The organism is Bacillus sp. LQ01, assembly GCF_057624735.1.
The window spans coordinates 229,598-286,198 of record NZ_JBYEZL010000001.1; the positions used below are offsets into that span (position 1 = coordinate 229,598).

Here is a 56,601-nt window from a genome sequence, read left to right on the forward strand (position 1 = left end):
TCTGAGTAATATTCCTCAGCACGAAACTCTTTAATAAGTGATATTTCATTTGTATCTGGATTAAACTTAAATATTTTAATTTGATTTGATTCGTCTTTGTATGCAAATGTATTCTCACCAACTTGGGTCATATTGCTGGTGTTTAAGATAGGATCGCTACCGTGATCAGTAATTTCTACAGTTTTCTCCCGGTCCCAAAACGCAATGACAATAATCAAAATGATAAGACATACCCGTATAAAACGTAATTCTCTTGCAACAGGATGTTCCATCTGTTAGTCTCCTTTACTGTTTGATAGAGTCTGTTTATAAAAGAGATAATTCCTAGGAATATAAATAAAAAAGACACCGTAAAGTGTCTTTTTTATTTTAGTTATGCGCATTACTTAATAAGACGCTAGTTCCTCAGTCTGGCTATGAGTAACTATGTAGGGTAATTCCATTATAACATTTTAACCAGTAATGGGTCTATATGGAATTTTGTTGATTTTCTTTTTGATTATTCAGAATGACTTGCCAAGTATTTGGATGAGGAAAGCAGTGAGACAGAAGCGACTAAACATGTTTTAGAAGAGTGTCTTCTTTTTTGTATCATTGTGAGTAAAGTGTAGAGTTATATTTCCCTTTACACAAACATAACGGTATAATATAGTTAAGTTAAGTAAACTTAACTATTAAGCAAAACGAAATAAAAGCATGGAGGATGCTATGACTAGAACGTATAAAGAAGTAATTAATGAAATGAATCGAGCCTATACGGAACTCTATATTTTACTATTTCAAGATTTAAAGGATGAGTTCGGTCTTACTGGGCAGCAAGAGAGCATGTTATTTCATATTCATTTAAATGAAAACACGACAGCAAATAACATTGCGAGTACGTTTAATATAACGAAAAGTGCTGTGAGCCAAGTTTTATCGAAATTGGAAAAGCAACAGATGATTTCGAAACAAGTGAATCCTAACAATAAAAGGGAGTATTTCCTTACGATCGGTCCAAACGGTAGTAAATATATCGAAAGATTGTCTGAGTTAGATGATGTATTGATCGAGAAATATTTCTCGAAAATTGATATTGGAGCGTTGCAGCAAATGACTGATACGTTAACGAAAATAAATAAAGTGATATTGGAAGAAAAGCAGAAGGATCTTGAGTCTAATGAGTAAGAATGAAGATGAAGCAATTAGTAGAAAGGAGGAGAAGCGTGTGATGAGTTACATACCAAATATGATTACGATAGCAAATTTTGTGTGTGGGCTTTTGGCTATTCACGCTGTTTTCGTTCACGATATGCATGGTGCAGTTATGTTCATTATTACAGGTATGGTATTTGATCTGTTTGATGGTATGGTCGCTCGGAAACTAGATGCTGCTTCGGAAATAGGCGGAGAGTTAGACTCATTTGCGGATTTAGTGACCTTCGGTGTGGCACCATCTATTCTTGCCTATAGTGTCGCTTTAAAAGATTTGCAGTTTATCGGGATGATATGTGCGCTCGCTTATAGTATTTGCGGAATGCTGCGGCTTGCTAGATTTAACACGCAACAAAGCAAACTCCCAACATTCATCGGAATGCCCATTCCATTTGCGGCAATGTGTCTCCTCATTTTATGCCTCCTAAATAACCCAGTTTCCGTGGCATTTGGCACATGCGTACTCGCTTATTTAATGGTGAGCAAAATCAAATTCCCTCATTTTAAAAAAGATATATCGGAAAGCTTGAAGTCCGAAAGATGGGATTAATAGGAAAGATAAGGAGCATAATATGATTCGTATGGCATTAAGATCATTCAACATACAAATATATTGTTTATTAGGCGTGATGTTATTGGGATGGTTGCTGACACCTTTTCCAGCTCAGTTTGTAGGGATAAGCATCGGCCTTTTAGTGAGTATGTACTGCGCCTGGATTTTAGGAAGGCGTATCGAAAAGTTCGGAAATAGCATCGTAAAAAAAGAAAAAGCACCAATGCTCGGCATGATGAATCGGTTTGCAGCCGCCATACTCGGTGCGATTATTATGTATGAAATTGAACACAGTGAGTACATGTGGACATTTGCAGCTGGAATTATGGGTGGGTATTTCCTGATTATTATTAATTTGGGCTATTACAGTATGAGGGATGAGAAGAAATAAAGTGCTGTGTAAATAACTAATTTGGATGATTTGAATGTAAAAGCCTCAAAACTTTCTTTTCTAGAGAGCTTTTTATTACAAAGAAAAGACACCCATATAAGAGTGTCTTTTCCAATAGTTTTTTAGCAGAAGCAAGAAGCTCCAACAATGATTAATAAAATAAACAATACAACTAGTAAAGCAAAGCCGCCGCCACAACCACTACTACAACTACCACCAAATCCCATAATAGTTCCTCCTTTAATAAGAGGGGAAAACAAGGGGTCACTCATGTATTTTAATGGATTCAACTTACTTTATGTTTTTTACACAATAATTGAGCAGGTCCATTTGCAAATAAAGAAAAGACACCCTAAGGTGCCTTCCTCCGACTTGAACCATCTTAATTTTAATAATATTGGACTCCTGTCCGAATATTATTTTACCATGTTAAGTTGTTTTGTAAAATGTTCCATATCGATAATTGCAATAAACGTTTTAGTTTTGGAGTTATGTATCTGTCTAAACGTTGAAATTAATAAAAGTCCGATTGGTGAGGGCTGATTAAAGTTTCACTTTATCGAATTTGGAACTGAAAATGTACTAGCTTGATAATGAAGCCTGGCTATTAGAATTGAAAAATTTTAGTTTTATTATAATTAATAGAAATGAGAGTAGTGTGAATATAAAGCCGCTCCAAATAAGCTGGTGAATACCTAAGTTTGAAATGAACCAGCCTCCAATAGTGGTTCCTAAAGTAATTCCGAGATTTGAGAACGAAACGAATAGACTGTTACCAAATTCAGGTGCTTCTTTAGCTTCACTTATTAACCATGTTTGACCAACAATTAATCCACCAGCATGTACGATTCCCCAAATGAATACTATAAAAATCATTGGAACAAGGTAGGAACCTAAATAATAAACCAATATGTAAACAATAGAATATAGAATAGGGAATGATATTACAGTGTTTATTATGCTTTTTTGCAGGAGACCACCAAATAAATGATTACCTAAAATCATAACTATACCAAATATGAATAGCATGATACTGATGAGAGATCCATTCATGGAAGTTACTTTTGCAAGGTACTCGGCGAAGTAGCTGTATACGGAAAACATGGCTGCAAAAAGGAATGTGACGGTTAAAATATTTAACCATAATCCTGGTTTGCCGAGTATACGAATTTGTTTGCCGAAAGACATTTTTTCTTTAACAGGCATAGAAGGAAGTAGGAGTAGTATTCCAATGAATGCAAGATTGTTAACGAATGCTCCGAATAAGAAAGCCATTTCGAGTGAAAATTGGTCTGCAAGGTAAGAGGTTAGTGGTATACCTAAAGCGAAACCAACAGTAATTCCCATGAAAACTTTTGTAACTGCTTGACCGCTCTTTTCTGGAGGGACAAGTTTAGCAGCTGTTACAAGAGCGATTGAAAAGAAGAGTGGATGAAGCGCTGCCGGTAAAATACGAAAAACAAGCATGACTTCAAATTGTGTTGTATAAGCGTAGATTAAATTTGAAATAACAAATGTGAAAATTGCTGTTAATAAAATTATTTTGCGATTAATACTAGAGACGAGCAGAATTAAAAACGGACCAGAAATAGCAACAACTAGTGCAAATATACTTACTAAAAATCCAGCTTGTGTAGTTGAAATTCCGAACTTTTCAGTGATTTGTGGTAATACGCCGACAATACCCATCTCGGTAGTAATAATTCCGAACACACCTATTGCGAGTGTCAGAATAAGTAAAGGATTTACTTTTTTCATTTATAAAACTCTCCATTCGTATCAGTATTTTGAAAGTAAATTCATTAACAAAGAAGCATTATTATAAGCATGATTGGATGCCAATATTATCAGGAGTATGTAATCTGAAATACAATAACAGATATCTAAATAACTAGATATGATATATTAAAAAAATTTCTCCTTTCGATGTTTCTTGCTTTTACAGGCAGTGCAATTTATAAGAAGTCATTGGATACCTGTAAAAAAGCAGAATGTGTGAAAGCTAATAATCAATTAGTATGCTGATTGATTATTAGCTTTCATTTTATAATTCGTTTTGGACGTATTCAGAAAACTCTCGTATTGTTTTTTCATTTCGACGATAGTAGGTCCATTTTCCAATTCGGTCAGACTCTAGTAAGCCTGCTTTTTTCATAGTTAATAAATAACTAGAAATAACCGATTGAGCTAAGCCAGTTTTAAGCTGGATATCTCCTACACATACTCCAACTTGAAAGTTAAGGTCTTGTTCTAGGTAAGGTTTTTCGTCGAAATGGTTTTCTGGATTTTTTAACCATGATAAAATTTGACATCTTGTTTCATTTGACAATGCTTTATAAATTAATAAAGGTTCCATAAGGATATTATATCTACTTTTATAGATTTGTAAATGGGTTTTAGTGATTTTAAGGGAGGAAGGTATAGTTGATCCCCTTGAATAGGAATAAGATGCTCTTGATTTGTACCCTTTGTAAAGGACATTATAAAAAAAATCGGTAACCTAAAAAAGATGATTTCTGTATGCAAACAGGAGTCATCTTCTGTACATTCTATTGATAGCAAGAGTGATTATAGTACGTCATATATTTCTTAATTTCATGTTTTAACTGAACAAACGATTCACATGATTTTATATATGCTTCATCGGTTAAAGTATTACGAGGATTACGTGCAAAAATGATAATATTGTTAAGTGTAAGCATACTGTTGCCTAGCTATCAATGGTGGATTCCTAAGAAGAGTAATAATAAAACCCAACTGAAGATTTAAGAAAAATTTTATGTTTACCCCACTTTTTATTTTAAAAGTTTCTCCTATCCTATAAACAACAAAGTCATAGATGAAATTGTAAAGTTAGGGGATTCTACATGGATACAGGAGTTTTGATGAGTTATTTGTATACTTATTTTTTTACTATTATGTTTTGTATTGTGTTTCAAATTGGATTTTATTTTAAAGCGAAAAGAACTATATCTATTCTGCATTTTTTGTGGGTATATGTTTTTCTATTCTACCTTTCGCTAGTGTATAGGGTGACGCAGATCGCGACTGTATGGGATATAAGTAGATATGAAACGTGGATTCGTGTAAGTCAAATCAACTTGACTCTATTTGATACGGCAGGTAGTACGACGTATCTTTTGAACATTGTACTGTTTATGCCATTAGGTTTTTTATTACCGACTATTTGGTCGCAGTTTAGAAAAATGAAAAACACCGTATGTGCGGGATTCTTTTTTTCATTGGCAATTGAGTTAAACCAATTATTAAATAATAGAATTACAGATATTGATGATGTATTTACGAATACCCTTGGGGCAATTGTGGGGTATGTAATATATAGAGTTTTATTTAAAATGTTTAAAATGATATGTAAAAGAGAGGAAAAAAGGCTTGATACGAACTCTTCTTTAGTTATAAAATACGAGGCTGTTTTTTGTTTAGTTTTTTCATTTGTAGGTGCGATGTTCATTTATTATCCTGGAGACATGTAAGCCGGCGATCTATTCTAGTTCTTCTCGCTTATACACGGTAAAATATGAATTGTTCATCCTTTTTTCTAACTTAATAGATACAGTTTATGTATGACATGATAGGCAGGTGTAAATGTGTTAAATGTTCAATTATCTCAATACTTACTAAAAGAGTCTAAACCAGCTCTTCATACAGATGAAAAACGAGTGTATATGTTAAAAGATGGAGGGCAATCACCGTATCCTATTTATTTAAATCACCCTATTATGATAGGAGTGGGAACGAATTTGAATCAGCATACAGGATTTGAAGAAATCATTAAAGGATTTATAGGCGCACATAACAAATTTCCTATGTATATGTTATTTGAAACTTATTTATGTAGAGACTTTATTGAAGGGTTTTTAGAAGAGAATAAACTTCATTTTGAGCTAGTTTTTACTAATAAGAAAAAGGATACGAACTTTTTTAAAGTGTGCATTACCAATAGTGATGATATAACCACACTTATGAAGTATTTCTTCCAATCAGCACAAGATTCTCTCTATACGCTATTAAGCTATTCAGCAGACTGTAAGATTATCAGTAATCGTACTGGTGGGATTGAAATAAAAGCGGACAGTTTCTATCCAAGCTTTTCATTTATGTATGATGCGCAAGAATTATTTATTATTGGTGGAGAAGAAAAATGGTCTGATATCCATTATATAAAAAGATTTTTCCATCTTGAGCAGATTACAGATGAGCTAATTATTGATTTAAGAAAATGAGAGACGAGAGAGAATAAATGAAAAAACCCTCAAGTATAGAACGACATACTTGAGGGTTTTTATGTATGAAGAAGGGCCTTGTATCATATATTTTATTCGTCGTTGCATGTAAGTCATTCGGTTTATAAAAACAATGTGCTAAAGAGATCAGTAAAGAAGGCTTTTCTATTTTTCCCGAGAATGAAAAGAAATATATAATCTAATTTTCGTGAATGTAATGAGGAGGCAGTAAAATTTGAACAGAAAAATTTGGTTTGTATTTACTTTTTTTGCTCTTTTAGTAGCTAGTTATATTGTTGTCCAGTATTTTATTATGGATGGATTTCAAACAGGACTTGTAAAAGCGAAGCTTATGTTTGGATCTAAATTAAGTGCGTTCTGGTATATGATGCTATTTATGCATATTACAACTAGTATAGTAGCATTAGTAATTGGCCCGTTTACATTATCCACTAAATTTAGAGAAAGGAATATCAACCGTCATCGAATAATTGGGAGAATCTATATGGTTGGTATATTATTAGGAGGCTTTTCTGGACTATATTTATCCTTTTATGCTACGGGAGGATTGGTAGCGAAGCTAGGTTTCGGTTTGTTATCTGTATTTTGGCTAACATCAGCATATCAAGCATTAAATAGAGTTAAGAATAAAAAAATTAAAGACCATCGGAATTGGATGATTAGAAATTATTCTTTAACCTTTGGAGCAGTTACATTAAGAATTTGGCTACCGTTGTTTATCGTTCTATTTGGAATAGAGCGTTTTGAACTTAGTTACGCTATTATTGCTTGGTTAGCGTGGGTACCCAATTTAATTGTTGCAGAATTATTCATAAGAAAAAGACTTAATAAAGGAAAATACAAAGGAAATGAGGATTTACATTTTTAATGTAAATTTGCTGTAATATTGAGGGCAGAATTCTTCAGTAATTGAATTTTTAAATAGCTGGATTTCGTTTGTAGATTCAAAAATCCGCTAATTTTATTGAATAAATAGAAAATACTTTCTTTTTTCGTTTATTTAATTTAATATCAATAAGGGCACCAAAAAAATAGATAGAGGTGCTAAAATGTACGGTATTATTAATTATGAAGTGTTTTTACTAACAGGAATTTTATTGAATTTAATTCCTGGTGCAGACACCATGTACATTGTGGGGAGAAGTATTTCACAAGGTAGAAAAGCAGGTGTGTATTCTGTGTTTGGTATTATTACTGGTTCTTTAGTTCATACGTTGTTGGTTGCTTTTGGTTTATCTATTATACTTACAAAATCCATTGTGCTATTTAACACTATTAAGGTTATAGGTGTTATCTATCTTGTATATTTAGGGATTAAAATGATACTTGATAAGACGAATGTAGCTTTCCAGGCCTCGTCCAATAAATTGAACATTAGAAAAATATATATACAAGGGCTTTTAACAAGTCTTACGAATCCAAAAGTCTCTTTATTCTTTATTGCGTTTCTTCCGCAATTTATAGATACAAAGGCTTCAGGTCCTATGCCTTTTATCATTTTAGGACTTACTTTTACAGTAACTGGACTATTATGGTGTTTATTTGTTGCTTATTTTTCTTCATATGTTACAAAAAAATTAAGAGGAAACCAAAAGGTAGGAATGATTCTAAATAAGATAACAGGACTGATTTTTATTGGTATGGGGTTAAAGTTGCTTCAAACAAAAGCTCCTCAATAAACCTGAATAACATAAAAATGCCCCCTTTCAAGAGATGTAATCTTAGGTTTAGGCTAATTTCTACATACTAAAAAGTCCCTTTAACTTTGAAGGGACTTTTTGCTTGTTATTTTGAGTTATCTAAAAGTTTATTTCAAGGTGAGGATCGGTCTGCCCGTAAAAGCCCGATTGGTGAGGGCTGATTAAAGTTTCACTTTATTTGTATTACCAACTAGCAGTTTCCGTACTTTCCTTCAACCACTTCACCCAATCCAAATCTTCTACCTTAAGCAAACTGAGCGAAACACCTTTCATATCTAAAGAAGTTAACAGTGTACCAACTTTTACGAATGTGACTTGCAATCCTTCAAGTTCACACAAACGGCGAATGTCGTTTGCGAAAATGTATTGCTCCATTAATGGCGTTGCGCCGAGTCCGTTAATAAGGATGGCAAAGTTGTCGCCTTTTCTCCAGCGATAAATGCTTTTTAATTTGTTCATTAGTTCGATCGCTAATATTTCAGAAGAGGATAGTGCTTCTTTACGGTAACCTTTTTCTCCGTGAATGCCGACGCCATAAAAAACTTCATCTTCGTTTAATGTGAATGAAGCTTTTCCTTTCACTGGATCGTTTGCAGGTGAAAGTGCGACCCCTAATGTGTGTAAGTTTTTGATGACAGCTTGCCCAAGTGTTGTTAGTTCTTCTAAAGAGTGACCTGCAAGAGCGGCCGCACCAAGTATTTTTTGAACGAAAACAGTACCAGCGACGCCGCGTCTTCTTTTATTAAACGAAGCATCATCTTCAATTGAAACGTCATCATTTACGATGATGTGGTCAATTTGTCTTCCTTCTTCTTTGGCGATTAGTTCTGCAGCTAGAAAGTTTGCTACGTCATCTTTAAAGTTTTTAATGATGAATAAAATACTCTTATCTTTTGGCATGAGGCGAGTTGCCGCGACAATTTGTTCCACTGTAGGCGGAGTGAAAATACTTCCGTTTACTGCCGCCGTAAGCATACCTTTTCCTACATACCCAATGTCAGCAGGCTCATGTCCGCTACCACCGCCACTTATGATAACAACGTTTTGCTTCAGTTTCTCGATATCTTTTACATAAATGATGTTATTTGTTTCGTCGTAATTCACTTTGTCGTTATGTTCAAAATAAAAGCCATGCATCATATCTTGAACGATATGTTGTACATCATTCATAATCTTTTTCATTGCCTTTGCCACCCTTTAATTACTTTGCTGATTGCTCCAGTAATAGTAGTAATTGATTGTTTATCATATTTTTCATGAGAGAAGACATAATGGATGGATCTACTTCGCACTTGCTTTCAATCCAATCTTTTATCGTGCCAACGAAGCCGTGACTATAAAAGGAGGCAATCGTATTTTTTGTCTCATCAGAAAGGCTGAATCCACAGCTCACAGATAATTCATCAATAATCTTCATATATAAGTTTTTCGTATGCTCAAATAAATAGTGATTAAACGAGTTTTGCTCAATAACTTTAAAAGCATTTCGGTAAAATTTTTGATTTTCATAAAAGTAATCAAATAATAAATCAAAAATATTTTCCCATTTTTCATAATCGAGAAAGTCTATAATATTTTCTTTCGTTTCTTCTCTATAAATCCAGCTTAATAGTTCAAATTTATCTTTAAAATGATAATAAAAAGTTTGCCTACGCATTTGACAGTGTAACATAATATCGCTCACTGATATTTTATGAAACGACTCTGTTTCCATTAAATATTTCAATGAGTTCGCGATTATCTTTTTAGAAATTATAGAAGAGGTCATCTGAATCATCCCTAGAATGTTAGTAATATAAAAATCCTATCTATAAATGAGAGCGGTGTCTTTAGACAGATTGTCCATTTTGTCCGTTTACTATAAAACGCTTTCATTTTAACATGAGTAGTAAGAAGAAGATTTCAAATATATCACAATATATTAAAGGAATTGAGGGATAATCACAATGAAAAAGATTATAAACAAACCAGAAACATTAGTAATGGAAATGTGTAACGGAATGGTTATGGCTCACCCAGAGCTTGAACTTTTGAAAAAATATAAAGTTATTAAGAAGAAAGAAATGAACGAAAACAAAGTAACGTTAATTAGTGGCGGCGGTAGTGGCCATGAGCCGGCACATGCAGGATTAGTCGGAAAAGGAATGTTAGATGCGGCGGTGTGCGGAGATGTTTTTGCTTCTCCTTCACAAATTCAGGTATATCAAGCAATTAAAGAAACAGCTAGTAAAAAAGGTACGTTATTAATTATTAAAAATTATAGCGGCGATATTATGAATTTCAAAAACGGTGCGCATTTAGCGACGGAAGATGGAATTGAAGTCGACTACGTAAAAGTGGACGATGATATTGCGGTAGAAGATAGTCTGTATACAGTAGGACGCCGCGGCGTTGCAGGAGTTATTTTAGTTCATAAAATTGCCGGCGCAGCAGCGGAAGCAGGTATGGATTTAGGAGCGGTGAAAACTGTCGCAGAAAAAGCAGCGGTTAACGTGCGCACAATCGGTTTAGCGTTAACGTCTTGTACAGTTCCAGCGAGCGGATCACCTACTTTCACACTTGCGGAAGATGAAATGGAATACGGCGTAGGTATTCACGGCGAGCCAGGAATTAAGCGTGAAAAAATGTTGTCAGCAGATGAACTAGCGAACCGTATGACAAATGACCTTGTAAAAGATTTAGGAGTAAAAGATGGCGAGGAAATCGCACTTCTAGTTAACGGTTTTGGCGGAACACCACTGCAGGAACTTTACTTATTTAACAATGCAGTGACGCGAGAATTAGCTGCTAGAAACATTAAAATTAATAGAGTATTCGTCGGCAACTATATGACGAGTATCGATATGGCTGGTATGTCTTTAACTGTAATGAAATTAGATGATGAGTTAAAAACATTACTATCAAAAGAATGTAATACACCAGCGTTTAAAGTAGATGGACCAGTTGAAAGTTTAGAGTATGTAAATGTACTTGAAGAAACAGAAGAGAAGGAAGTTTCATTTGAACTAGAAACAGCAGAAGAACACGCTGTTATTAAAGATAATGTCATTACATTAAACAACATGATTTATCTCGTTGATAAAATGAGCGATATTATCATTAAAAATGAAGTGCCATTCTGTGAGTTAGACACGCACGCTGGTGACGGCGATTTCGGAATGAGTGTAGCAAAAGGATTTAAGCAATTAAAACGTGAGTGGCATTCTATTGTAGATCAAGAGAACGTAACAATCGGATCATTCCTTGACGGTTGCTCCATGATTATTATGGAACATTGCGGCGGCGCTTCTGGTCCAATTTGGGGCGGTGCATTCCGCGCAGCTAGTAAAGCAGCAGGCGAGAAGCGTGAGTTAACAGTGAAAGAATTCGCTGAAATACTGCAAGCAGCACTGCAAGGCATCCAATCGATCGGTGAAAGATCATTCGGCAGAGGAGCAGTAGTTGGTGACAAAACGCTTGTTGACGCACTTGCTCCATGTGTAGACTCTTGGTTAGATAGCGCCTCAAACGAAGTAGACGTAAAAACTGCCTTTGAAAAAGGTGCAGAAGCAGCGGTTAAAGGAGCAGAGTACACGAAAGAAATCGTAGCTCGCATGGGCCGCGCTGGTACAGTTGGCGAAAGAAGTTTAGGATACCCTGATGCAGGTGCACATGCACTTGGGGTTATCTTTACGGAGATTGCAGGTAGTTTGAAATAGGAATGAGAAAGTCCCTCTGTCTTAAGGCGGAGGGATTATTCTGTAGTTTTCCAGAATAATAGTATGTGTCTTTTTATATCACCAAAAACGACCGATTTTGGTGATACAGAAGGACATAAATCTTGTTTTTTGTTATGTCTTCATTTACAACGGTTTTCAAAGGAGATATTCTTAGTAAGAAATTATATTGAAAAGAGGTTTTGATTGTATATGATGAAGCTTATTAATCGCTAATTAAAATTCAAACGAATTTTATACTGTAAAAGGTCAAATTAAGGATAATTCCTTGATTTTATTTGTTATACCCTTTTACTAGTAGCGGTTAGAAGGCATTATATCTTATCAAAAAATTTCATGTTATTTCACGATATCTATTCTTTCGGGATAGGTGTATTTATAATAGACAGAAATTTGACCATGAGAAGATGTTTCTTCTTGTGGTCTTTTTTTTGTCGTTTTTTGATTCCGGAAGCATGTTTCTATGCCGTTACACCTATTATAAGGCGGTGATTAACGAAAACTTAGTAGTAGATTGTTGTAAGAAATATACACTCTTTTTAGGAAAATATAATAAAAAATGGAGGATTTATCATGAATGAATATCAATTAATTAGTGACTACAAGCAAAATGAAAAATATAAGGAAAGCTTTAATGACCTTGCAAAACATGTATTTGAATTGGATTTTAAAGGATGGTATGACAGGGGCTGTTGGAATGATAACTATATTTGCTATTCTTATGTGGATGGAGATAAAGTCATCGCAAATACATCTATTAATAAAATGAATGTAATCTCTAACGGTAAGGAATATAAAGCAATTCAATTGGGTACAGTGATGACACATCCGGATTATAGACATCAAGGTTTAGCGACTAAATTAATGAATCATATCATTAAAAAATACGAGAAGAATTATGATTTTATATACTTATTCGCGAATGATACGGTGTTAGAATTTTATCCTAAATTTGGTTTTGAAAAGGTGCAAGAAAGTAGCTTCAGCTTGAAGGTTTCAAATATGATACGTCAAATAGATAAAAAGTAAGATTTACGAAAGTTAGATGTTAATAATCAGGCTGATTTTGAGCTGATGAAGGAATATGAAGCCGAAAGAATTCCGGTGTCTTCTAGATTAGGTTTGAAAAATAGTAACATTATTCACTTTAATATATTAATTATTTTTTGTTGTCTTGTTAGTTAAAGGGGTACTTAGTACAAAAAATAACCGTAGATAGTAGCACGAACACTGTTCTTGTTATAATTAATTTTTTTCAGAGCGTCTATAATCCTCTTTTAAAAAATATATGTAAATATAATAAAAAACGAATGATTAATAGAAATATTCTATACCACTCGTTTTTTATCGGACTTCTTTTTATTGTACTTTTATTTTCTTTATGAGTTATTAGAAAAATAATTGTCTATATAAGTCTTTATTTTTTCAAAATTCTTTTCCATAAATAAGATTGCTGGTACTTCAATTATTGGAAGATTATTTTCATTATCAAAAGCTGGACACGGTTTGGGAACTACCAAATAGTCAACTGAGTTTTTATCCCTAATATAATTAATTGAAACATTATAATACTTAGAGAAATATTCCTTCAAATCATCCTGATTCCTTAAAAATGGTAGAGAAAATATTGAACCATAATTTATACCAGCGTCGACAATTAATACAAAGCATATTTTTTTCATGATACACCCTCCTCGTATAATAAGTTTTAAGTTAATAACTGTTCCTTGAAAATTAAATAGTTTTTATCTTCAAGAGCTACATCAAAAAATGATGTATGGGTAAAATTTAGTCTTGGATACTGGGGGATTTCCCTAGATAATGGAGGTATAGAAATGGATCCATCGGGAATATGCTTACTCCCCCTGTAGTTCGACCACGTTAAAAGACTGTGACCCAGACCAAAATGCACTGCATACGCACAAGCTGTATCGGTTTCCTTCATTTACCTCTCATAGTGGTGGGAGGGCAGCTAAAAAGAAGTCCTAGTGGAAGTTTTGGAAATTAGTACCATTTTTTTAATTAATACAAGTAAAAGAGACCTTATAGGGTATTTTACTGTTTTCGCTCACATGGATTGTCTTATACATCTAAGTTGTTTCTACATAAATATCTGTAATCTCACCTATTACTATATCTTTAAAAAATTTCCAACAGAACCAATAAACCGTTAAAAAAAATATTTAAAATAATAACAAATAGGTATAATAATTCCCACTATAGAAAATACAATACTTCCTAAATTAAATGCAGAAAGTTTCGCACGATGAACTTGAATTTCACCTAAATCTACCCCTCCACTAAAATGCTTATCCATAACTTTAGCGACGTTTTGTTGTTGATTAACAAAATAAGGTATTAGCCATATACAGCAGAACAAAATAATACTACCAAAAAAGAGTGTGTCAATAATTGAAGCTTTCCAATTTAATGAAGTAATGACTATGAGAACAAATTCTCCTACCATAACAATTATCATAGTTCCTACATATCTGGTTTTTTCAGAAACGTTTTTAAATACAGTCTCGTCCATAATTTTTTCTATTTTAGTCCATATTACACTGATTAACACGATTAGGCTAATTAAGAAAATAGTAAATAAAGCTTTAACTAAAAGATACTCAAACACTACTGACACCACCTAATAATTTCTAAATTAGAATATAAAGTTGATTTTTTTAACTCTATCAAAAGATTAAATTCAATAATCTATTAACTAGCTTATCGAAAAATTTATTGATTTAAAGATACAACGCTATATGTATTAGTTATATAGGATAAGATCTCCCAAAATTCCTTTTCTAATATATATATCTTCTAATCGTTGTTGGACTTCAATTGTCTAAATATTTTATTTAGCACTTTATATTAGTTAATGATTAGAATTTTCTGAATTAAAATTCCGTGATATTGTTAAGAAAATAATTATTATTATGATATCTCGATGTAATTGCTGCTAATGCTTTATCTTCAAGGGAAAATATAAGGTTTTCGTTACCATAATACTAATAACAACCTAACAAACTGAATATTTACCAGAAAATACTAAAATGTATCCCTCAGCAATTTACAGTATAATACACTTTTAGAAAAAAATCGAATATTTAAGTATTTCCTTATTAATAATATGAATTAATAGAATGTTTATATTATTATACGGATTAAAGATAGCTCAGCTGTGGTGATCTTTATTCATTTTTTCTAGAGTTTATATTAACTTAGCAAACTTTGTAACAGAACCATATATAAGAGCAAATATGATAAAAGCAATATCACAAGTTTTTTATTTTTTATACAGTAACCATTTGTTAGCCAATCCCTTCTCTTTATTCAGAATGTTCTGTTGTTTTTTATCGATTTACAATTAGAGGTTGAACTATTATATAATTTACAGAATTATGGTAATTTTTAGGTAAATAGAAGTAGTTGAGGAGGACGTAGTGATATGAGCACAAATATTTTAATGCATGAAGCAGTTATGCAACAACTTAATGATTTTTATCAAATGATGTTGTCGCAGCAAATTGAATAAGCATGAAAAAGTTAGTGATTATTTCGATGTATGTTACGAAGCGAAACAAAAACTACTAAGCAAAGGGGCGTTAAAATAATGAAGAAGCTTATATTAGCGACGTTAGGATTAGTGATAGTATTATCATTTAGTAACAATACAGGTGATACACAACATGCTCTAAAAAAGGAAGAAATTATACAATATTCACATGCTGATCATTTTTAATATCTCATTAACAAAGGGACTCCAATTATGGAGTCCCTTTGTTAATGAGATATTGCTTTAGTTTATCTAATTGTAATAATGTTTGTAAAAAGTGTAGATATTTTCTAAATTTGCAGAGGTAATTATTTGTTAATCTTTTAAAACATTGGCTTAGTAATACCGAGGGTTATTATAGATATATTAATCATATAATTTGTCCATATCAAAATGAACGTTTTTTGCATCTAATATATTGTAAATATATTTTATTTTGGAAGGATCTGATTATATGGCTCATAAATCTACTGGAGTGTTTCGAGTTCCAGTTTCTGAAAATGGGATTATTCCAACTGCTCTCAACATTATGTTAAACAATGATTCACGCTGCCATACTAGTAATGTAACGGTAACTGTTAAGAGAAGTCGAAACACCTTTTTCCCAACTCAAAATGAATTAGTTGAAATCTCTCGTACTTTTGTTTCTTTAGAACCAAACAGAACAACTAAGATTGTGTTGTTTACTCCAGAATTTCAAGTAGAAGATTTCCTTGATGTCATCATTAGTGGAAATAAAGAGGATGTTAAGGATGTTCTTGTATATTCTTTCTTAGCAGATTCAGTAGGTCACAATCTGCCATCTACTGTTTTCAGAAATGCAGAATACACTTTTGCTTGCTGACACTGTGATAATGTATTCTTTACTGTCGTATATCTGAATTGAAATGTTACAAGTAGCACTTCACGGCATACAATCTATCGGTGAAAGATCGTTCGGCAGAGGAGTGGTAGTTGGTGAAAGAAGTTTAGGATATCCAGATACACATGCGCTTAGGGTACCTTTACGGAAATTTTGGGTAGTTTGAAATAGAAATTAGAAGATCCCTTCTACCTTAAGGTGGAGGGGTTTTCTTAATATTATTTTTTGATATATATTGCTAAGTATGTTCCAATAATTCATTCTATTGTATTGAGAATAATGTCATCTACATCAAAAAAACGGCTTATAAAAGGAACTAGTATTTGAGGTGGGTTTATTAACGAATTTTATATATAGCATGAATGAAAATGAGATAAATAAAACAATATTCCCTATTATGTTTTTAAAAATTAATTGAGCAGGTCCTTGTAAAAATAAAGAAAAGACACCTAAAGGTGCCTTCCGCCGGCTTAAATTATTTTAATATTATCGATCTAAGTTTAAAAGCTATAAGGATTTTTTCTGTAGGATTTGTAAGTAGTTTTTATGAAATTATGAGTGTTTTTTATTTTGTATTTCAATAAGTTCATCTTGTACCATTTTTATATAATATTCTTTTTCTGTTAGTTCAAATATAAATAATGCTTTTTTCCAGTTATAAACAACATCTTCTACATTATGTTGTTTCATTTTTAATAAACACTGACCTTTTAAATAGAATAGTTCACCTAATAGGTATAAAGTATTTAGATTAATTGCTAATTTGATGCCCCTATCAATGTATTTTATTGCCTCTTCATGTTGATATGTGAAGTCTAAACATTTTGCTAAATTGAAAATGATTTTTAATTTAATTTCTTTATCTCTAGGAAGATCTAACTTATTAAAATTAGTTAAACATCTTTTTAATATCGTAATACTTTTTTCATATTCTTTGTTTTCTCCATGAAATATAGCCATTGTCTGCATAATATGTATTTCTCTTTCTGATAAAAAATCAGAATTGGTTAAAGTTAGTTTTAATGCATGATTTAAAAGAGTTAAAGCAGTTTTTGTTGATCTATTTACCTCAAATATAGCGATTGCTTCATGCCATATTAGAAATTGTTTCTCTTCTTTTGTTTGAAAATTATTTAAGTTTTTCTCTTTTTTTACTATTTCATAAAGTTCTTTATATTGTTTTTGCTTTAAGCAATCTTTTATTACGTATTTTACATTTTCTGTATATTTTAATCTTTTGTTTTGAGTTAGTGCAAATATATGATTCGGATCAATGCCAAGTCTTTCTGATAATTGATATAACAATATGCTAGATGGATAAATCACACCTTTTTCGATCTTGCTAATTTGACTTTGTGAACAAATTCCATGACATAATTCGGATTGAGATATATTTTTTTTAATTCTAAGTTCTTTAATGGTAATACCCAAATCGTTAAATTCCATTTTTCCACCTACTATTTAGCACTTTATTAATATAAGGACATTCTCTAACCTTAATGTAATGTAAAGTTAATATAGTTGCAATTATTGTTTTAAAGAGTTTATCGTTTCTATAAGATGGTGAGATTTTTTTATGTATAAAAAAGACACCCTAAGGTGCCTTCTTGCGATTTGCTCCATTGTAATATGGTATTGGATGCCAGTCCAATTATTATTTTACCATGTTAAATAGTTTCGGTTATTGAGAAAAAAGACAACTCATTATTTGAATGCAAAAAGTCCTAGGGGGACTAGGACTTTTTACTAGAATGAATATGATTTAAAAAAGGACTTATATAACGTAACATATGAATGTTTCGTAAATGTATCAAAAAAGTGAACAAAAGCGTTAATTTAAATAAAAAAAGCTCCGCGATAAAAGCTGCGGAGCTTCATAAGGTCGAGTTATGTCGTACTCACAAGGGATTTTAACATGAATGTTGTGGTGAAAATACTGGTAAATTTATCCCGTAAAACCCCCACTGATTAGAGTTTCACTTCATTCGAAGGAATTCATGTTTTATAAATTAGATTATGAGAGTTGATATTCTCCATATTGACCAGAAAAGAACTAAAAATTCTAGTGAAATTCCAAGTGTTCGTTTCCTAGTTTTTTGAAATTCTTTTATTAAATAGCCAACAGCACTAATTGCTATAAGAATGAAAAGAATAAGTTCGAGTGTAACTGGCATTTTATCTACTCCTAATACTGTAGTTTATTATATAAAGATTATAAGATGTTTTTGTGGCTAGTGGTGAAAAATTCAATAGAATTATTTCTAAATGGAGTAAATCTTTCAACGGACCAATCAAAGGTCAATACAAAAAGTGTTATACGATATACGCATGGAGAGTCGTGGGGCTAAAGAAATATTGGAGTATAAAGAGTTGTTAGATCAAAGGATTATTACCGAAGAAGAGTTCGAAGTGTAGAAAAAAGTAATTATTAGGTATATAGATGAAACGCTCAGATGAGCGTTTTTTTATTTATATATTCGCAAGTAAAATAACATAATATCACTATGAATCCTTATAACAATATGAATTTTTGCATATTTTAAAATTTAATATATCCCTTAAAAAGTTTTAATTGTATAATATATTTTGTCATATTTTTAGATTTTTCGACATAAACCAACAAAAATAGAGAGCGTATTGGGAGAAGACATTATGTATACAAAACTATTAAAATCAATTACATCATTATCACTTATTGGTGGTGCGTTGTTATATACAAATGGCAGCGATGTAAAAGCTGCTGAAGTGGGTGTTTTTTCTGATGTGCCGACATCACATTGGTCATATCCTGCGATTAAAGATTTAGCGAGTAAAAATATTATTTCCGGTTATGGAAATGGGATATTTGGTTTTGGAGATGTTGCGACAAGGGAGCAAGTTGCGGCTTTAATTTATCGAGTGTTAGTACCAAATAAACAAGGCGGCTCGTTTAGTAATGATGGAACTCGTTACGTATTAAAGGATGGGTCTACGTTTAAAAATCCTTACGGTGATATTAATCAAAGTTCTACAATGTTCCCAGAAGAGGTATTAACTTTAACAAATTTAGGAGTTTTTAAAGGTGATGAAAATGGCCAATTTAGACCGAAAGCTTCTGTGAATCGTGCAGAAATGGCACAAATTCTTACGAATGCTTTCCATCTTGCGGCAAAACAAAAACATACCTTTAAGGATGTTCCAAATCCATTTTGGGCAGAAAATGCAATTAGTGCGGTGCAGTCAAATGGAATCGCAGATGGCACAGGGAACGGGAATTTTGAACCGTATGGCACAGTAACACGTGAACAGTATGCGCAGTTTTTATATAAAACTTTGAAGTATAAAAATGCTGATGTGAAAGATACAGGAGATGCGGCATTATTAACAGCGTTTAAAGAGGAAGTACAAAAGCGTATTAATACATACGAGACAAATATTACACTGCCATATAAAACGAAAAATAATAATACAGACGAAGTGATGAATACACTTTTTAACGCATATAAAGAAGTGGCAAGTAAAAATGAGTATACAAATAATAATAGATCGAATGTTTCATATGGACTTTCTGGATCACCTGGAAATTATACGTTTACGCTTAAGATTACATATCGTGAAACGAAAGAACAGACGGAATATGTCATGAAACAAGCGAAAGCAATCGTTTCTTCTATCACTCAAGTTGGAATGGATGATCACGAAAAAGTGAAGGCGATTCATGATTACGTAGTAAAGCATGTTTCTTATGATACGTCTTATAAAGCTTACACAGCATATGAAGCACTTGTAAATCGTTCTGCGGTTTGCCAAGGTTACGCACTATTAACTTATCAATTATTAAAAGAAGCAGGAATTGAAAATCATTTCGTGACAGGAACTGGGGACGGACAACCTCATGCTTGGAATTTAGTGAAAATCGAAAACAAATGGTATCACCTTGATACAACATTCGATGATCCGGTTCCAGATGAGCAGGGCCGCGTAACGTATTCGTATTTCAATTTATCAGATGAACAAATCGCAAGAAATCATGAGTGGAACCGTGGAGACTATCCGCAAGCTACAACAAATTATTATAGTACACTGACAAATAAAATTGCGGCAGGTAGTACGAAAACGTCTGCATATCAGCAAATATTAAAAGATACAAAGTTAAACTATTTAGGAAATGAATATATTGCAAATAACTATACTGAATTAAAAAATAAAATGCAGCAGCGTTATAGTGCAAAGCCAGAAAAGATAGAAGTACTTTATAAGCAATCAATGAACGGTGCGCTGCAAGATGTGAAAAATGCAATTGGGGAAATCGGTTATCCGCAAGGGTCCAACCGTGTTTCTTATAAAGCGGAGTCGTATAATGCGAAAGAAGGGTATTCTTTAGTGACGATTACGTTTACGTATTAAAAACAACCTAGATCCTATAGGATCTAGGTTGTTTTTTATTATTCTTCGACAAGACATGACAATATAAAGATAAATTCTTTGCTACTATGAGATGAGAAATCTTACATTAAAAAAACTGTTTAAAATAACTAATACAGATAGGCGGAAAAAAATGAACCGAAAGTTACTAACGGTATTAACATGCGGTACATTGCTTATGGGAATGGCTGCTTGTAGCTCAAATGAGAAGGCTACAACTGAATCAAAACCTAAACAAGAAGAAAAGGTTCAGGAAAAACCGAAAGTTCAAACCATTCAAAAGCAGCAAAAAGATAGTTATGTAGTAAGTGAAGATGAACTCTCTAAAGCGGCACAGTCGATTGGTGAAATCCAAAACGAGCAAACTATAAATGATATGATGATACATATGTCTTTACAAAAACTCACATTCAGTAGGAATAATCTTCATGTTTCCGGTACCCGTGATGTAGGGCGATTGCAAATGACGAAAGAAAACATTCAATACTTAAAAAACAACTTAAATGTTATTAATAATGATGAAAGACCAAAATATGAATCTATTCTGAACAAATGGTATGATGGAGAGTTCGAATCTGTAGTTAAAGACTTTGAAGAAATTCATTATTTACGTTCAGGAAAAAAGCAAAGTATGGAGGGATCTAAACTAGCTAAAAAAACTGATAGTGATGAAAAAGAATTTATTCTCCATTTCTTTGGTCAAGAAGGATTGGATATCCATAATAAAGAGTGGAAACAGGGCGAGTTATAGAAGTAAAACTGAATTTCTCTTCACTAGGAAGTACAATGTTTTACGGAACAAAAAAATGATGAAATCCCCTTAAATATACTCTCATTGGGAGGTTGTCTATACTGAGATTCAATAGATACACAGTAATGCTTATCTTTCTAGCCATTGGCACAAATGCTGCATTATCTATGTGGATTAAGCAGGGACTTTTAGGTGTCATCAATGCTATTATCTTCTTGTTAACCGCTGCATGGACTACAAAAGGACCTCATACAGACGGCCAGCATAAATAAATTATTGTATTTCTCAATAAACAAAACAACTAAACATAGCTCAAGTCGGAGGAAGTCACCTTAGGGTATCTTTGCTTTTTTATAAAAAAAGAAAATTGTACGTTTAGACGCATTTTAAATACAAAATAACCGATTCCTTATACGTTAAGAAACCGGTTATTTATTCCCCCACTTTTTTAGAGGGCTTTTTCTTATAATGGTCTTAAATGATTGATTTAAGGTTATAAACTTAAATCATAAATAAAATATAGAGTAAAAACTATATACGAAATAAATGTAACGAAAACAAGGAAACATATAAACTGAGAATTAGATACATATTGTTCTATTCTTTTTTTCATGTTAATTCGTATTATTTTTCAAATGTGAAGTATCAATTGGAATTTGAGCTTTCCAAGAACCAATTACTTTTCCAATTCTAGTTATATTTACGTCTAAAGTAAGAGGCTGTTTAAAAACGTCTTTTTCTTCAGTAGTTATAACAAATGTAGCAACACCTTCAGGTCTATCATTATCACGAATGCCTATTTTATCTAACTTTTTACCTGCTGCCATAAGTTCAAAAGGAAGATAATCATCTGAATCATGGATAAATGATAGTCTCCCGTCATTTTTAATCTCAGGGTTTTCCTCTTGTTGCCCATCAATTTTACCATCACTCTCAAGATTTAATCCTGATGTATCAAATTCAAATGGTACTAAACTTCCGTCCGCTTTTTCCATTCTATAATGAACTGATATACGTGAATCTGCGATAAATACTTCTTTGAGATGTACAGTAATACCTTGATCTGTAATTTTTTCATCAATAGGAATATACTTACCATTCTTCATCATATCTTGTGTGATACCATTTTCATCTTTTATTCCTTCATTTACAACCTTATCGTTTGTAACTGCATTAGAAAAATACGAGGCAACATTTGTAGCCGCCACTTGTACTTGTGGAATCATTGCTGTTGTGAAAAGTGCTGCTGCAGCTACTGCTGTATAAATGAAACGCTTTGATTTTTTACTCATGTTTGTAAAGATTCCCTTCTTTTGTTGTTTTTTGTGATTTATATTAGAAACATTGTCTAACTTGGAACGACTTTCAAATGTTTTCCATGCTTGTTCTATATCAATTTTGATTTCTTGTGGTGAATTTGCAGACTCTTCATCTAGCATTACGTTTTCCCATTGATTTAATCTATTGATTTCTACTAATAAATCTTGGCATGCTTTACATGTATCTAGGTGCTTTGTAAATTCCTTTCTTATATCATGAGAAAGTTCTCCATCAATATATGTTTGAATAAATCCGATATCATAACATTTCATTTGTTATGCCTCCTCCATTTGTTTATAAATCTTGCGAAATTTCATTTTGGCTCGGACCAATAATGTTCCAATAGAAGATATTTCAATTTGAAGTACTTCTGCAATTTCTTTATATTGAAAACCAGAGAATTTCATTAGTAAAAGGGTTCGTTCTCGATCATTCATTTTATTTAGTATCGTTTGGACCTTTGTAATTTCTTCTTTTCTTATCCAATCATCGTCTAATGATGAAACATTTTGTACTTCATGGTATTGTATTTCTTTATCAATCTTCGCTTGCTGCCTTTTTTCAGATCGAAAATGGTTATAGGCTACATAAGTAGAAGATTTAATCAACCATCCAGGTATGTTTTCAATCCCTTTCCAATCACTACGATATAATTGTAAAAATACTTCTTGTGATAACTCTTCAGCGATAGATTGATCTTTAACGATCCAGATGATTTGTTTCACAGCGTAAGCATAGTACTGCTTAAATAAATCTTCAAAGGTCATATCAGAAGCATGACTTTCTTCATTTTCTATGGTTAACATGTTCGTTTAAACCTCACTTTCAATTTGATACCTGTATTATAGAGAAACCAGAAAAACGGATTTTGTGACAGTTTTTCTGGATATTTTTTATTATGTACTAAAAAAAGCATTCGTCTAATTAAAAGAGAAATGCAAAAAGGAAATGAAAACATAAAAACTATAACTCTTGCAGTAGTTGTCTATTAATGCACAAGAAAACAGTTAGTTTGTTGCCAAACTGTATCTAAACGTACAATTTCACTTCTTCTATTTTCATGAATATGTATAATTACATAAAATTTCAAAGAAAAAGAGAGTATACTTTCATATTGTGTAATAAAGATAAAGCCCGCCTACGGAAATAGGCGGGCTTTTTTTACTTATAAAGAAAAGACAACCTTTAAGGTGTCTTCCTTTTGAAATCTAGGTTGTCCAGTTTGTTTTACTTTGGTGCAATAGCAATATTGTTTGGAATAAAGTTTCACCATATTGCTATTAAACTAAAATATTAAGATTGCACTTAAACGAAATTTATAGCATCGAAGTTCATTTTGGAGGGGGAATGTAATACTACATTTTTAAAGTATTCGTTACACTTGAACCTCTGCACATTGCGTAGAGCTTTTTTCATGAAGAAAGGACACTCACGTGAGTGTCCTTTCGATAGTTTTTAGCAGAAGCAAGCAGCTCCAACGATGATTAATAAAATAAACAATACAACTAATAAAGCAAATCCTCCAGCGAAGCCACAGCCGCCACAACTACCACCAAAGCCCATAACAGTTCCTCCTTTAAATAGGAGGAGAAAAACAAAGGTTCACTCATGTGTTTTAACGGATTCCATTTACTTTATGCTTTTTACGAATAAATGGAGCAGGTCCTTTTTAAAATAGATTTATGCCGCTATTTTTCGGATAGTAAGACCCGGATTGGTGGGGGCTGATTAAAGTTTCATTTTATTCTTTAAGAGCGAATAAATGAAAAATAAAATATCTAATAATATAGATAGAAATCCGCTTTTATACCTTTCATTAAAATAATACTAGCATTATATATTATAAGGAATACTTGTCCTTAATTGTAAATGAAAGGGGGGAATTGATATGAGCTATGGCTATGGTCATCCTCCTGGAAGATGTCATAAACATCACAATGAAACTTTGTCAACGGGTGTATTACGTAGACATTCCGCTACGTTATTTCTTACTGTTGAAGCTATGAATGTTGATCCAGATGATACTCGTAGAGTAACAGTTGAAATGTTTGATTGGTCATCTGGTTCTCCGGTATTGTTACCATTAATAGACCCTTCAACACAAACATTGCCACCTAATCGATATGTTACTTTTCGTTCAGCAGCTCTTCCTCCAGCACTTTTTGCTTATGAAGTAAGAATCATTCGTCCGAAAGATAGAGATGTTGTTACGAATGTTTTTGGTCTTAGTGCAATCGTATTTAACCCACAAGAAGGAAACAATGTTTTACAACATGATTTAGCAAAATTAGACCTTAAATAGATTTTATAAAGGTTTATTTATTGAGCATGATTAAAAAAAGAGTAGGATGTAATCCTACTTTTTTTTAACGTTAATTAGAATTTTAAAAGAAATCCTTCATTATTTTAGCATCTTTAATATTCACTATCACACCTTCTACCTTATCTTTCTTCTCATCTTTAGCAATCGAAATTTTCTCCTTATTATCAGCCCACACAAGAAATTCTTCTTTTGAGTCATCTTTATATGTAACAGTAATAGTAGAATGTGCAGATTCTCTCTTTTTTTGATCTAGTGTGATTTGTTTAGTAGTGCCTCTTTGGACTGCTGAAACGATAGATTGTATCATTTTTTCGTTGTCTGTTTGAGATTTGGAAGTAGTATGATTTGTTGTTTTCAGTATTTCAATGTCTGTAATATTAGCAGAATTTAATTGAAAGGTATTTTGTTTATGTTCTTGCTTAACTTGTGAAGCTTTATCTGTAGCCGAGGTACTTGTACAACCTATTAAAGTGAAAGATAAAGCGGTTAGAGCGCATATAGATATGATTTTTTTCATAGTATCCCTTCTCAAGTTTAATTATAACAATTTTCTGTTAATTTAGGTAGTTATTGTAAGGAGAAGATGTTTTAAAGTGGTAAATGATGATATTCATTCTCTATTAAAATCAAAATTCACATAACTTTTTTCATATTTTATGTTTAACATTTCGAAAATGGGTGTACTACATATAATATAACAAATAATTCATTTTAAAGGAGGAAGTTAAAGATGGAAACGAAGTATAGTAAACCTTTTGTATATGAATTTATTACGGAGAAAGAGGTCATGAATGCGGCGAATGATCTCGTGAAAAAAGGAATAGACCAAAAAGATATTTACGTATTAACGCATGAGAAAGATAGGACAGATAGAATTGCGGACAATGCAGACGTGAATACAATTGGGATAAAAGAGGAGGGACTTGGGACAAGCATTATTAACGTCTTTCAAAAAACAGGAGATCAGTTAAGAAATAAAATGCAAGAGTTAGGGCTTAATGAGGAAGAAGCGAACTTTTATGAAGAAAAACTGGATGAAGGGAAAATCTTGTTATTCGTTAAGGATTTAGAAAGAGTCGGTGAATGGTTACAAGAAAGAAGATGCATGTATTCTATTTAAATTTGTATCCTTTAAATCTATAAATCTATTACGAAAAGGAGATTGTAAATATGAGTGAGAACGGACTAAAAGAACAAGTTAAAGGTAAAGTTGAAAAGAAAAAAGGACAAGTAAAAGAAGGAATTGGTGAAGTTACAGAAGATAGAGAGTTGAAAAATGAAGGTAAGTGGGAAAAAACGAAGGGAACGATAAAAGAAAAAGTCGGAAAAGTGAAACAAAAGATAAGTGATGAATTGGATAATAAAGAATAATATATGTTCATCAAGCTTTAGTTACATACTAAAGCTTGATGAATTCAATATAAAACGAATATAGGAGGTTTAATTGTGGGACTTATTATTACGTGTATTGTAGGTGGACTTATTGGTGCGTTAGCTGGAATGATTACAGGAAAAGACTTTCCGTTAGGTATAGTTGGTAACGTGATTGCCGGATTAATCGGATCTTGGGTAGGTAGTGCGTTATTTGGTCATTGGGGTCCTGAATGGGGAGGCATTTTTGTTCTTCCAGCGTTATTAGGTGCAATCGTCTTTATTTTAATCGTTACATTCTTCTCTAGAATGCTGCGGAAAGCGTAAGTATGATAATAAATAGTAATCTTAAGTTTATTATATATAGTTATAAAGTTAATGAACTGATAAAAATACATAAAAAAGCATCCAATTAAACTAATTTGGATGCTTTTTTATGTATTTTACATAGGAATGAGTGGAGGATGAAGAACCCCCCACTCATTAACATTACACTTTCTATTATGTATTAAGCCATCGTTACCTTTTTACAATTATTTATTCTTACGACTTGCCTTGGTTCTATATGAGATAAGTCCTCGCTATTACTTATATCAACTACAATTGTATTCGTTAGTATGTTAATAATGGAACCAACTAATTTTGTAGCATGATCGTGTCGATAAGAAAATTGAACGAAATCTCCCTTTTTAAAGTTGTGCTCTTCCATAGATAGATCCCCCTAAAAATAATGTTTATACATTATACATACACAAAATTATAAGTTTTAAACATTTATTAGTACGATTTAAGTGTTAAGCCGAGAAAGGTGTAGAAAATTTATTTATAATGAAAATAAAAAAATATGTTTAAAACTAATTTTTATGGGTAATTAAATAGTAAAAGTTCGAGATAAGGGGGCGGAAATGATGAATTTGGCAATAAATATTTTGCAAAATGATGTAGGTTATACGGTACAACTTAATGGTGAGATTGATGCGTATACGGCATCAGATTTAAAAAATAAGGTAATGCCTATTACAAGCGAAAAAGAGGTTCATATTGTAGTAGATTTTCATAACGTAGATTATATGGATAGTACAGGCTTAGGAGTTTTTATAGCTTTATTAAAAGCAGTTAAGAAAAATGATGGGAAGCTAGAGTTTACTGGTGTGTCTAAAAGGCTAAAAAGATTATTTGATATTACAGGGCTAACAGAAATATTAAATTTGAATTCCGATTTTGAAAAAGTAGAAAGAAGGTGACTAGGGATGATGGAGAGATTTGAAAAGATAGAAATGAAAATTCCTGCAAAAGCAGAATATGTGGCTATTATTCGTTTAACAATGGCTGGTGTTGCGAATCGAATGGGCTTTGCTTATGACGATATAGAAGATATGAAAATTGCTATTAGTGAAGCTTGTACAAACATTGTACAACATGCATATAAAGAAGACGTTGGAGAAATTACAATTGTCTTTGGCTTATATGAAGATCGATTAGAAATTATGGCTGCGGATAATGGAGTTAGCTTTGATTTTAATAGCTTAAAAAGTAAAGTTGGTCCGTATGATATTAATAAACCAGTAGAACATTTGCCAGAAAATGGTTTAGGTTTATATTTAATCAATACGTTAATGGATGATATACAAATTATGCATGATGAGGGCATGACAGTTTTAATGACAAAATATATACAAAGAGAGCAGGTGGAGAATGATGGAAATCCAATCTCAACCTACAAATCTTACTAAAGAAGACGTTATTAAACTAATTGCAGACTTCCAACAAAACCAATGTGATGAAGCACAGGAAAGATTGGTTAATCACTATAAAAATCTTGTATACTCCATTGCATATCGCTATTCAAAAGGTGGGCCGATGCATGAAGATATTATACAAGTAGGAATGTTAGGGCTCTTAGGTGCAATAAGAAGGTATGATTATTCGATAGGGAATGCTTTTGAGCCGTTTGCAATACCTACAATAGTAGGCGAAATAAAGAAATATTTACGTGATAAAACTTGGGGTATTCACGTTCCAAGGCGAATTAAAGATTTAGGCGGGAAGATTAAACTTGCGATAGAGGAGCTAACAGATCGTTTCCAGCGTTCACCGAAGATTATAGAGATTGCAGATTATTTAGGACTATCCGAAGAGGAAGTGCTAGAAATTATGGATGCGAAAAATAATTATCGCGTATCTTCCTTAGATGATGTAGTTGAAAATTCATCTGATGGCAGTTCGGTAGCGAGGATTGAATCTGTAGGTGAAGTAGAGCAAGGATATGAAGAGACAGAAAGGCGTCTCGTTTTAAAGGATATTTTCAACGTATTAAATGACACAGAAAAGAGTGTTATTCATTATATATTTGGAGAAAATTTAAATCAAAAAGATACAGGGGAACGGTTAGGTATTTCACAAATGCACGTTTCTCGTATTAAAAGACAAGCGATAAGTAAATTGAAGCAAGCAGCATTTTTAGATACATAAAAATTTAAAATCATTATGTTTAAAACATGAGAAAAGGGGTAGTTATTAAATATAGGAGGAGATATAAAAATGTCACACGATGTGAAAGAACTAATCGAAGGATTGAATGAAGATTTAGCAGGAGAATACTCAGCAATTATTATGTATAACCATAATGCAGCTACAGTTTCTGGTATATATAGACAAGTGTTAAAACCTTTCTTTGAATCTGAAATTAGTGATGAACAAGGACATGCCCTATATTTAGCGGAGAAAATTAAGACGTTAGGTGGTACACCTACTACAATCCCTTTACCAGTGAAACAAGTAGAAGATGTTAGAGAAATGTTAGAGTCGGCTAGACAATCAGAATATGAGACAATTAAGCGTTATGAAACGAGAAAAGAACAGGCAGCGAAATTAAATATGACAGAGTTAGTTGTAAAGTTAGAAGATATGATTGCAGATGAAACAAATCATATGGAAGAATTAGATCGTCTTTTAAATGACAAAGCAATGGTGTTAAATTAATAGTGGAAATTTATAGAATGAAAGAACAAACTCTCATTTCTGGGGGTTTGTTCTTTTGCTGTATAAAAATTATGTTAGAGTAGGAAATTTTCATTTTGTAACTGAGTATGCAATACTAGAAAAATAGAAAATGATAATAGATTTACATTTTAAATAAGAAAAGGGGAAATAACTTGTGTCCATTTTAATTGTCGATGATAATCCGGTTAACATCTTTGTAATTGAAAAAATTTTAAAACAAGCCGGATATCAGGATCTTGTATCGCTGAATTCTGCACAAGAGCTTTTCGAATACATTCAATTTGGAGAAGATTCTTCCAGGTATAATGAAATTGATTTAATCTTATTAGATATTATGATGCCTGAAATTGATGGACTTGAAGTTTGTAGGCGATTACAAAAAGAGGAGAAGTTTAAAGATATTCCTATTATTTTTGTTACAGCTTTAGAGGATGCCAATAAATTGGCCGAAGCTCTTGATATGGGGGCAATGGATTATATTACGAAACCTATAAATAAAGTTGAACTATTAGCACGTATGCGTGTAGCGTTACGCTTGAAATCGGAATTAAATTGGCATAAAGAACAAGAAGAAAATCTTCGGAATGAACTAGATTTAGCTACGCAAGTACAAAGAAACTTATTAAGTAGCCCATTAAGAGAAGATTATATAAAAATTGAAGCAAGTTACTTACCTTCATTTAAATTAGCTGGAGATATGTATTATTGGTATAAAATCGATGAAAACCGCTACGGTATTATATTATTAGACGTGATGGGACATGGTATATCTGCTTCATTAGTTTGTATGTTTATTTCGTCTGTATTACGTGAAACGATTAAATCTTTAATCGATCCAGAACTTGTCATTAAAGACTTAAATAAATATATGACTCTTTTACATAATGAGAATGACGATATTCCATATTATTTTACAGCGATATATTTAGTAGTAGATACAGAAAAGAGAACGATTGAATATGTAAATGCAGGGCATCCTTCTGGATACGTTTTAGTTGATGAAACAAATATGGTTGAACTAAATCGCGGGAGTTGTGCGGTAGGATTTTTTGATGAAATAAAAGTTAAAAAGACAGTTATACCTTTTGAGAAGAACGCTCAAATCGTATTGTTTACAGATGGTGTTCTTGAAGCAATTGCAAATGATGAATTTGAGGCTGAAGAGAAATTACGTACTTTTACAGAAAGAAAATGGGGAGATTTAGAAGGCGAGATAGAAGGGTTTTACAAGGAAGAACAAAAGAAAGCGCAATCAGATGATATGTGTCTAATTATGATACAAACGAATGCGAAATAAAAAGCGTATGAAATCCAAACAGAGGATTTCATACGCTTTTTATTGTATTTTTTGATAAATTTGTTCGCTAGGATTAAATTGGGTATAATGCGGCATTATATTTGAAAAACGAAGAGTTTCTTTATTTCCTAAACATAGAAAACCATTGTGACCTAAGCTTTCATAAAATAGTTGCTGCACTTGATTTTGAAGTTTACTTGTAAAGTAAATTAAAACGTTACGACAAAGTATAATATGAAACTCGTTAAAAGATTGATCGGTTACTAAATTATGCTGTGCAAAAATAATGTTTTGTAAAAGTGATGGATTAAAATAAGCAAAACGATTATCTGTTGAATAATAGTTAGAAAATGCTTGTGTACCGCCAGCTTGTAAATAATTTTTCGTATAAGTTTGCATTTTATTTAACGGGAGGATAGCTTGTTTTGCTTTTTCTAACACATTTGTATTCATATCTGTTGCGTAAATAACCGACTTTTCACTTAATCCTTCTTCGTGAAGTAAGATGGACATTGATAATACTTCTTCACCAGTTGCGCATCCAGCATGCCAAATTCTAATTTCAGGTTGCTTTTTTAATTCAGGAATAACATGCTCTCTAAGCGCTTTAAAAAAGGCAGGGTTACGGAACATCTCAGTTACATTAATCGAGAAATCATTTAATAACTGTTCTAAAACCCCTTCCTCGTGAATTACTTTTTCAATTAATTTTGAAATGGTAGGGATATTAGAGAGCTGCATTCTATTACAAATTCTTCTATAAATAGATGTGCGAGCATATTGGCGAAAATCAAATCCTGATAGTTTAAATACTGCTTCTAATAGTAATTCAATTTCTAAATTCGTGCGCTCATCCGTATCTACTGATGGATCAAAATTATAATACTTATTTTCCACTCCAACTAAACCTCACTTATTTTATTAACCATACACTCATTACCGAATAGAGTTGATGTAGATTTAATGGTTTACTTATATAATCCGAAGCGCCAGCAGATAAACATTTTTCCTTATCATTTGGCATTGCTTTAGCAGTTAATGCGATAATAGGTATTTCATTTAACCCTAAGTTCATTCGGATATTTTCCATCGTTTCATAACCGTCCATATTAGGCATCATAATATCCATTAAAATAAGGTCAATATTTGTATTGCTTTTTAGTATTTCTAAACACTCTATGCCGTTTTGGGCAGTAATAATGTTGGCATTTTGTTTTTTTAATGCGTTTTGTAACGCAAATATATTTCGATGATCATCATCGACAATTAAAATGGTTTTCTCTTGGAAGACGTTATTTGTTTCGGGAGTAACGATAGTTTCTTCAACAACTTCAGCAGGAATAACATCTTCTATCGTTGCTGCGACTTCTAAATTGGATAACTGTATATCTGGTAATCCATTTGGAAGGTTAGGAATATATACCGTGAAAGTACTACCTTCTCCTACATTACTCTCTAACGTAATCCAACCACCTAACAATCTAGCAAACTCTTTACAAATAGATAAACCTAATCCTGTACCACCATACTTCCGAATCGTTGCGCCATCTGCCTGTTGAAAGGCTTCGAAAATAAGTTGATGCTGTTCTTTAGCGATACCAATACCAGTATCTTTTACTGAAATTGTAATCCAATCTTTACTTATAGACTGCATATCATGACTTAAATTACTTGTTTCTATCGAATCGAAATGTAAAGAAACGGATCCTTTTTCTGTAAATTTAAATGCATTGGATAATAAGTTTTTAATAATTTGCTCAATCCGTTTTGCATCTGTATAAAACAGATCAGGAATCGTATCACTGTCTTCAATAGTAAATTCGACATTTTTTTGTGCAGCTATATGTAAAAAGTTTTGATGCATATTGGCTGCCATGTCACTTATGTTCGTTGCTTCAAAAATGATGTCTAGTTTGCCTGCTTCTACTTTAGATAAATCGAGTATGTCATTAATTAAAGTAAGTAAGTCTTTCCCTGATGAATGAATGACAGTTGCTAATTCAATCTCATCGTCGGATAAATTGTTATCATGATTTTCTCTTAACATTTCAGATAATAGTAAAATACTATTTAACGGTGTGCGTAATTCATGTGACATATTTGCTAGGAACTCAGATTTGTATTTTGAGCTGCGTAACAACTCGCTTGCTTTTTCTTCTAATTCTGATTTAGTAATTTGTAAGTCAGCTGTCTTCTGCTCAGCCTCTTCAGTTCTAGACTCTAATTGTTCATTCGTTGTTCGTAATTCTTCTGCTTGCATTTGTAGTTCTTCCGCTTGCGTTTGCAATTCTTCTGATTGAACTTGTAACTCTTCTGTCATTGCTTGTGATTCATGTAAAAGAGTTTGAATTCGCATACGTCCCATAATGCTATGGATTGTTAAACCTAGATTATCAACGGTTTGTTGAATTAAATCTTGATGTAAATCTGAAATCTCAGTTACACTTACTAACTCCATTACTGCGATTACTTCATCCTCAAATAAGATAGGGATGATTAATAGATTTTTAGGACGTATTTCTAATACTCCGCTAGTGACATAACGAAACTCTTCGGGTATATCCCTGAGAATAAAACTTTTCTTTTCTAAGGCAGACTGTCCAATGAAACCTTCACCCATTTGAATGGATTGTTTCCCAATATCAGCACCTTGATCGGCGAAAGAAGCTTTTTTCACATAGTAGACAGTTTCTTCATATTCTTCACGTACATAAAATGCACCGCAAGAAGTTTGCGTTTTTTGTATAATTCCACTAAGAATTTTTTTACCTAACATCTCAATAGAAGATACACCTTGATACATTAAAATTAATTCTGCAAGCTCCGTTTGTAACCACTCTCTTTTCGATATTTCGTCTAGTAGGTGATTCGTTGTATGAGCAAGATCTTTTATTTCATCACGTGTGTTTACATGAATTCTTTCCGTGATTTTTTCTTTAGAAGAAATGGATTTAATAGCTTGAATTACATTTTTAATCGTTTTTGTAATGGAATTCGAAATATAGAGTGAAATGATAATAGAAATACAAGAAAGTAAGAACAATAAACTGTATAACCAAATCTCTAATTTATTATTTTCAGTATCTAATTGTGCTGCTCTTTTTTTTGTTAATTGCTCCTCAGTGCTACGGAAGTTAGTTACCTGTGACTGTAATGACTGAATTTGAGTCGTGTCGATTGTTTGTACATTATTACTATTATGATTTGCAATTAACGGGTGAATCTCTTTATTTATCCAACTAATAATATTTTCGTTAATCTGTTTTAATTTTTCTTGCTGAGATGGGTTATCCTCTAATAATGAGAAAAGATCTTGATAATGCTTTTCGTAATCCTTTTCCGCAGAATTAAGAGATTGTACGTAATTTGGATTATTAGAAATGATAAACCCTTTCGCTTTATTTTCAATTGTTAGTAAATCTTTCTCAACTTGATTTGTTAAATTGAGAACTTTAAAATCGTGATCAATAATAAAATTACGAGATTTTTGTAAATTAGAAATCTCATTGTTCAACATAATGAAAGAAACAAGTAAGAACAAAATGATAACTAAATAACCAGCCATAATTTTGTAGCGAATACTAAATTTTGCTTTCGAGTTCATTAAAAATTCCTACCTTCAAGGTTATTAAAACTTTTCTATTTTAAAGAATGAAAAACGTAATATATATTATATCAGTTTTCATAAGGCTAAACTAGAAATCCCCCTATTGTATTAGGGGGTTCTTTTTTAATAGAGGAAATCATTTTGAAATATAAAACTATATATGAAAGGTAGTAAACGAGGGAATAGAGGATAACAAATATTCTAAGAAGGGAAGAGTGTTCTTAAAGCTCTTTTTGCATCTATTCCTTCAAAAATAAATAATACAAGATCTCTCTTTTTTACAGTAAGGAAAAAGGATACTAGAGTGCTTAAGTTTTTAATAGAAGTAAGTGTTCCGTGTTTACTTATAAATACATTCGTTTGAAATGTTGTCATTAAAGCATAAAAATGATGAATCTGCGTTATTGTAGGTGTTTCATTATAAGAAATAGTAGTAGAGTGAATGGCGTTCATCGTAATATTCCTTTCCATATAGTAAGCATAACAATATAAACATACCCGTTTAAAAAAATGTTAAACATATAAATAAGAAAAAATATAATTATAGTTTTTTACGTTTAGAAAAGGTTAGGAAGGGTATACATATACTACAAAGAGATTAACTGAAGATGAATTGTAAGATGTCTATGTTTAGTAGATTAGTCTATCAAAATATACTTTTACTTTAAATAAAAAGGAGCCTGGTATACATGAATGAAATGATGATTAATATTACATTTGATTTAATTTACTTGTTAAGTAGTTCACTTGTAGTGCTTTTACTATTCGCTTTTTTCGTAAATGGTTATGTTAATAAGAAGATTAGTGTATACAGAAATGAAGAAAAATAAAGATACATTATATAAAACTTTAGGAGGTTAATAGTTATGAATGTAGATAGAAAAATAGTAGGTGTTTTTAGAACAATTGATGATGCGGCACTCGTTATTAATGAATTAAATGAAAAAGGATACTCAGCAGATAACATTTCAGCTATTGCGAAAGATCAAAAGGAAATTGAACATCTGGAAGAAAAATCGGGTGAAAAAGTGAATAGCGAAACTGCACATAAAGCAGATATCTTTTCAGCGACAGGGCTTGTAGCTGGAGGAGTAGCAGGCGGACTCGGTGGTTTATTAACAGGACTTGGTATACTTGCCGTTTCTGGAATGGGTCCAATTGTAGCAGCAGGACCAATCGCAGCAGCTATTGGAGGAGCTGGTATTGGCGGAGGAGCTGGAAGTTTAATAGGAGCATTTATCGGCTTAGGAATCCCTGAAGACCATGCTAAAAAGTATGAAGAATATATTTACGATGGAAATATATTAATTTTAGTAGATGCAAAATTAGATGATAAGTTAGAAATCTATAAAATATTTGATAAGCATAATGCCTATAACTCTGATTTCTTTAAATAAAATGTAAACAAAGTGAATATCGTTTTTGATCTTACAACTTTGGCGCGGCCGAGGAGTCGTATGACTATAAGAGAGGAAGGGCTTATAGTAAAAGATCAAGTCCTATTATGATATTGAGAAGGGAAGAGGTGTCTATTCGTGATTGTAAAAATATTAAAGGATAGTAGTAATAGTTTCCTTTGCACAGTTCAAAGTAAAAATGGAGATCAGTATGTGAAAAAATGGTTTAGTAAACATGAAAATAATAAAGAATTAGGGCGACCAACTTTTAAAGAAGTAGAAAAGGATTGGAAAGAAAATAGAGACTCGTTTATGTATCCCAATATTAAAGCGCTTTATTAAAATGAAACATAAAGCGCGTTTTATTATTACAAAATTGTCACACTCCTGTAAGGTAATTCAATAGATTAGTTACTTTTTCCATGTCATAATAAAGACATAAGAAAGCTAATCAAAAATTATAATTTATAGGAGAGTGTCAGTCATGATTGTAACAACAACGTCTGGAATTCAAGGTAAAGAAATTATTGAGTATATCGATATTGTAAATGGTGAAGCTATTATGGGTGCAAATATTGTCCGCGATTTATTCGCTTCTGTTCGTGATGTTGTCGGTGGTCGTGCTGGTTCTTATGAAAGTAAGCTAAAAGAAGCTCGTGATATTGCGATGGACGAAATGAAAGAACTTGCAAAACAAAAAGGTGCGAACGCTATCGTTGGTGTTGACGTAGATTACGAAGTTGTTCGTGATGGAATGTTAATGGTTGCTGTAAGTGGTACAGCTGTACGTATATAAGTAAATAAAAAACAGGCTCACCCCTTGAAGTTTATGCTTTGAGGGGGTTTTTTGTTTTTAAGTTGTAGAAGTAAACTCCAGTTGCAAGGGTAAAATGAAAAAGAGACAGTGATGCTACATATATGTAGTATGAGTGCAAACTTTATAATAAATAATAAAGTTGTTATTTGAGATAATGGAAGAATTAGTGGTATAAATAACTTTATAGATAATAATCACAATAGAGAAGACAGAATGTTCATGGATGGAATGGTTAAGGGGATTTTCCAATCTGTAATAAAAAACGGAGGTACCGAGAACGTTTTACAGATGTCTACTACATAAAATTTATAATGGATTGGGGGCAATTTTTATGTTTTGGTTAGGATGTTTTTTAGGATACATTGTAGGTTCTGTTATTACATGTGCGCTACTTTACTTTGGATATAGATCCAATGAAAATAAAAAAGCGGATATGCAAAAAGGGAAGGAGAGAAAAATCAATAAAAGAGGTGTATAGTAGGCGAAAGGTAAGGTGATAACATTGATGCAAAAATAAAGGACAGTTACATATTTTATATGATTACTATGTACTGTCCCGCTTATTCCTTTTGGATTAGGAAAAATTGTTTCCTGTCTTGCTATAAATTTCATAGGCGAAAAAACCAAATAAATAGCCTATTCCGGATCCTAAACTAATTGAAAGTAGTGAGAAATCTGGGGAAAACATGCCGAAAATCAAACCAATTATACAGCCGACAAGCATTCCTATCGGTATGAAACTGTCTAATAAAATTTGAGCCTCATTTGATTTTTTCTTACCCAATTTGCCGTGCTTATATTTATGTTCCAATCTTTTTATTACAAATACTACAATTCCGCCGACTAGTATAATAGGCCAAATTGCCGAAATGAACCACATGTTAGAAGCTCCTTTCACCTTTCAATATAATTGTACCAAAAAATTACAATTATAGACTGCTAAACGTACTATCTAGTCTATTTAAAAGGTAAATGCAAAAGACTTCTTCTTTTGCATTTAATAACTCGTCAAAAACACTTTCCGATACGATAAACTTAACTAAATCTATACAATTCAATCAAATTTACACAAGTTAGTGCTTCATCGTGTTCTCGCAACCCCGAAGGGACGAGGGGTATAACACTCCACACGAGGCAGTATCGTTACCTCCTATTATCAAGCATTTATTTTACCCATCTTGATAAATTTATCGCAGCATTTACATCCCTATCGTGATAGCTATTGCATGAAGCACAACACCACTCACGTATTTTTAAGCTCCACTGTCCTTCTGGTTGAACTGAATGGTCGTATTTTACGCCACAATATGAGCAAATCTTGCTTGAAGCGAACCATTTATCAGCTTTTACATACGCAATGCCGTACTTCTCGCACTTGTATGACAAACATTGAAAGAAGAAGTGTAATTTTTGAAATGAAAATGCTTTCGATAGTTTTTTGTTTTTTAACAGGTTTGAAATAGATAAGTCTTCCACAACAATCCTCATTGGTTTGGTTTTCACCAATTTAGCTGTTGCTTGATGGATATGGTTATTTCGGATATTCATAATTTTCCTAGATAACCGCAGGTGCTCAGCTTTCGCTTTTTCATATCCAGCAGATTGAATTTTCACACCTTTTTTAAATCTCCTAGACATATCTCTTTGCGCTGACTTTTTCCTTTTCAAAAGTTTTTTAACCTTGGCGTCTTTGTTTATATTTCGTTCTTTCGTACCATTAGAAGCTACAAACAGCTCTTTTAAACCAACATCCACACCGATTGACTCATTGGTTAGTTCTTGTGATTCAAAGTCTTCTTGGAACCCCACACTAATCCACCAGTGACGACCATCAAAGGTAACTCTTGGATTGGATGGTTTTTTATTTCTTGGTAGTTGTTGGCTTGTTTTCACTTCTCCAATAGACTGAATATGAACGACTTTTTTTCCTATAATCAGTCTTTCATAATTGGCATAAAATCCTTGGATCAAATCTTTTTTTGATTTATAAGAAGTGTGAGAACCATTTTTGTACTTTTTGAAAGAATTTTTCCTCGCCGTATCAAAATCTTTTGAAGCCTGTTTAGGAACTTGTGCATTAATGTCTTTTAACCACTCATATCTCTTTCGCTTCTTGATCTTTGTAAATCGTTTCTGTAAAGCTAACTGTGAAACAGATTTTCCAACTAGCTTATAGTATCTATCACTCATTCTTTTACAATAGTTATAAGCGAATCTTGCAGCACCGGCATGTTTTTTAAGCACTTGTTCTTGTTCAGGCGTTGGAATCAGTCTAACTTTCTTCGCCAATATCATCAGAATGTAACTCCTTTAATGAAAGATTTGTTCTTCTGAATCGTAGCGTGTTCCACCAGCATTCTCCTGAGACTACTCGGATGCAAACCTGTTAATTCTGATACTTGACTAACTCGTAAAAATTTCATTATTATTCTTACCTCATTGAATCCACCATAGCACATACGTTCGATATATTCAATGAGGTTTGATAGATTTAATTAAATTTATCTCGTTCAACTAAGGGCGCAATTCCTTAGCCAGTTCTCTTATGAACTTCTCATGTTTTCACATGAGCGCAGACTATATGTTTATCTAATTAAAGATAGAGGATTTTTCCACCACCATAGGCTTGTGATGTACTCTCGTCAGTTATACGAGATAGTCGTTGAACGTTCATCTTATCACTTTTGACTTAGATGATTCGAGGCGGAAGACCCATTGTTCTAGTGTTTAGGATTTAACCTTGCACCATCTGATTGATTTTTTCTGCTTTCGCGACATTCACGCTCACTATTTCTAGCCACGTTGTAGTTCAATCAGCTTTAGGGATTGCCCGCAGTTAACCCTCACTACTAGCCAATCACTTGACTAGCAGGGCTTACTGATATATTTAATTAACTTTCGTTATAATTGGTTAAATAAATCGTAACAGTTAGTTACCCTTTCGTTTTCTCAGCAGACTGTACAACATCAACGGCCGCTTTCACATCCGCTAATTCATACGTAGAATGGACTTTCATAAAACGTAATTGCTCATTTTCTACTAAGCGAATTAAGTGACGAAACGTCTCCTGCCATTTATATGCTGACACATTTTTATTCCAATGTCGTAAATGAAATATGTTTGCGTGTACTTTTGCTTTTGTGACAATCTCGGCCCAGTTCACTTGTATTCCTGATAGAAGACCGATCGTTAAAAAATGCCCGTTTGGACGTAAGGAAAAAGCTAATTCATTTCCATCCGGTCCTCCGATAGAATCAATCGCAGCATCCGCACCAATCCCATTTGTTAATTCCATAACAGTTTCATAAAGCGGGGCAGTGGAAGTATCAATTACATATGCAGCACCAAGGCGCAGTAATTCTTCTGTATGCTTATTATTTCTTGTAATGGCAATTAATCGGAAATTTAAAATTTGGGATAACTGCGCAAATAGATGCCCAATAGCGGACCCACAAGCATTCACTAATAAAACGTCATTACTCTGTAAGTTTAACGTTTCTGTACAAGTAACCCACGCCGTAAGGGGATTAATATACATTTGTGCAGCTGCGAAATCATCAATGGAATCAGGAATAGGGACTACAAAATCAGCCGATGTCTTCACATATTCTTGCCAAGTACCTTCCCCGCGTAAAGGTAACACTCGTTTACCGATAAGCTCTCGAGAAACAAAAGCGCCAACATTTTCTACAATACCAACACCTTCATAGCCAGGTATGTTAGGTAAAGGAATTCTATGAGCGTACGCTCCTGTGATGGGAATTAAGTCAGATGGATTAATCGGTCTAACTAGCATACGGACGAAAACTTCATTATCTTTCAGTGGTTCTATATTTTTATATTCAACTTGTAATACGTCTTTTGGATTGCCAAACTTATGAAATTGAATGCATGTTCCAAGCAAAGTAATTTGCCCCCTTAGTTTGATTGGGTTTATTATAGCATTTTTAGTTTGGGTGGTTACTTTGTTAGTGATAAATAGGGTTTTTAATTTACGTATTTATCAGAATTTTATAAAATGTGTATATAACTATAAAATGGGGGGATTTCTTCATGTGTACTAGTTTGACGTTACAAACTAAAAATTTCCAACATCTTTTTGCGAGAACAATGGATTTCACATTAGATATGAATCAGGAAGTAATAATCATTCCTCGGCGTTATCAGTGGAACAATATAACTGGTGAAACTATCCGAGCGAAAAAGGCTGTTGTCGGAATGGGAATTAATCATGAAGGAAGGGTCATTATGGCGGACGGAGTAAATGAAGCTGGTATGACGTGTGCCACTCTCTATTTCCCGGGATTCGCTACTTATAGTAACAGTATAGATAACCATAAAACGAATTTAGCGCCATTTGATTTTGTGGCTTGGAGCCTCACGCAATTTAATTCTGTTGAAGAGTTAAAAAAATCTGTTGATAACATTTCCCTTATAGATATACCATTACCAGTTTTAGGAATTACCCCACCGCTACATTGGATTTTAGCAGATAAATGGGGAGATTGTATTGTACTTGAGCCGACAACTGATGGACTAAAAATGTATGACAATCCATTAGGAGTGATGACTAATAGTCCGGAGTTTAATTGGCATTTACAAAATTTAAGACAATATATTGGACTTAAATCGCAACCATTTGCGCCAACGGAGTGGGGAGATGTACCATTAAGTGCTTTTGGCCAAGGTTCAGGATCGATGGGACTTCCTGGAGATTTTACCCCGCCATCAAGATTTGTGCGGGCAGCATATGGCAAACAAAACATTCAAGGTATAGAGAACGAAGAAGAGGGGATATCGGCTATTTTTCATATCTTATCAAATTGTGAGGTCCCTAAAGGGGCAGTAATAACAGAAGACGGAACATTAGATAATACCATCTATACGAGTGCGATGTGTATGGAGTCTGGAACATATTATTACCATACTTACGATTGTAGACAAATTATAGCTATTCATTTATTCCATGAAAATTTAGATACAGCTGAGATTAAAACTTATCCGTTTCAGCGGAAACAAAAAATATTTTATGAAAACTGAAGCGCCCCTGAAAAAGTGAAACTAATAAAAACACCTCCATTTAATTTGCATACTTAGTATGCGAATTTAGGAGGTGTTTTTTATTATATGCCACTATTCGGATTCGTTTTATTTTTTACTTTTCTATTAAGCCGAAGCTCTCTTCATTCTCTCAAGTAAACTAGACAACACATGCGTACGATACGATTCTAGTTTTTTACCTTCATAAGTACGGATACCTAATTTTTTAAGTTCTTTTACATACCAACCTTTGCTTCCGAAATACATGTGATCGCTCCCCTTCAACTTTGTTTTATTTATTCTGATTGCATATGGAGGTACAGGTAATATAATGAAGGAAATGAATTTCGCGCGAAAATGGTTAACTTTGTTGCAAAAGACATATATACTAAAGATAGTATACAACGAGGTGGACAAGACGTGATTATAGAGAAGCACGAAATTCAAATTGACCAAATTACTAGCGGTAAAGTGAATATCTTTACTTTCTATCGAAATAGAAAGCAAATTGATGATCATTTTTTACGATTGCAAGAACCATCGCTTACAGCAAACTACTTCTTCCATTTTCATTTTGATGCAGAGAGCTTGCATCTACTACAGAAAGAGTTTCCGAGCGTATATCCGTACGACGGTAGTGAAACGATTCACGACTGGACGGAAAAGATGAAAGCAGAATTGCAACATCAGATCCAAACAGGTAAATGGAATAAACGCGTACGTATCGGTAATCGTATTCTAGATGTGGTGTTTACGTGGTGTGACGAAGATATAGTAGAGTGAAAAAGAAGCGGATGACGCTTCTTTTTTTAGCGCTGGAATAAAACGAGCTTACCTGCAGTAGATGTACAGCGATGTGTTTTTTCATACAATCCTTTTTCTTGTAAGATAGATTCACCTTTTGCTTTCGCTTCTTTTTCAGTTGCCGCCTGGAATGATTCGTCTAATGCTTTTGAACCATCTTTTTCAAAGACTGTTAGAACGTATACTCCCATGAAAATTCCCTCCAATATTTAAAATCAGAATCTTATAATTATTTTGACATAAAATGCTACAATATGCAAAGAAATATATGACATTGCGTGGTAAAATAGAATGAAACTTTAATCATCGAGAATATTTTTATTCTCGATGATTATTAGTTTTCAGCGATTTTAATTTTGATAAAATGAAACTTTTGAAAGATAGAAAGGATCGTTATTTGTGAAACAAGTAAAGTTTATACATGCGGCTGATTTGCATTTGGATAGTCCGTTTAAAGGGATGGAGATGAATGTTGCGCAGTCTGTGTGGGAGAGAATGAAGCAAAGTACGTTTGAATCATTTGAGCGTATTGTTGATAAAGCGATTCAAGAGCGCGTTGATTTCGTATTACTAGCTGGGGATTTGTATGATGCGGAGACGAGAAGTTTGAGGGCGCAAGTGTTTGTGCGTGAGCAAATGAAGAGACTTTCGCAATACGATATCCCTGTTTTTATTATTCACGGTAACCATGATCATTTAGGGGGAAGCTGGGCAGCAATTGAGTTTCCGGAAAATGTTCATGTATTTACTGAGCCTTATGTAGAAGAGAAATCATTTTATAAAAATGGTGAGCTATTAGCTTCTATTTATGGTTTTAGTTATTTGCAGCAAGCGGTAACGGATAATATGACAGCGCAGTATACGAAAATGAGTGATGCGCCTTTTCATATTGGTATGCTTCACGGAAGTGTGGAAGGAGATGCAGAGCATAATCGCTATGCACCGTTTCAAATTCGTGAGTTGAAAGAAAAACAGTTTGATTATTGGGCTCTTGGCCATATACATAAACGTGAAATTTTATCAGAAGAACCATACATTATTTATCCAGGGAACATACAAGGTCGTCATCGTAAGGAAACAGGCGAGAAGGGTGCATACCTTATTGAACTTACGAAAAAAGGATCGCAGTGTTCATTTTTCCATACGGCAGATGTTGTATGGGACGAAATCGAGGTTGGTATTGATGGACTTGACACTGTTGATGAACTTATGACGAGCGTATCAAGTGCGATGAATGAATGCCGAAGAGAAGAGGAAGGTACGCTATTAACTGTCGTATTTACAGGACAAGGCCCACTTTCACCTTATTTGCGCGACGAAAAGCGTGTGGAAGAGATTTTTCACATTTTAGCATCTGGAGAAGAGCGAAAAGATTTCGTATATGCAATGAAGTGGAAAAATGAGACGGTTTCTTTTGCGGAAATCGAACGTTTGAAAGCGGAAAATCATTTCGTCGGTAGTGTGCTAAAGGAGTTAGAAGCTTTCACTAATATGGACGGAGTATTGCGCACTATTTGGACATCTCCTGTAGCGCGTAATAGTATTGAATCTTTTACAGAAGAAGAGAAGAAAGAGATTCAAAAGGAAGCAGAAAATATTATTTTAGAACAATTATTCCAGCAAGAGAGGGATAAAAAATGAGAATTGAAAAACTCCATATTTATGGGTACGGAAAATTAGAAAATGTGGAAATGGATCTTTCTTTGCTGACAGTGTTATACGGTGAAAATGAAGCGGGGAAATCGACAATTCGCTCATTTATGAAAAGTATTTTATTCGGTTTTCCGACGAGAGGACAGCGCCGTTATGAGCCGAAAGAAGGCGGGAAATATGGCGGTGCGATCACTGTGCAAACAGAGCAGTACGGTCGTTTGAAAATTGAGCGATTGCCAAAGACGGCAGCTGGCGAGGTGATCGTTTATTTTGAAGACGGGAAAACGGGCGGAGAAGAAATTTTAAACGATATATTAAGCGGGATGAATGAAAGTTTATTTGAATCTGTCTTTTCATTTGATATGCATGGCCTTCAAAACATTCATCAGCTCGGCGAAGCGGATATTGGCAATTATTTATTTTCGGCAAGTGCAGTCGGAAGTGATGCGCTATTGCAGTTAGATAAAAAGCTAGAAAAAGAAATGGACCAGCGCTTCAAGCCGAGTGGTCGTAAACCAGAAATTAACGTATCATTGCAAGAGATGAAGAAGCTGGAAGAGAAGATGAAAGAGTGGCAAGGGAAAATTGGCACGTATGAAAAGCAAGTGGAGCAGTTAAAAGAAAGTGAAGAGAAACTTGCTTCTGTTCGCGGGGAAAAAGAGAATGCAGAAAAGCGGAAGCAAGATTATGAAATATTAGCAGCGCTTGAGCCTCTCGTTATTGAAAAGCGTGCGCACGAGAAAGTGTTAGAGAACGAGAGCGGGCAGTTTCCTGTAAACGGAATGGCGCGTTATGAAGCAATTAAGGCGAAGATGGAGCCGCTTCAATTACAAGTTGATTCGCTCCACAAGAAAATTGAGACAGTGCAATCGGAAATTGCCTCGATTCAAATAGATGAAGAGTTTTTACAAAAAGAAAGTTATGTAGAAGAACTTCGTATGCAGCATATGTCTTACGAAAATGCACGCCAAGAAATGCGTGATTTGACAGGAAGTATTACGAATATAAAAGAAGAACTGGCAGAACTAGAGCAACAAATTGGTGCTACTTTTGAAAAGGAAACAGTTCTGTCGTTTGATATGAGTTTGGCAACGAAAGAGTTAATTACGCAAACAGTGCAAAAGGCGCGTGAATTAGAAACGCAAAAAGCACAGCTTGATGATCGTTTTAAAGTAGCGCAGGAGCAATTAGAAGAACAAGAAGAGAATATAAGACAGATTAAGCAACAAATGTTAGCGGATGAAGAGCGAAATGCGTTAGCTGAGAAAGAGAAGTCGTTCCAAGATGCGGCGTTTATCGGTATGGGCGCAGAGAGAATGAAGCGCAAGTACGAGGAAAAAGCAGGAGCGGCTATGCAAAAGAAAAAGCAGTGGCAAAGAGTTTGTCTTCTGTTACTCCTTATTAATACAGGCATTTTATTCACGAGCTTATTTATAGACAATCGCCCGCTTTTATTTATTAGTGTCATCGTATTTGTAGGGATTGTTCTCGCCCTTGTTTTATATAAAGATCCATCAAGCGGATTACAAGAAGAGCTTCTTACTCTTCAGCAAAGTGCCGGCGGGAGACAAAGTGAAGAAGCGATGTCTGTACGCTATGAGTTAGAAAAAGATGAAGAGATTCGGAAGTTATTTGAGCGCGAGTCTTATAAGTTACAGCAGTTGGAACGAGCGTATGATAAAGTCGTTTCATCGTATGAGGAATGGGAGAGAGAAACGTTCCAGGCGGGAGAACAAGTCGATGCATATAAAACGCGCTATATGTTTCCTGAATTTTATACGTATGCACACATATTGCCGGCGTTTGAGCGTATTGAAAAAATGCAGCAATTATATCGGGAGTTAGAGAAGCAAGGTACGCGAAAATCTTCATTATATGAAATGATTTCGCAATTTGAACATAAACTAGAAACTGTTATCGGTAGTGCGGAGTATAGTAAGCTACACGAGGCACAAAGCCGTATGCAAAATGAGAAAGAGAAGCGCCAAACTTGTAAGCAGTTAAAAGAAAAACTGGCGGAATGGCAAGAAGAATATGAGTTTATGCAAGAACAATTAAAGCAATTACTAATAGAACGAGATGGTTTATGGCATATTGCAGAGTCTACAGATGAAGAGATGTTTTTAGAAGCAGGTAAACTGGCGGAAAAACGTGAGGATGCAGAGAAACAAGTGGGGCGTTTATTACCGCAAATTGATCTGTTGGAACAGCGTTTAACGAGTTTATCATTAGCTGAACATTATGAAGCTGACGGTTATGAAGGAAAATTAAAGCAAGAAATTACAACTGTCCAAAACTGTCTTACGAAAGAGAAAGAACTGACAGAGCGTATTGCGAAACATCGTATGGAAATTGCGAATTTAGAAGAAGGTAGTACGTACGGCGATTTAATGCATGAATGGGAAATGAAAAAAGCGCAAGTGCGTGAACAAGTGAAGAAGTGGGCTGCTTATGCGGCCGCAAAGACAGTGTTAACGAAAACGAAGCACTATTATCATGAAGTTCATCTTCCTCGTATTTTACAAAAATCAGAAGAGTATTTCGTCTATTTAACAGGCGGACGCTATAGTAAAATCTTTTCACCGTCAGAGGCAGAACCGTTTATCGTTGAACGTAACGATGGTATGCGTTTTTACAGTCATGAACTAAGCCAAGCGACAGCGGAGCAGTTATATTTATCGCTGAGATTTGCACTCGCGAAAACATTCGAACATGATTATCCATTTATTATTGATGATAGTTTCGTGCATTTTGATGCGGTAAGGACGAATCGTACGATTGAACTTATAAAGGAAATTGCAAAGGATAGACAAGTCATATTCTTTACATGTCATGCGCATTTACTTGCGTATTTTCCAGAAAAACAGATTATAAAATTAACACATATGCGTAAAGAAAATGAGTTGTAGTGTGCTATACTAAAAGTAACTGATTTGGTGGAGGAATTCGAATGAAAAAGAAAATTGCAGAGTATGAAGTTGGTGAACAAGTCGATATTTTCTTGTTAATTAAAACAGCGACAAAAGGTATCGCAAGCAATGGAAAGCCATTTTTAACAGTAATCTTACAAGATCCAAGTGGAGATATTGAAGCGAAATTGTGGGACGTATCACCAGAAGTTGAGAAACAATATGTAGCGGAAACAATCGTGAAAGTAGCTGGTGATATTTTAAACTACAAAGGACGTATTCAATTACGTGTGAAACAAATTCGTGTTGCGAATGAAAATGAAGTAACAGACATCTCAGACTTCGTAGAAAAAGCACCAGTGAAAAAAGAAGATATGGTTGAGAAAATTACGCAATACATATTTGAAATGAGAAACCCGAACATTCAGCGTCTAACAAGACATTTATTAAATAAGCATCAAAACGAATTTTTAGACTATCCAGCAGCGACAAAGAACCATCACGAGTTCGTATCTGGACTAGCTTATCACGTCGTATCAATGCTTGATTTAGCGAAAGCTATTTCAAATCTATACCCATCTTTAGATAAAGACTTACTATATGCAGGCGTTATTTTACATGACCTTGGTAAAGTAATCGAACTATCTGGCCCAATTTCTACAACGTATACGTTAGAAGGAAATTTACTAGGCCACATTTCTATTATGGTGAACGAAATTGGTAAAGCAGCAGACGAATTGCAAATCGATGCAGAAGAAGTATTAATTCTTCAACACATCGTCCTTTCGCACCACGGAAAAGCGGAATGGGGTAGCCCAAAACCACCATTAGTAAAAGAAGCAGAAATTCTGCACTACATCGATAACTTAGATGCAAAAATGAACATGATGGACCGCGCATTAGGACGCACAAAACCAGGCGAATACACAGAGCGTGTCTTCGCACTTGATAATCGTTCGTTCTATAAGCCGACGTTCCATAATTAATAATGTGAATCAAATGGCCTCATTAAGTGGTAATAAGCTTAGTGGGGCTGTTGTATAATGATAATAAAGTTATTGAATTTTGATTATTAAAAAGCTAAGAGCCTTACTACATTCTACGTAGCAAGGCTCTTTAAAGTTGTTTCAAATTACATACATCTGTTCGTTCAAGTGTAACTATTTGCAATTATTTGATATTATATAGGTGAATAGAAAGATACATTAAAAATTAGTTTCGTAGTTGTAAAAGGAGGTTATTTATATTATTCTCTTATAATTTTCCAAAAGGGAGAGTTTATGAAAAAGATTATTGTTTTTGTATTAACGATATTTATATTATTCTCAGGATTCGCAACACAAAGTTATGCGTTGTCAGATTCGCAATCTGCGGCAATACAAGCGTTGCTAGATGATGCCTGTCGTATATCAGGTGTGCCCGGAATGTCAATCTCAATACTTGCTGATGATGAAGTGTTCTACTTTTCTTCAGGGTATGCAGACCGTGAAAAGGGGTTGTCTGCAAGTGAAAATACACTCTATGAGTTAGCCTCGGTCAGTAAAGCTTTTACCGGTATGGGTATTATGCTATTGGAAGAGCAAGGGCTGCTCTCAATGACTGACCCTGTCCAAAAATATTTACCTTGGTTTACATTAAAGTATCAAGGGAAACCTGTTGATATGCAAAGTCTTACACTAAATAACTTTCTTCACCATACCAGTGGTCTAACAAATATTAGGCATCTTCAAAATATTCCACAAGGCAATACACCGGATATGTTGCAAAAGACTGTGGAAATGCTCGTTGATGCTGAATTGGCGTTCCCTCCCGGTGAACAGTATAACTATGGAACCGTTAATTATGACGTATTGGGTTTGGTTATTGAGATTGTGTCGCGACAAAGCTATGAAGACTTTATGAAGGAACAGGTATTTCAGCCGCTAGGTCTTCACCAGACGTATGTTTATAAAGAAGATGCTCAAGCTACTGGACAGTTGGCACAGGGCTACCGTTCTTCCTTTTTTATGACAACTCCATTTAAAGCTCCGGATTATGCTGGGAATAAACCCGCAGGCTACATCATTTCTAATACAAAAGATATGGCTCGTTGGCTGGGCATACAGATGGGTATCGTGCAGGACATACCCGAAATATTTCACACGGTTATCGAAAAATCACATAGGGGTGATATGTCTGTTTCGGCTGTCAACGGTATGTATTATGCGGCAGGTTGGTCCGTAAATGCCGAACAAACGATTATAGAACACACTGGGGGCAATCCAAATTTCAGAACCGAAGTAGTCATACTGCCAAATGAACGAACAGCCGTCTCCTTGCTGAGCAACGGCGAAAATACCAATACAAACATGGTACTAAAAGTTAAAGATATATTAGAAGGCAATCTAACTCAGTCATATGAAATAAGCAGCACACAGCTTTTGGATATCATTTTGTCGTCCATCACAATTATTCTTTGCCTATTGGCCGTTTTGCTATTTTTCTTAGGATTACGCAGTAGGAGAACGAATGAGCGGCAGCCAATGACAAAAAAGAGAATAACCGTAACAGTTATTTTCCTGACCGCTACGATTGCCTTGGGTATACTGTGCTGTGCTTTCGATTGGTCAACAATACTTATGTGGCAAACATATAGTGTTCTTACAGCTTTGATTTCGTCAGCATTATTAACAGCAAGCATTACATGGTTTGTATACACTCACCGATAAAATACCTTGCTCCCAAGATAAGCATAATGTTAAGTCATTAAAGTCCGATTGGTGAGGGCTGATAATCAGTGGGGGGTGAAGAAAACCCCCACTGATTAAAGTTTCACTTTATTAAAAATGAAATAAAATAGTTAAGAAGTACGCATGGGTGTAACGAAGAACTAATAAAACATATCTTGCCACTAGAATGGGGGCATATCAACTTTTAAATTGAGTACCGCCAGCATTTCAGAAAAAATATGTTAAGCAAAAAATACAATAAGCTGTCCATATGGGCAGCCTATTTACATAATTCTCGATATTGGAAGTTGATTAATATCAGTTCATTTGTTTTTCGAAAGGAGTTATTTTGTTCGTTCAAAGATAATATCAAAGTAATTCGCGTACCCCATAGTTGGTGGCGCAAATAGTTGATTTTATAGGGGGAAAACCTGTAACTAAAGCCTAACATAGGTGTTTTTGTTTAAATTTTGCTTAATTCTCACTAGTAATTAACTAAAAATTTAGAAATCGTTATATAATGAATTTAATTTAAAATTAGGAGTGATTAAATTGCCAGATATGATAAACCTCGTTCTTTTCATCATTATAGCGAGGTGTTAAAACTTCTAATAGAAAGCATATTCGATTAAGAAAGAAGGGGTAGTTATGAAAACTAGTGAAGAAACGCATTGGCAAAGGTTTAAACGTAAGAGTAAATCCCCGAAAGAGTGGTTAAAGAAAGTATACGAATTTTTTATTAATGAACACGTATGGGATGCTATCTTTAAAGTGTTCCTTAAACTAGTATGGGCAGTAAAAGGTATGGGGAAAAGCTTGAAACGGGTAATAGAAAACATATTCAATTAAATTCTATTCTTTCATAATTTCCTCATACGATCGATAATTTCCAATAAATTTGTTTTATATAATGGAGTGTGAATACGACAGTTGATACAGCAATGGCTATAATACCTATATGTGCGTAAAAATCGAAGTAATCATATTTCTGGAAGAAAAATTCAAGGACAGGAAATAAAAGAGTAAGACTAGCAAGTAATATTAATTGTTCCTTTTTCATTATCATGCCTCCTTCTTTGTATAATTCAGCATTGATAGAAACAATTCCTATATGAATATCCTATACATGATCAGTTAACATAACGTCCTATTATCGGTAGCAAGGAAAAAGGAGGAACCCTACTCTCACAAGGGAACCTCCTTTTTTTGTTCTATCAATCTATGCAATCTTTTATACATTCCTATTCTGGTGCGGTTTTAGGGTTCTTGTCTGCTATTGGATTAACGAAAAAACTGTATAAAATCTCGCATACTCTTAGCGTGTTTTTTTCAAAAATGCTGGCGATATCTCACATCCATCAACTTATGAATTTTATAATGTCCTCAAACCAAGAATTTCTCGTGTTTTTAGTCCAAAATGTTATTTAATAAAAAAATATCTCGAATTTGAGATAAATCACTTGCTTTTTAATCACTTGAGTTGTAAAGTGATAGTAACGAAAGCGATTGAGTCATATGAAAAACATATACTCAGTTGCTTTCGATTAAAAAAACGAAGTAACTTATTCAGTAAAAACTAAGATGAATTTACAAAAATATAATGAGAATAAATTGAAAAGCTAAGAAGCATATTATTTTTTAGGTATCACTTGACTAGTAAAATGAAACGGAGGAATTATCAATGTATGAAATTAAAGGGCATCATCACATTTCAATGGTTACAAAAAACGGAAGTGAGAATAACCATTTTTATAAAAACGTGCTTGGTTTACGCCGTGTGAAAATGACGGTAAACCAAGATGATCCATCGATGTATCACTTATTTTACGGAGATAGAACAGGGAGCCCAGGTACGGAACTATCATTTTTTGAAATGCCTTTAGTAGGAAAAACGTACCGTGGTACGAATGCAATTACGCGAATTGGCTTACTCGTTCCGTCAGAGGAAAGTTTACATTACTGGAAAGAACGATTTGAGAAATTTGGTGTAAAACATAGTGAAATAACAACATATGCAAATCGTCCTGCTTTGCAATTTGAGGATGCGGAAAGTCTTCGTCTCGTGCTACTCGTTTCAAATGGAGAAAAAGTGGAGCACTGGGAAACGTGGGAGAAATCAGAAGTTCCTGCAAAGCATCAAATTCAAGGAATGGGTTCTGTGGAAATGACAGTGCGTAGACTTGATAAACTGGCGAGTACATTAACAGATATATTTGGTTATACAGAAGTTAGCCGAAGTGGCGAAGAAGCGATTTTCCAGTCTATTAAAGGAGAAGCCTTCGGAGAAATCGTTGTGAAATATTTGGATGGTCCTACTGAAAAGCCAGGCCGTGGTAGCATTCATCATTTAGCAATTCGTGTAAAAAACGATGCAGAGCTTGCTTATTGGGAAGAACAGGTGATACAAAAAGGTTTCCATTCTTCTGGCATTATCGACCGTTTTTATTTTAAAAGCTTATACTTCCGCGAATCAAACGGAATCTTATTTGAAATTGCGACAGATGGACCAGGATTTACAGTTGATGGCGATGTAGAGCATTTAGGAGAAAAACTTGATTTACCGCCGTTCCTAGAAGAAAAGCGAGCAGAAATTGAAGCGAAATTAGCACCTATTGAAGAGAAGTAATAGAAGAGAAAATATACAATTTAAAACCATTGGAGGAATATAAAATGAACCAATTAAAAGGAATTCACCACGTTACAGCGATTACAAGTAGTGCAGAAAAAAACTATGAGTTTTTCACTCACGTTTTAGGAATGCGTTTAGTTAAAAAAACAGTAAACTAAGATGACATTCAAACGTATCATTTATTCTTTGCAGATGATAAAGGTAGTGCAGGAACAGATATGACATTCTTTGACTTCCCAGGTATTCCAAAAGGAGTACACGGTACGAATGAAATTTCAAAAACTTCATTCCGAGTGCCAACTGATGCAGCGTTAGCATATTGGGTGAAACGTTTTGACCGTCTTGAAGTAGAACATACAGGAATTAAAGAGCAATTTGGTAAGAAAATTCTTTCTTTCGTTGACTTTGATGACCAACACTATCAATTAATCTCAGATGAACTTGATAAAGGGATTGAATCAGGTACACCATGGCAAAACGGACCAGTTCCATTAGAATATGCAATTACTGGTTTAGGGCCTGTATTCATCCGTATTGCAAACTTTAGTTTCTTCAAAGAAGTGTTAGAAAAAGTTTTATTATTTAAAGAGGTTGCGCAAGAAGGAGAATTCTATTTATTTGAAGTGAATAAAGGTGGAAACGGTGCTTCTGTCATTGTAGAACATAATACGGTTCTTCCAGAAGCACGACAAGGTTTTGGTACGGTTCACCATGCTGCATTCCGCGTAGAAGATCGCGCTGTATTAGAAGAATGGATTGAGAGAATCAGTAGCGTTGGACTTCCTTCATCTGGCTATGTAGACCGTCACTTCTTCGAATCATTATACGCAAGAGTTGCACCACAAATCTTATTTGAATTTGCAACAGACGGCCCAGGATTTATGGGAGATGAGCCATACGAAACACTTGGCGAAAAATTATCTTTACCTCCATTCCTAGAGCCAAAACGTGAAGAAATTGAAAAATTAGTTCGTCCAATTGATACAGTGAGAAGTACGAAGGAATTTATTAAAGAGTAAAAATAGAGATAGTAAGTAGGAGAGCAAGTAGTTTTAGCGGAGTGCTGGAACTACTTGCTTTTTTATTTATCCTAGTAAGTTTTCTGACAATTATTTCTCAAGTTATTAAAAAGGAAAACTTTGGTATAATTAATTAAAATATTAAATTTTCTGATAATTATTTTTCAATGCATAGAAAAGGAGTGGTAATATACAATTTTAATAATTGTATAAAAATCCTAATTTTGTAATTTTGGAGAAAAGGGGATGCGAGTGTATGGGAGCAGATGTAGTAACGCGGGAGCAAATGAAACATTCTTTAGATGATTGGTATCGTGTAATGTTGCAGCAAAATATAGAGAAGGCCACGGAAATGAAAGAGGAGATTGAAAGTAAGATTAGTGGGTTGGACGTGGATCAGGATGTATTGCTTTATCATGCGTTGTTGAATTTTAGATATGGTGCATTAGTTGATTGGATTGGGGTTAGAGAAGATAGTTTTGATAAAGTAGAATCTTTTGAAATCCCGGCAGAAGGTGTTCTAGCTTATTACTATCACTTTTTTAAAGGGTTTCATTGCACATTAATTTCAAATTATAATGAAGCGAAAGAACAGTATGAGCAAGCTGAGAAGTTATTGAAATATATTGCCGATCCGATAGAACATGCGGAGTTTCATTATCGTTATGGATATCTTTATAACCAATCATATCAACAAATGTTAGCGATTGATCAAATAAAAACAGCAAAAGAGTTTTTTTTAAAACAACCAGGTTATGAGATTAATCTTGCGTTGTGCGAGAATATGTTAGGGTTGTGTTATATTGATTTACAACAATTCGAGTTCGCTGAAGAAACATTTAATACAGCATTGAATGTTTTCCAACAAGTTAATCATGAAAAATATATATTAATGGTTAGAAATAATTTAGGTTTATTGTACGCGAATCAAAATTTATCTGAGTTAGCTATCCGTCACTTATCAGAAGTAACAAAGAAATCTCCTAATCATTTTCGAGCACTATACTTGGAATCAGACGAATACCTAAAACTAAATGAATTAGAAAAAGCAGAGTCGTTAATAAATAAAGGGTTACGTATTTGTAATCAGTTAAAAAATCAAGAGTATCAATACCGATTCATGATTTTAAATAAAATGAATGCGACTACTGGTGAGTTTGAAAATGTTATTTTAGATGCGATTTCTTATTTTGAAAAAGAAGAATTATTTGATTGTATTCAAGAGTATACGGAACGCTTAGCAGATAAATTTTATTATGAAAACAATCATGAAAAATCTAGCGAATATTATCATATGAGTAAAGAAGCAAGAAAAAAACAAATGATAAAAGGAGCGTTAAAATAATGAGAAAAATTGTATTAACGGTAATAGGGTTCGCATTTACTTTATCTCTAGGATTTCATGATTTTAATTCAGTTGCACTTAATAAAGGAGATGGTGGCGGAGCACCAGCAAGACCAGACTACGTTAACATTGGTGACACAGGCGGAGCACCAGCAGATAATAAAGGCGACGGCGGAGTAAGCCAACTATAATAACAAAGAAAGGGACTTCAACATGAAGTCCCTTTTTCTATTTTCAGGCCATGTAGAGAAAAGAATTGACTTACTTTAAATCTGTAACTATAATAGTTACAGAATAACCATTAGTAATAGAAGTGAGTTATATTTTTTTAGTATAATTGTAACTGTTTTAGTTACAATTAAAAAGAGAACATAAAATAACCAAAAAATGTAAAAACTTTAAATAGCAACTCAAGAAAGGAGACGGGAACTTTGAAACGGTTTAAGTTTTATTTGATTAGCGGTATTGTGCTTGTTTTGCTTATCGTATGTAACTTCGTTGATAAGCCGATTGCGAAGGTTGAAGAAGTGAAAGATACTGTTATGATGAAGCTGAATACGAAAGAGAGTATGGCGCAAATTGATGGGCAGACGATTTATTTTAAGCAAATTGGTGAGGGGAAACCTCCGTTACTCATGTTGCATGGGTTTGGTGGTTCTTCTGATGGGTTTAGTGATATTTATCCGGAACTAGTGCGAGATCATACGATTATTGCGGTTGATATTTTAGGATTTGGGCGTTCTTCTAAGCCAGTTGATTTTCAGTATTCGTTTCCTGCGCAAGTGAATTTATATTATAAGTTAATGAAGAAGCTCGGATACGATCAGTTTGCGGTACTTGGTCATTCGATGGGCGGAGAGATGTCTCTCAATTTAGCGTATTTATATCCGGATGCAGTGACGCATCTCATCTTGGCGGATTCTACAGGGATAGAGTCTTTCCAGCAAAAAGAAAGTTATGAAGTACCACCGCTATCGACGGACTTACAAACTGTAACTGAGATTACGAAGTATAATAAAAATGAAGTAAAAAATAGTCGTGATGATAAAGAGCATTATGATCAGCTTACGAAAATGCGAGAGCGCCGCATTGTGATGGAAGCTGATAAAATTAAGGTACCGACTTTAATTATATGGGGACGACATGATAAGAGTGTTTCGTGGAAAAATGGTGAACTGTATCATCGGCTATTTGCAAATAGTACGTTTCATATTATTGAAAAAGGATACCACGCACCGTTTCGTCAGGAACCAATTGAGTTTATGGAATATGTACAAGCATTTTTCGCGAAGCATCCACAATAAAAATTTTAAGCATAAATCCACTTCTTTCCTCATAAAGTGAAACTAATAAGGCTTGTCTAAGGAAAGGAATGAAGTGATTTGGAAACTTTACCATGGTGGGTGTATCTTGTAATTGTCGGGATTGTACTAAGTGGCTACATGGTTTTATATACTTCGAAAAAAGAGCAAGATATGGATAATGAGTTTATCGAAAAAGAAGGCGAAGTATATATGAAGCGTTTAGAAGAAGAGCGTGAGAAACGTAATCAGGATAGTGATAAAGATTCGGTATTGCTTTAATAGAAATTTTGAAAGGTTACCACTTAGTAGAAATTATTGCCTAGGTGGTAGCTTTTTTCTTTTGAGGGAGCGGTATATGGTTCATCCACAATCTAGATAGTAGAAGATAAGGAAAGATACTATTTTTTCCTTAAGCCGAGAAGTTAACAATTTATTGTTAGCTTCTTTTCTTTGTGATTAAAATTTTCTTTTCGTTTAGTAAATTTCCTTTTAAAAACTACATAAATCCCTTTGACCAAATATGTAATTCTTTGTAAAATCTTATATATGGAAAGATTATGAATATACAGGGAATCTATGGATAGTAGATTTTAATAAATTATTCGGGGGGAATTTATTAGTTAAGTATATTAACTTGTTTGCACTACATTTTACAAATAAAGGGG

The 56,601-nt window shown here is 33.7% G+C and carries 64 protein-coding genes and 3 pseudogenes (1 of these 67 running past the window's edge); 42 read left to right on the plus strand and 25 right to left on the minus strand.

What is annotated here, in order from left to right; all coding sequences use genetic code 11:
- Positions 1–272: the 5' portion of a YmzC family protein gene (locus tag AC22L0_RS01265; protein ID WP_000400966.1), read on the minus strand. The gene continues 13 nt to the left of window position 1, outside the view; the window shows 272 of its 285 coding nt (coding positions 1–272); its start codon is at positions 270–272; its stop codon lies beyond the left edge, outside the window.
- Between the two features lie 436 nt (positions 273–708).
- Between AC22L0_RS01265 and AC22L0_RS01270 the strand changes: the two genes are divergently transcribed.
- Genes AC22L0_RS01270 through AC22L0_RS01280 form a run of 3 tightly spaced genes read left to right on the plus strand, consistent with a single transcriptional unit; the run spans position 709 to position 2,138 of the window.
- On the plus strand, positions 709–1,167 hold the full coding sequence (locus AC22L0_RS01270) for a MarR family winged helix-turn-helix transcriptional regulator (protein ID WP_000198950.1): 459 nt from the start codon (positions 709–711) through the stop codon (positions 1,165–1,167).
- Positions 1,160–1,744, plus strand: coding sequence for a CDP-diacylglycerol--serine O-phosphatidyltransferase (gene pssA, locus AC22L0_RS01275; protein ID WP_000041621.1), 585 nt, complete (start codon positions 1,160–1,162; stop codon positions 1,742–1,744). The genes AC22L0_RS01270 and pssA overlap by 8 nt, the downstream gene beginning before the upstream one ends.
- A 22-nt stretch (positions 1,745–1,766) precedes the next feature.
- Entirely contained in the window at positions 1,767–2,138 is a 372-nt protein-coding gene (locus AC22L0_RS01280; protein WP_000620583.1) for an ATP synthase subunit I, read from the plus strand.
- A gap of 122 nt (positions 2,139–2,260) precedes the next feature.
- Here the strand turns inward: AC22L0_RS01280 and AC22L0_RS01285 are convergent, their stop codons facing one another.
- The 4 genes and pseudogenes from AC22L0_RS01285 to AC22L0_RS01300 all read right to left on the minus strand — a co-directional run.
- Positions 2,261–2,365, minus strand: coding sequence for a YjcZ family sporulation protein (locus tag AC22L0_RS01285; protein ID WP_000505689.1), 105 nt, complete (start codon positions 2,363–2,365; stop codon positions 2,261–2,263).
- Positions 2,366–2,720: 355 nt separating this feature from the next.
- The gene (locus AC22L0_RS01290; protein ID WP_087966215.1) at positions 2,721–3,896 is read right to left on the minus strand and encodes an MFS transporter; all 1,176 of its coding nucleotides are present in this window, start codon (positions 3,894–3,896) and stop codon (positions 2,721–2,723) included.
- A 286-nt stretch (positions 3,897–4,182) separates the two neighbouring features.
- A complete protein-coding gene (locus AC22L0_RS01295; protein ID WP_000433539.1) occupies positions 4,183–4,494 on the minus strand; it encodes an ArsR/SmtB family transcription factor in 312 nt (103 codons plus the stop codon).
- A 193-nt stretch (positions 4,495–4,687) separates the two neighbouring features.
- Positions 4,688–4,789 (minus strand): annotated as a pseudogene (locus AC22L0_RS01300) (TetR family transcriptional regulator); the annotation flags it as partial.
- 216 nt (positions 4,790–5,005) lie between these two features.
- Here AC22L0_RS01300 and AC22L0_RS01305 point away from each other — a divergent pair.
- The 4 genes from AC22L0_RS01305 to AC22L0_RS01320 all read left to right on the plus strand — a co-directional run bounded on the left by AC22L0_RS01305 (position 5,006) and on the right by AC22L0_RS01320 (position 8,082).
- Positions 5,006–5,632: a VanZ family protein gene (locus AC22L0_RS01305; RefSeq protein ID WP_000379423.1), complete on the plus strand. Its 627-nt coding sequence runs from the start codon at positions 5,006–5,008 to the stop codon at positions 5,630–5,632.
- Between the two features lie 114 nt (positions 5,633–5,746).
- Positions 5,747–6,382, plus strand: coding sequence for a hypothetical protein (locus AC22L0_RS01310; protein WP_087966213.1), 636 nt, complete (start codon positions 5,747–5,749; stop codon positions 6,380–6,382).
- Positions 6,383–6,617: 235 nt separating this feature from the next.
- Positions 6,618–7,271: a DUF2306 domain-containing protein gene (locus AC22L0_RS01315; protein WP_087966211.1), complete on the plus strand. Its 654-nt coding sequence runs from the start codon at positions 6,618–6,620 to the stop codon at positions 7,269–7,271.
- Positions 7,272–7,452: 181 nt separating this feature from the next.
- Positions 7,453–8,082: a LysE family translocator gene (locus AC22L0_RS01320; protein ID WP_000274247.1), complete on the plus strand. Its 630-nt coding sequence runs from the start codon at positions 7,453–7,455 to the stop codon at positions 8,080–8,082.
- Positions 8,083–8,286: 204 nt separating this feature from the next.
- Here the strand turns inward: AC22L0_RS01320 and dhaQ are convergent, their stop codons facing one another.
- Together dhaQ and dhaS are read right to left on the minus strand one after the other, a co-directional pair.
- Entirely contained in the window at positions 8,287–9,285 is a 999-nt protein-coding gene (gene dhaQ, locus AC22L0_RS01325; protein WP_487272090.1) for a DhaKLM operon coactivator DhaQ, read from the minus strand.
- Between the two features lie 19 nt (positions 9,286–9,304).
- On the minus strand, positions 9,305–9,871 hold the full coding sequence (gene dhaS / locus AC22L0_RS01330) for a dihydroxyacetone kinase transcriptional activator DhaS (RefSeq protein ID WP_000204212.1): 567 nt from the start codon (positions 9,869–9,871) through the stop codon (positions 9,305–9,307).
- Positions 9,872–10,049: 178 nt separating this feature from the next.
- Between dhaS and dhaK the strand changes: the two genes are divergently transcribed.
- On the plus strand, positions 10,050–11,801 hold the full coding sequence (dhaK, locus tag AC22L0_RS01335; RefSeq protein WP_087966207.1) for a dihydroxyacetone kinase subunit DhaK: 1,752 nt from the start codon (positions 10,050–10,052) through the stop codon (positions 11,799–11,801).
- A 591-nt stretch (positions 11,802–12,392) separates the two neighbouring features.
- Entirely contained in the window at positions 12,393–12,848 is a 456-nt protein-coding gene (locus tag AC22L0_RS01340; RefSeq protein WP_076775411.1) for a GNAT family N-acetyltransferase, read from the plus strand.
- A 350-nt stretch (positions 12,849–13,198) separates the two neighbouring features.
- Here AC22L0_RS01340 and AC22L0_RS01345 read toward each other — a convergent pair whose 3' ends face one another.
- Positions 13,199–13,501 (minus strand): hypothetical protein, encoded by a 303-nt coding sequence (locus AC22L0_RS01345; protein WP_016109376.1) that lies wholly within the window; start codon positions 13,499–13,501, stop codon positions 13,199–13,201.
- Between the two features lie 488 nt (positions 13,502–13,989).
- On the minus strand, positions 13,990–14,448 hold the full coding sequence (locus AC22L0_RS01350) for a hypothetical protein (RefSeq protein WP_046945632.1): 459 nt from the start codon (positions 14,446–14,448) through the stop codon (positions 13,990–13,992).
- A 981-nt stretch (positions 14,449–15,429) separates the two neighbouring features.
- On the opposite strand from AC22L0_RS01350, the gene AC22L0_RS01355 reads away from it, so the two are divergent.
- The 3 genes and pseudogenes from AC22L0_RS01355 to AC22L0_RS01365 all read left to right on the plus strand — a co-directional run.
- The gene (locus tag AC22L0_RS01355) at positions 15,430–15,558 is read left to right on the plus strand and encodes a hypothetical protein (RefSeq protein ID WP_000733538.1); all 129 of its coding nucleotides are present in this window, start codon (positions 15,430–15,432) and stop codon (positions 15,556–15,558) included.
- Between the two features lie 268 nt (positions 15,559–15,826).
- Positions 15,827–16,216: a hypothetical protein gene (locus AC22L0_RS01360; protein ID WP_000940662.1), complete on the plus strand. Its 390-nt coding sequence runs from the start codon at positions 15,827–15,829 to the stop codon at positions 16,214–16,216.
- A 40-nt stretch (positions 16,217–16,256) separates the two neighbouring features.
- Positions 16,257–16,343 (plus strand): annotated as a pseudogene (locus AC22L0_RS01365) (dihydroxyacetone kinase, ATP-dependent); the annotation flags it as partial.
- Positions 16,344–16,786: 443 nt separating this feature from the next.
- On the opposite strand, the gene AC22L0_RS01370 reads toward AC22L0_RS01365, so the two are convergent.
- On the minus strand, positions 16,787–17,680 hold the full coding sequence (locus AC22L0_RS01370) for a helix-turn-helix domain-containing protein (RefSeq protein WP_087966205.1): 894 nt from the start codon (positions 17,678–17,680) through the stop codon (positions 16,787–16,789).
- Between the two features lie 1,206 nt (positions 17,681–18,886).
- Between AC22L0_RS01370 and AC22L0_RS01375 the strand changes: the two genes are divergently transcribed.
- The 3 genes from AC22L0_RS01375 to AC22L0_RS01385 all read left to right on the plus strand — a co-directional run bounded on the left by AC22L0_RS01375 (position 18,887) and on the right by AC22L0_RS01385 (position 21,661).
- Entirely contained in the window at positions 18,887–20,620 is a 1,734-nt protein-coding gene (locus AC22L0_RS01375; RefSeq protein ID WP_058839203.1) for an S-layer homology domain-containing protein, read from the plus strand.
- Between the two features lie 151 nt (positions 20,621–20,771).
- Complete coding sequence (locus AC22L0_RS01380; RefSeq protein WP_087966203.1) at positions 20,772–21,389, plus strand: DUF6241 domain-containing protein; 618 nt, start codon at positions 20,772–20,774, stop codon at positions 21,387–21,389.
- 125 nt (positions 21,390–21,514) lie between these two features.
- Complete coding sequence (locus AC22L0_RS01385) at positions 21,515–21,661, plus strand: hypothetical protein (RefSeq protein WP_170925783.1); 147 nt, start codon at positions 21,515–21,517, stop codon at positions 21,659–21,661.
- A 342-nt stretch (positions 21,662–22,003) separates the two neighbouring features.
- Here AC22L0_RS01385 and AC22L0_RS01390 read toward each other — a convergent pair whose 3' ends face one another.
- The 3 genes from AC22L0_RS01390 to AC22L0_RS01400 all read right to left on the minus strand — a co-directional run bounded on the left by AC22L0_RS01390 (position 22,004) and on the right by AC22L0_RS01400 (position 24,272).
- Positions 22,004–22,981, minus strand: coding sequence for a DUF4179 domain-containing protein (locus tag AC22L0_RS01390; protein WP_000650423.1), 978 nt, complete (start codon positions 22,979–22,981; stop codon positions 22,004–22,006).
- Positions 22,982–22,984: 3 nt separating this feature from the next.
- A complete protein-coding gene (locus AC22L0_RS01395; RefSeq protein ID WP_487272091.1) occupies positions 22,985–23,515 on the minus strand; it encodes an RNA polymerase sigma factor SigX in 531 nt (176 codons plus the stop codon).
- Positions 23,516–24,164: 649 nt separating this feature from the next.
- The gene (locus AC22L0_RS01400) at positions 24,165–24,272 is read right to left on the minus strand and encodes a YjcZ family sporulation protein (RefSeq protein ID WP_000505670.1); all 108 of its coding nucleotides are present in this window, start codon (positions 24,270–24,272) and stop codon (positions 24,165–24,167) included.
- A 325-nt stretch (positions 24,273–24,597) separates the two neighbouring features.
- Between AC22L0_RS01400 and AC22L0_RS01405 the strand changes: the two genes are divergently transcribed.
- On the plus strand, positions 24,598–25,011 hold the full coding sequence (locus AC22L0_RS01405) for a hypothetical protein (protein WP_000120204.1): 414 nt from the start codon (positions 24,598–24,600) through the stop codon (positions 25,009–25,011).
- An 82-nt stretch (positions 25,012–25,093) separates the two neighbouring features.
- Here AC22L0_RS01405 and AC22L0_RS01410 read toward each other — a convergent pair whose 3' ends face one another.
- Entirely contained in the window at positions 25,094–25,549 is a 456-nt protein-coding gene (locus tag AC22L0_RS01410; RefSeq protein WP_087966201.1) for a hypothetical protein, read from the minus strand.
- A 213-nt stretch (positions 25,550–25,762) separates the two neighbouring features.
- Between AC22L0_RS01410 and AC22L0_RS01415 the strand changes: the two genes are divergently transcribed.
- The 3 genes from AC22L0_RS01415 to AC22L0_RS01425 all read left to right on the plus strand — a co-directional run bounded on the left by AC22L0_RS01415 (position 25,763) and on the right by AC22L0_RS01425 (position 26,730).
- Complete coding sequence (locus AC22L0_RS01415) at positions 25,763–26,152, plus strand: YflT domain-containing protein (RefSeq protein ID WP_000448802.1); 390 nt, start codon at positions 25,763–25,765, stop codon at positions 26,150–26,152.
- Between the two features lie 50 nt (positions 26,153–26,202).
- The gene (locus tag AC22L0_RS01420) at positions 26,203–26,403 is read left to right on the plus strand and encodes a CsbD family protein (RefSeq protein WP_001293468.1); all 201 of its coding nucleotides are present in this window, start codon (positions 26,203–26,205) and stop codon (positions 26,401–26,403) included.
- A gap of 75 nt (positions 26,404–26,478) precedes the next feature.
- Complete coding sequence (locus AC22L0_RS01425) at positions 26,479–26,730, plus strand: GlsB/YeaQ/YmgE family stress response membrane protein (RefSeq protein ID WP_000522903.1); 252 nt, start codon at positions 26,479–26,481, stop codon at positions 26,728–26,730.
- A 181-nt stretch (positions 26,731–26,911) separates the two neighbouring features.
- On the opposite strand, the gene AC22L0_RS01430 is transcribed toward AC22L0_RS01425, so the two are convergent.
- Positions 26,912–27,112 (minus strand): hypothetical protein, encoded by a 201-nt coding sequence (locus AC22L0_RS01430; RefSeq protein WP_000391011.1) that lies wholly within the window; start codon positions 27,110–27,112, stop codon positions 26,912–26,914.
- Between the two features lie 196 nt (positions 27,113–27,308).
- Between AC22L0_RS01430 and AC22L0_RS01435 the strand changes: the two genes are divergently transcribed.
- From AC22L0_RS01435 to AC22L0_RS01455, 5 genes are all read left to right on the plus strand, one after another.
- Positions 27,309–27,647, plus strand: coding sequence for an STAS domain-containing protein (locus AC22L0_RS01435; protein ID WP_002060869.1), 339 nt, complete (start codon positions 27,309–27,311; stop codon positions 27,645–27,647).
- A gap of 6 nt (positions 27,648–27,653) precedes the next feature.
- A complete protein-coding gene (gene rsbW / locus AC22L0_RS01440; RefSeq protein ID WP_000970580.1) occupies positions 27,654–28,136 on the plus strand; it encodes an anti-sigma B factor RsbW in 483 nt (160 codons plus the stop codon).
- Positions 28,099–28,875: an RNA polymerase sigma factor SigB gene (sigB, locus tag AC22L0_RS01445; protein WP_087966199.1), complete on the plus strand. Its 777-nt coding sequence runs from the start codon at positions 28,099–28,101 to the stop codon at positions 28,873–28,875. The genes rsbW and sigB overlap by 38 nt, the downstream gene beginning before the upstream one ends.
- 69 nt (positions 28,876–28,944) lie before the next feature.
- Complete coding sequence (locus tag AC22L0_RS01450) at positions 28,945–29,385, plus strand: ferritin-like domain-containing protein (protein ID WP_000017755.1); 441 nt, start codon at positions 28,945–28,947, stop codon at positions 29,383–29,385.
- A gap of 175 nt (positions 29,386–29,560) precedes the next feature.
- Positions 29,561–30,703, plus strand: a complete 1,143-nt coding sequence (locus AC22L0_RS01455) for a fused response regulator/phosphatase (protein WP_000025538.1) — start codon at positions 29,561–29,563, stop codon at positions 30,701–30,703.
- 39 nt (positions 30,704–30,742) lie between these two features.
- Here the strand turns inward: AC22L0_RS01455 and AC22L0_RS01460 are convergent, their stop codons facing one another.
- The 3 genes from AC22L0_RS01460 to AC22L0_RS01470 all read right to left on the minus strand — a co-directional run bounded on the left by AC22L0_RS01460 (position 30,743) and on the right by AC22L0_RS01470 (position 34,763).
- Entirely contained in the window at positions 30,743–31,600 is an 858-nt protein-coding gene (locus AC22L0_RS01460) for a CheR family methyltransferase (protein ID WP_000429042.1), read from the minus strand.
- 16 nt (positions 31,601–31,616) lie between these two features.
- On the minus strand, positions 31,617–34,307 hold the full coding sequence (locus AC22L0_RS01465) for an ATP-binding protein (protein ID WP_487272093.1): 2,691 nt from the start codon (positions 34,305–34,307) through the stop codon (positions 31,617–31,619).
- A gap of 204 nt (positions 34,308–34,511) precedes the next feature.
- Positions 34,512–34,763, minus strand: coding sequence for a hypothetical protein (locus AC22L0_RS01470; RefSeq protein WP_000991357.1), 252 nt, complete (start codon positions 34,761–34,763; stop codon positions 34,512–34,514).
- A gap of 236 nt (positions 34,764–34,999) precedes the next feature.
- On the opposite strand from AC22L0_RS01470, the gene AC22L0_RS01475 reads away from it, so the two are divergent.
- The 5 genes from AC22L0_RS01475 to AC22L0_RS01495 all read left to right on the plus strand — a co-directional run bounded on the left by AC22L0_RS01475 (position 35,000) and on the right by AC22L0_RS01495 (position 37,002).
- Entirely contained in the window at positions 35,000–35,140 is a 141-nt protein-coding gene (locus AC22L0_RS01475; protein WP_001004571.1) for a hypothetical protein, read from the plus strand.
- Between the two features lie 36 nt (positions 35,141–35,176).
- Positions 35,177–35,707 (plus strand): general stress protein, encoded by a 531-nt coding sequence (locus AC22L0_RS01480; RefSeq protein ID WP_001100100.1) that lies wholly within the window; start codon positions 35,177–35,179, stop codon positions 35,705–35,707.
- Between the two features lie 138 nt (positions 35,708–35,845).
- Entirely contained in the window at positions 35,846–36,049 is a 204-nt protein-coding gene (locus AC22L0_RS01485; protein WP_000635860.1) for a DUF4028 family protein, read from the plus strand.
- Positions 36,050–36,191: 142 nt separating this feature from the next.
- A complete protein-coding gene (locus AC22L0_RS01490) occupies positions 36,192–36,503 on the plus strand; it encodes a YbjQ family protein (RefSeq protein ID WP_000637511.1) in 312 nt (103 codons plus the stop codon).
- A 352-nt stretch (positions 36,504–36,855) separates the two neighbouring features.
- The gene (locus AC22L0_RS01495) at positions 36,856–37,002 is read left to right on the plus strand and encodes a hypothetical protein (protein WP_000498633.1); all 147 of its coding nucleotides are present in this window, start codon (positions 36,856–36,858) and stop codon (positions 37,000–37,002) included.
- Between the two features lie 96 nt (positions 37,003–37,098).
- On the opposite strand, the gene AC22L0_RS01500 is transcribed toward AC22L0_RS01495, so the two are convergent.
- From AC22L0_RS01500 to AC22L0_RS01515, 4 genes are all read right to left on the minus strand, one after another.
- Positions 37,099–37,404, minus strand: a complete 306-nt coding sequence (locus AC22L0_RS01500; RefSeq protein WP_016109387.1) for a hypothetical protein — start codon at positions 37,402–37,404, stop codon at positions 37,099–37,101.
- A gap of 284 nt (positions 37,405–37,688) precedes the next feature.
- The gene (locus AC22L0_RS01505) at positions 37,689–38,819 is read right to left on the minus strand and encodes an RNA-guided endonuclease InsQ/TnpB family protein (RefSeq protein ID WP_087966195.1); all 1,131 of its coding nucleotides are present in this window, start codon (positions 38,817–38,819) and stop codon (positions 37,689–37,691) included.
- Positions 38,819–38,947 (minus strand): hypothetical protein, encoded by a 129-nt coding sequence (locus AC22L0_RS01510; RefSeq protein WP_000670739.1) that lies wholly within the window; start codon positions 38,945–38,947, stop codon positions 38,819–38,821. Before AC22L0_RS01510 ends, AC22L0_RS01505 begins: the two co-directional genes overlap by 1 nt.
- Before the next feature lie 510 nt (positions 38,948–39,457).
- A complete protein-coding gene (locus tag AC22L0_RS01515) occupies positions 39,458–40,429 on the minus strand; it encodes a zinc-dependent alcohol dehydrogenase family protein (protein ID WP_087966193.1) in 972 nt (323 codons plus the stop codon).
- Positions 40,430–40,578: 149 nt separating this feature from the next.
- On the opposite strand from AC22L0_RS01515, the gene AC22L0_RS01520 reads away from it, so the two are divergent.
- Positions 40,579–41,565: a choloylglycine hydrolase family protein gene (locus AC22L0_RS01520; RefSeq protein WP_087966191.1), complete on the plus strand. Its 987-nt coding sequence runs from the start codon at positions 40,579–40,581 to the stop codon at positions 41,563–41,565.
- A gap of 126 nt (positions 41,566–41,691) precedes the next feature.
- Here the strand turns inward: AC22L0_RS01520 and AC22L0_RS01525 are convergent, their stop codons facing one another.
- A complete protein-coding gene (locus tag AC22L0_RS01525; protein WP_000273537.1) occupies positions 41,692–41,832 on the minus strand; it encodes a YflJ family protein in 141 nt (46 codons plus the stop codon).
- A gap of 153 nt (positions 41,833–41,985) precedes the next feature.
- On the opposite strand from AC22L0_RS01525, the gene AC22L0_RS01530 reads away from it, so the two are divergent.
- Positions 41,986–42,348: a hypothetical protein gene (locus AC22L0_RS01530; RefSeq protein ID WP_000582785.1), complete on the plus strand. Its 363-nt coding sequence runs from the start codon at positions 41,986–41,988 to the stop codon at positions 42,346–42,348.
- Positions 42,349–42,374: 26 nt separating this feature from the next.
- Here the strand turns inward: AC22L0_RS01530 and AC22L0_RS01535 are convergent, their stop codons facing one another.
- A complete protein-coding gene (locus AC22L0_RS01535) occupies positions 42,375–42,560 on the minus strand; it encodes a YhzD family protein (protein WP_087966189.1) in 186 nt (61 codons plus the stop codon).
- A gap of 208 nt (positions 42,561–42,768) precedes the next feature.
- On the opposite strand from AC22L0_RS01535, the gene AC22L0_RS01540 reads away from it, so the two are divergent.
- The 5 genes from AC22L0_RS01540 (at position 42,769) to AC22L0_RS01560 (ending at position 50,488) form a co-directional block, all read left to right on the plus strand.
- Positions 42,769–44,010, plus strand: coding sequence for a metallophosphoesterase family protein (locus AC22L0_RS01540; RefSeq protein WP_087966187.1), 1,242 nt, complete (start codon positions 42,769–42,771; stop codon positions 44,008–44,010).
- Positions 44,007–46,931 carry an ATP-binding protein gene (locus AC22L0_RS01545; RefSeq protein WP_087966185.1) on the plus strand — a complete coding sequence of 975 codons (2,925 nt, stop codon included), beginning with the start codon at positions 44,007–44,009 and terminating at the stop codon, positions 46,929–46,931. The genes AC22L0_RS01540 and AC22L0_RS01545 overlap by 4 nt, the downstream gene beginning before the upstream one ends.
- Positions 46,932–46,972: 41 nt before the next feature.
- Complete coding sequence (gene yhaM / locus AC22L0_RS01550; protein WP_000726639.1) at positions 46,973–47,917, plus strand: 3'-5' exoribonuclease YhaM; 945 nt, start codon at positions 46,973–46,975, stop codon at positions 47,915–47,917.
- Positions 47,918–48,211: 294 nt separating this feature from the next.
- Positions 48,212–49,639, plus strand: coding sequence for a serine hydrolase domain-containing protein (locus AC22L0_RS01555; RefSeq protein WP_087966183.1), 1,428 nt, complete (start codon positions 48,212–48,214; stop codon positions 49,637–49,639).
- A gap of 648 nt (positions 49,640–50,287) precedes the next feature.
- On the plus strand, positions 50,288–50,488 hold the full coding sequence (locus AC22L0_RS01560) for a hypothetical protein (RefSeq protein ID WP_000858032.1): 201 nt from the start codon (positions 50,288–50,290) through the stop codon (positions 50,486–50,488).
- Between the two features lie 22 nt (positions 50,489–50,510).
- On the opposite strand, the gene AC22L0_RS01565 is transcribed toward AC22L0_RS01560, so the two are convergent.
- On the minus strand, positions 50,511–50,699 hold the full coding sequence (locus AC22L0_RS01565; RefSeq protein WP_087966181.1) for a hypothetical protein: 189 nt from the start codon (positions 50,697–50,699) through the stop codon (positions 50,511–50,513).
- Positions 50,700–51,320: 621 nt separating this feature from the next.
- Here AC22L0_RS01565 and AC22L0_RS01570 point away from each other — a divergent pair.
- From AC22L0_RS01570 to AC22L0_RS01595, 6 genes and pseudogenes are all read left to right on the plus strand, one after another.
- Positions 51,321–52,265: a ring-cleaving dioxygenase gene (locus AC22L0_RS01570; protein ID WP_087966177.1), complete on the plus strand. Its 945-nt coding sequence runs from the start codon at positions 51,321–51,323 to the stop codon at positions 52,263–52,265.
- A gap of 44 nt (positions 52,266–52,309) precedes the next feature.
- Positions 52,310–53,287, plus strand: a pseudogene (locus tag AC22L0_RS01575) (ring-cleaving dioxygenase).
- 256 nt (positions 53,288–53,543) lie between these two features.
- Entirely contained in the window at positions 53,544–54,632 is a 1,089-nt protein-coding gene (locus tag AC22L0_RS01580; protein WP_000500592.1) for a response regulator aspartate phosphatase, read from the plus strand.
- Positions 54,632–54,823, plus strand: a complete 192-nt coding sequence (locus tag AC22L0_RS01585; protein WP_001227132.1) for a hypothetical protein — start codon at positions 54,632–54,634, stop codon at positions 54,821–54,823. The genes AC22L0_RS01580 and AC22L0_RS01585 overlap by 1 nt, the downstream gene beginning before the upstream one ends.
- Positions 54,824–55,063: 240 nt before the next feature.
- Positions 55,064–55,936 carry an alpha/beta fold hydrolase gene (locus AC22L0_RS01590; RefSeq protein WP_487272094.1) on the plus strand — a complete coding sequence of 291 codons (873 nt, stop codon included), beginning with the start codon at positions 55,064–55,066 and terminating at the stop codon, positions 55,934–55,936.
- Positions 55,937–56,014: 78 nt separating this feature from the next.
- Positions 56,015–56,215, plus strand: a complete 201-nt coding sequence (locus AC22L0_RS01595) for a sporulation YhaL family protein (RefSeq protein WP_000449223.1) — start codon at positions 56,015–56,017, stop codon at positions 56,213–56,215.
- Positions 56,216–56,601 lie beyond the last annotated feature (386 nt).

Bases quoted from the DNA above. Each gene is read 5' to 3' on its own strand.
- AC22L0_RS01565 (WP_087966181.1), bottom strand. From the start codon at position 50,699: ATGAAAAAGGAACAATTAATATTACTTGCTAGTCTTACTCTTTTATTT.
- AC22L0_RS01280 (WP_000620583.1), top strand. From the start codon at position 1,767: ATGATTCGTATGGCATTAAGATCATTCAACATACAAATATATTGTTTA.
- AC22L0_RS01560 (WP_000858032.1), top strand. From the start codon at position 50,288: ATGAAAACTAGTGAAGAAACGCATTGGCAAAGGTTTAAACGTAAGAGT.
- AC22L0_RS01450 (WP_000017755.1), top strand. From the start codon at position 28,945: ATGTCACACGATGTGAAAGAACTAATCGAAGGATTGAATGAAGATTTA.
- AC22L0_RS01400 (WP_000505670.1), bottom strand. From the start codon at position 24,272: ATGGGCTTTGGTGGTAGTTGTGGCGGCTGTGGCTTCGCTGGAGGATTT.
- AC22L0_RS01570 (WP_087966177.1), top strand. From the start codon at position 51,321: ATGTATGAAATTAAAGGGCATCATCACATTTCAATGGTTACAAAAAAC.
- AC22L0_RS01430 (WP_000391011.1), bottom strand. From the start codon at position 27,112: ATGGAAGAGCACAACTTTAAAAAGGGAGATTTCGTTCAATTTTCTTAT.
- AC22L0_RS01385 (WP_170925783.1), top strand. From the start codon at position 21,515: ATGCTTATCTTTCTAGCCATTGGCACAAATGCTGCATTATCTATGTGG.
- AC22L0_RS01390 (WP_000650423.1), bottom strand. From the start codon at position 22,981: ATGAAATGTTATGATATCGGATTTATTCAAACATATATTGATGGAGAA.
- AC22L0_RS01545 (WP_087966185.1), top strand. From the start codon at position 44,007: ATGAGAATTGAAAAACTCCATATTTATGGGTACGGAAAATTAGAAAAT.
- AC22L0_RS01270 (WP_000198950.1), top strand. From the start codon at position 709: ATGACTAGAACGTATAAAGAAGTAATTAATGAAATGAATCGAGCCTAT.
- AC22L0_RS01585 (WP_001227132.1), top strand. From the start codon at position 54,632: ATGAGAAAAATTGTATTAACGGTAATAGGGTTCGCATTTACTTTATCT.
- AC22L0_RS01505 (WP_087966195.1), bottom strand. From the start codon at position 38,819: ATGATATTGGCGAAGAAAGTTAGACTGATTCCAACGCCTGAACAAGAA.
- AC22L0_RS01465 (WP_487272093.1), bottom strand. From the start codon at position 34,307: ATGAACTCGAAAGCAAAATTTAGTATTCGCTACAAAATTATGGCTGGT.
- rsbW (WP_000970580.1), top strand. From the start codon at position 27,654: ATGATGGAGAGATTTGAAAAGATAGAAATGAAAATTCCTGCAAAAGCA.
- dhaK (WP_087966207.1), top strand. From the start codon at position 10,050: ATGAAAAAGATTATAAACAAACCAGAAACATTAGTAATGGAAATGTGT.
- AC22L0_RS01490 (WP_000637511.1), top strand. From the start codon at position 36,192: ATGATTGTAACAACAACGTCTGGAATTCAAGGTAAAGAAATTATTGAG.
- AC22L0_RS01370 (WP_087966205.1), bottom strand. From the start codon at position 17,680: ATGGAATTTAACGATTTGGGTATTACCATTAAAGAACTTAGAATTAAA.
- AC22L0_RS01525 (WP_000273537.1), bottom strand. From the start codon at position 41,832: ATGTATTTCGGAAGCAAAGGTTGGTATGTAAAAGAACTTAAAAAATTA.
- AC22L0_RS01520 (WP_087966191.1), top strand. From the start codon at position 40,579: ATGTGTACTAGTTTGACGTTACAAACTAAAAATTTCCAACATCTTTTT.
- AC22L0_RS01495 (WP_000498633.1), top strand. From the start codon at position 36,856: ATGTTTTGGTTAGGATGTTTTTTAGGATACATTGTAGGTTCTGTTATT.
- AC22L0_RS01360 (WP_000940662.1), top strand. From the start codon at position 15,827: ATGGCTCATAAATCTACTGGAGTGTTTCGAGTTCCAGTTTCTGAAAAT.
- AC22L0_RS01410 (WP_087966201.1), bottom strand. From the start codon at position 25,549: ATGAAAAAAATCATATCTATATGCGCTCTAACCGCTTTATCTTTCACT.
- AC22L0_RS01380 (WP_087966203.1), top strand. From the start codon at position 20,772: ATGAACCGAAAGTTACTAACGGTATTAACATGCGGTACATTGCTTATG.
- AC22L0_RS01500 (WP_016109387.1), bottom strand. From the start codon at position 37,404: ATGTGGTTCATTTCGGCAATTTGGCCTATTATACTAGTCGGCGGAATT.
- AC22L0_RS01535 (WP_087966189.1), bottom strand. From the start codon at position 42,560: ATGGGAGTATACGTTCTAACAGTCTTTGAAAAAGATGGTTCAAAAGCA.
- AC22L0_RS01290 (WP_087966215.1), bottom strand. From the start codon at position 3,896: ATGAAAAAAGTAAATCCTTTACTTATTCTGACACTCGCAATAGGTGTG.
- AC22L0_RS01375 (WP_058839203.1), top strand. From the start codon at position 18,887: ATGTATACAAAACTATTAAAATCAATTACATCATTATCACTTATTGGT.
- AC22L0_RS01320 (WP_000274247.1), top strand. From the start codon at position 7,453: ATGTACGGTATTATTAATTATGAAGTGTTTTTACTAACAGGAATTTTA.
- yhaM (WP_000726639.1), top strand. From the start codon at position 46,973: ATGAAAAAGAAAATTGCAGAGTATGAAGTTGGTGAACAAGTCGATATT.
- AC22L0_RS01395 (WP_487272091.1), bottom strand. From the start codon at position 23,515: ATGTTAACCATAGAAAATGAAGAAAGTCATGCTTCTGATATGACCTTT.
- AC22L0_RS01345 (WP_016109376.1), bottom strand. From the start codon at position 13,501: ATGAAAAAAATATGCTTTGTATTAATTGTCGACGCTGGTATAAATTAT.
- sigB (WP_087966199.1), top strand. From the start codon at position 28,099: ATGATGGAAATCCAATCTCAACCTACAAATCTTACTAAAGAAGACGTT.
- AC22L0_RS01555 (WP_087966183.1), top strand. From the start codon at position 48,212: ATGAAAAAGATTATTGTTTTTGTATTAACGATATTTATATTATTCTCA.
- AC22L0_RS01295 (WP_000433539.1), bottom strand. From the start codon at position 4,494: ATGGAACCTTTATTAATTTATAAAGCATTGTCAAATGAAACAAGATGT.
- AC22L0_RS01580 (WP_000500592.1), top strand. From the start codon at position 53,544: ATGGGAGCAGATGTAGTAACGCGGGAGCAAATGAAACATTCTTTAGAT.
- AC22L0_RS01405 (WP_000120204.1), top strand. From the start codon at position 24,598: ATGAGCTATGGCTATGGTCATCCTCCTGGAAGATGTCATAAACATCAC.
- AC22L0_RS01305 (WP_000379423.1), top strand. From the start codon at position 5,006: ATGGATACAGGAGTTTTGATGAGTTATTTGTATACTTATTTTTTTACT.
- AC22L0_RS01355 (WP_000733538.1), top strand. From the start codon at position 15,430: ATGAAGAAGCTTATATTAGCGACGTTAGGATTAGTGATAGTATTATCA.
- AC22L0_RS01510 (WP_000670739.1), bottom strand. From the start codon at position 38,947: ATGAAATTTTTACGAGTTAGTCAAGTATCAGAATTAACAGGTTTGCAT.
- AC22L0_RS01480 (WP_001100100.1), top strand. From the start codon at position 35,177: ATGAATGTAGATAGAAAAATAGTAGGTGTTTTTAGAACAATTGATGAT.
- AC22L0_RS01415 (WP_000448802.1), top strand. From the start codon at position 25,763: ATGGAAACGAAGTATAGTAAACCTTTTGTATATGAATTTATTACGGAG.
- AC22L0_RS01420 (WP_001293468.1), top strand. From the start codon at position 26,203: ATGAGTGAGAACGGACTAAAAGAACAAGTTAAAGGTAAAGTTGAAAAG.
- AC22L0_RS01340 (WP_076775411.1), top strand. From the start codon at position 12,393: ATGAATGAATATCAATTAATTAGTGACTACAAGCAAAATGAAAAATAT.
- dhaQ (WP_487272090.1), bottom strand. From the start codon at position 9,285: ATGAAAAAGATTATGAATGATGTACAACATATCGTTCAAGATATGATG.
- AC22L0_RS01470 (WP_000991357.1), bottom strand. From the start codon at position 34,763: ATGAACGCCATTCACTCTACTACTATTTCTTATAATGAAACACCTACA.
- AC22L0_RS01435 (WP_002060869.1), top strand. From the start codon at position 27,309: ATGATGAATTTGGCAATAAATATTTTGCAAAATGATGTAGGTTATACG.
- AC22L0_RS01475 (WP_001004571.1), top strand. From the start codon at position 35,000: ATGAATGAAATGATGATTAATATTACATTTGATTTAATTTACTTGTTA.
- pssA (WP_000041621.1), top strand. From the start codon at position 1,160: ATGAGTAAGAATGAAGATGAAGCAATTAGTAGAAAGGAGGAGAAGCGT.
- dhaS (WP_000204212.1), bottom strand. From the start codon at position 9,871: ATGACCTCTTCTATAATTTCTAAAAAGATAATCGCGAACTCATTGAAA.
- AC22L0_RS01285 (WP_000505689.1), bottom strand. From the start codon at position 2,365: ATGGGATTTGGTGGTAGTTGTAGTAGTGGTTGTGGCGGCGGCTTTGCT.